The organism is Rodentibacter mrazii, from assembly GCF_001998825.1.
GTDB lineage: Bacteria > Pseudomonadota > Gammaproteobacteria > Enterobacterales > Pasteurellaceae > Rodentibacter > Rodentibacter mrazii.
Map to the genome: position 1 here is coordinate 1 of NZ_MLHG01000013.1, position 57,671 is coordinate 57,671.

The window sequence follows — 57,671 nt, forward strand, 5'->3', positions numbered from 1 at the left end:
GAGCAAAAAAGAACGACGCACTGCAAATCTAAAAAGTTCACAACAGTGCGTCGTTGTGTGCGGTGCATTATAGGGATTTTTTTACACCACGCAAGTGATTTTTATAAAAAATTTAAAAAAATGATCTTTTGATTAAATCTCGTCCGAATCGGATAAATTTCACGCTGATCTTTTAATGATTTTCTAAGATAGAAACAGTAAAATTCAATCAATTTTGTTACAAAAGGAGAACTCAATGAACAACGCTTTTATCGGATTAGGCGTAGCAGGCAATTTTGCAGGGCATTTGGAGCAAGCGGGTGAGGCGGTGGATTTTTTACAGGTAAAAACAGTAGAGGCGGTGCAACCGAAAGCGATTTTCCCCTTTTATGTGCCAAGTGAGAAGTTGGGGGAATATCAATTTCTGTCCACTTATCCCCTTTCCCATTCTGAGATTCGCTTCCCAAATGATGCGGATAATTTACAAATTGAACCTGAAATTGCCTTAATCTGTGAGATTCAATATTCTCACGGAAAAGTGACCGCACTTTTGCCGACCCATTTCGCTGCCTATAACGACTGTTCCATCCGCCGCCCAAACGCTCGTAAAATTTGTGAGAAAAAGAATTGGGGGGAAAAATCTAAAGGCATTTCGGAAAATTGGTTACCATTAGATCACTTCAACAGCGGCGGTGTATTGGACGATTTCCACATTGCCTGTTTCCACAAACGCAATGGCGTGATGAATGAGTACGGTATTGATAGCCCTGCAGTGGGGTATAGTTATTTTCATCAAAAATTATTGGATTGGATTATCGATCGGATGAATAATCAGCCTGATGAAGGTCCGATGAATGATATTGCCGCCTTACTTGAGGCTGCGAATTATCCGAAACAAGCGATCATCAGCATTGGTGCAACACGTTACACTAATTTTGGCGAGCATCATTTTCTACAAATTGGTGATACCAGTATTGTCGCGGTATATAACGCCAAGCGTTACACCCACAGTCAAATCGCTGAAATGGCAGAAAAAGAGCAGTTCAAGCATGATATTTCTGCATTGGTGCAAAAAGTGATCTAGCATTAAGTGCGGTTAAAAACAGCGAAAATTTTGACCGCACTTATTTTCGACGAAGGGAAACTTCCCCTCCATTGAAGGTACGCAGTTTATTTCCACATTGCACTTGCAAATACCCTCTCTCATCAATGCCCTTCTCAATACCGGGGACGATACCCTGCTCAGTGATCACATTCACCGCTTGGTGTGAAAATGCATTGTGTTTCTGCCACGCCCGTTGAAATTCCTCATCAATCCCTTCTTTTTCAAAGCGTGTTAAGCGTATATAAAGATGTTGGATTAATTTAGGGAATAACGTCTGACGATCCACATTTGGATCGATTTCACACAATTGCGCGTAGGGTTGGTTAATGGCTGTTTTTTCCGGTAAGGACACATTAATTCCTACACCAATCACCAGGTTTAACCCTCCGTTTTTTACATTCGCAATCTCAATTAAAATACCGCCCAGCTTTCGCCCATCAAATAAAATATCATTCGGCCATTTCACTTGCACACCAAAGGTTTCTGCAATCGCCAAACCCACCACTAAACTGAGTCCTTCAATGGATTTTCTCGGATCAAACGTCCAATAAAAGCTAAATATCATTTGACCTGCAAAAGGTGACAGCCACTGACGCCCCCGCCGTCCCCGTCCACCCGTTTGATATTCCGCAAGACAAAGATCGCCTTTTTGAAAATGAGCAATATTCTGCAAAATCCACTCATTTGTAGAAGTGATGACCGGATAATAATGCACGCGATAAGGTGAAAGTGCGGTTGAGATTTGGTGAGAATTTAATAAAGGCAATTGCGGTATGAGTTGATAATATGCTGTATTTTCTTCAATATTTAGCCCCAATGCCCGTAATTGCTGCACATCAAAAGTGATATTTTGTGAAAACTCCGCCAATTCTGACCGCACTTTAGGTGTACAATCAGACAAACAGCTTAACAATGCCAAATTCATACTTTTTCCCATCACGAAAACGTTTGCTGATCATAGCATAAAACCTAAAAATTTCATTTTCAAAATGGTACAAAATCTGTATAATGCCGCCGCAATATTTTTTAACATTCATTTTTAACGACGGAAATATTGCTATGCTTAGAATCAAAAAAGAAGCCCTCACTTTCGATGATGTTCTTCTTGTCCCTGCACATTCTACCGTGCTTCCAAACACCGCTAATCTTTCAACCCAACTCACCAAAACCATTCGTTTGAATATTCCTATGCTCTCTGCGGCAATGGACACTGTAACCGAAACCAAATTGGCAATTTCTCTTGCTCAAGAAGGCGGTATTGGTTTTATTCATAAAAATATGTCCATTGAACGCCAAGCGGATCGTGTACGCAAGGTGAAAAAATTTGAAAGCGGTATCGTTTCCGAACCTGTCACCGTGCCCCCTACCCTTACGCTTGCAGAACTGGCTGAACTCACCAAGAAAAACGGTTTTGCGGGTTATCCGGTGGTCGATGCAGAGAAAAATTTAGTCGGCATCATTACAGGGCGTGATACTCGTTTTATTTCAGATTTAAGCAAAACAGTGGCGGATTTTATGACCCCTAAAGAGCGATTAGTCACCGTCAAAGAAGGGGCAACCCGTGAAGAAATTTTCCGCTTGATGCACGAAAATCGTGTGGAAAAAGTATTAGTGGTCAATAACAATTTTAAATTAAAAGGGATGATTACCCTAAAAGACTATCAAAAAGCCGAAAGTAAACCGAATGCCTGTAAAGATGAATTTGGGCGTTTGCGTGTAGGTGCGGCAGTGGGTGCAGGCCCGGGTAACGAAGAACGTATTGATGCGTTAGTCAAAGCCGGCGTGGATGTGTTGTTAATCGACTCTTCACACGGTCATTCCGAAGGTGTACTACAACGTGTGCGTGAAACCCGTGCCAAATACCCTGATCTTCCTATTATCGCCGGCAATATTGCCACAGCTGAAGGAGCGATCGCTCTGGCTGATGCCGGAGCAAGTGCCGTGAAAGTAGGGATCGGACCTGGCTCAATCTGTACTACTCGTATCGTCACCGGCGTAGGCGTGCCACAAATCACAGCGATTGCTGATGCGGCAGAAGCCTTGAAAGATCGTGGCATTCCGGTTATTGCCGATGGCGGTATCCGCTTCTCAGGCGACATCGCCAAAGCCCTCGCTGCCGGTGCAAGCTGTGTGATGGTGGGGTCAATGTTTGCCGGTACGGAAGAAGCCCCGGGTGAAATTGAGCTTTACCAAGGCCGTGCCTTTAAATCCTATCGTGGAATGGGCTCTTTGGGAGCAATGTCAAAAGGTTCATCGGACCGCTATTTCCAATCGGACAATGCTGCCGACAAACTCGTGCCGGAAGGCATTGAAGGGCGTATTCCATACAAAGGCTACTTAAAAGAAATCATCCATCAGCAAATGGGCGGTTTGCGTTCTTGTATGGGATTAACGGGCTGTGCCACTATTGACGAACTCCGCACCAAAGCGGAATTTGTGAGAATCAGCGGTGCCGGCATTAAAGAAAGCCACGTTCACGATGTGACAATTACTAAAGAAGCCCCGAATTATCGGATGGGGTAATCAGGTAAGGTGGGCTTTTAGCCCACTTTTGTTGTTTAAAGTGCGGTCATTTTTCACAAAGTTTTCAAATTTGAACGTTTATACTGAAAAGGGGAATCCCATGCTCCAAGCAATTATCTTCGATATGGACGGTGTGATTGTCGACACGGAATTTTTAGAATACCACTTGCAGGCGAAATTTATCGAATCTATCAAAGAACATGATCGCACTTTAACGCTCCTTGAGCGTTCAGAAGTCGTAGGAAAGGGACTATCTGAGATTCCTGAAATCGTGAAAAAATTAAGCGGTTCATCCTTACCCCTGGAAGAAGTTAAACAACGCTATGTTGATTTTTTCAACCAACTTTTTTCGACAGTGGATTATCCCTCAATTTTTCGTTCTGATATTCAAAAAATTATTGATTTTGCCAGACAACATCACATCAAATTGGCGGTAGCCTCCTCTTCTCGCCTTGAACATATTCAGAATATTTTGACAAAATGTGATATTATTCAGCACTTTGACTTTATCGTCAGTGGCGAACAATTTGAATACAGCAAGCCTGATCCGACCATTTATCGCTACACGCTTGAAAAATTAGGCACTCAGGCAAAAAATACTGTTGCGATTGAGGATTCCTTTTTCGGTATTCAAGCGGCAAAATCTGCCTGTATTCCTGTGATTGCCTACGAAGAAAAGCGAATGCATATTGACCAATCCCAAGCCGATTATTGCGCTAAGGATATGAACGAAATTTTAACCATTATTCAAAAATTACATCATTCATCTTATTAAGGTAAAAAATGACAAACATTCACCACCATAAAATTCTGATCCTAGACTTTGGTTCACAATACACCCAACTCATTGCTCGCCGTGTGCGTGAAATCGGGGTTTACTGCGAACTTTGGGCATGGGATGTCACGGAAGAACAAATCCGTGAGTTTAATCCAACCGGGATTATTCTTTCCGGCGGACCTGAAAGCACCACGGAAGCAAACAGTCCCCGTGCGCCGGAATATGTTTTTAATGCCGGAGTCCCAGTGTTGGGTATTTGCTATGGTATGCAAACTATGGCAATGCAATTGGGCGGTTTAACGGAAACCTCCGATCACCGTGAGTTTGGTTATGCCTCCGTTTCATTGGAAAATTCGACCGCACTTTTTGCCAATCTCAACGATGGCGATAACAAATTAGATGTTTGGATGAGTCACGGCGATAAAGTGACCCGTTTACCCAATCACTTTTCTGTTACAGGTACAACGCCAACTTGCCCGATTGCGGCCATGTCTGATGAAAATCGTCATTTCTACGGTGTTCAATTCCACCCTGAAGTCACCCACACGAAAAGCGGTTTGGAATTATTGAAGAACTTCGTGGTGAACATCTGTGGCTGCGAAACCAAATGGACGGCAGAAAATATCATCGAAGACGCTGTAGCCCGCATAAAAGCACAAGTGGGCGATGATGAAGTGATTTTAGGCTTATCAGGTGGCGTAGATTCCTCTGTTGTCGCCTTATTATTGCACTGCGCAATCGGCAAAAACTTGCACTGTGTCTTCGTGGATAACGGCTTATTACGCTTAAACGAAGGCGATCAAGTGATGGAAATGTTCGGCAATAAATTCGGTTTAAACATCACCCGTGTGAACGCAGAAGATCGTTTCCTAAGCGAACTCGCCGGCGTGGACGAACCGGAAGCGAAGCGTAAAATCATCGGTAAAGTCTTCGTCGATGTGTTTGATGATGAATCGAAAAAATTGCCAAATGTAAAATGGTTGGCACAAGGTACGATTTATCCTGATGTTATTGAATCTGCCGCCAGCAAAACAGGCAAAGCCCATGTGATCAAATCACACCATAATGTGGGTGGTTTGCCGGATTATATGAAACTTGGCTTGGTCGAACCATTGCGTGAACTATTCAAAGACGAAGTGCGTAAAATCGGCTTAGCGCTCGGTTTACCGGCAGAAATGCTCAATCGCCATCCATTCCCGGGTCCGGGATTAGGGGTGCGTGTGTTAGGTGAGGTGAAAAAAGAATACTGCGATCTCCTCCGCCGTGCCGATGCGATTTTCATTGAAGAATTACACAAAGCAGATTGGTATTGCAAAGTCAGCCAAGCCTTCACCGTGTTCCTTCCGGTGAAATCCGTAGGCGTAATGGGGGACGGTCGTAAATATGACTGGGTTGTTTCTCTCCGAGCCGTTGAAACCATCGACTTTATGACCGCTCATTGGGCACACTTACCATACGAGTTATTAGGCAAAATCTCCAACCGGATTATCAATGAAGTAAATGGTATCTCTCGTGTCGTGTATGACGTAAGCGGAAAACCCCCGGCAACAATTGAGTGGGAATAAAAACCCCACTTTTCATAGTCTTTCAATTCATTTCAAAAATAGCTCAAAGCCCTGTAATACCAGGGCTTTTCTATTTCAAATACTGACCTATGAATGAGATATTGATAAAGCCAAATAAATAAAATAATAAAGGAATAGATAAGAAAATTTGCCTTAAATAATCTCATTTTTGAGTTGTGGTAAAGTGAAAATAAATGAGGTAAAAATTTAATCTTAAAGCAAACTATCGGATATGAGATTTTTAAACAAGAGACGGTCAGATTGGGTTTGATCTTCTATAAATAAAGAAAGCTCAATCTCTTAGATAAAAGATTGAGCTTTATAACATCGGATTCAGCTATGAATACTTAATTACCATTCATAACCAAGACCGACCGCACTTACAACATCACCACGAGTATTGGTACTACCACTTAATTTCAGCAATACTTTTCCGTTATCGCTGGCTTTGGTATAACCTAAGGCCACCGCATTTTCACCACGATAATTACTCGCTGCAACGGCAACCATGGATTTTCCATTTCCTCTAACCTGTGGTAAACCGGCAATCGCAGCTGCCCCTGCAATACCCGCTCTCAGATCTTTATCAACTTTGTTAATCTTGTTATTTAAGCCATTAACATTACTGTTAATATTATTGATATTTCGATTAACTGCGTATAACTGAGAGCCATTTACCGCATCAGTCGAAGTTGCGGAAACCTCACCAGGTGCGACATTGGTAATTTTTTTATTGCCTGCATTAATACCATCAGTCGTCATGCTTGGGCCATTTTTCACAGAAACACCACGATTGTTTACAACGGTATTACCTGCCCTTACAGAACCATCATGACCAAGGTCAACATCTTTTGCAAGCTGAACTTCTAAAGTGCCTTTACCGTCGGCCTTAACATTAATGTTACCTTTTGCGGATTTGAAGTTTTCAGATTGTGATTTAGAAACTCCTTCACCTTTCACTGTAACTTTACTGTTAAGTTTGTTGTTGTTCACTATTCCATTATTACCTGTGAACTTCAAGCCGTCATCAGTAGTGGCGATTTCGTGAGTTTTATTTGGATTGTCTTTTTCCACATAAACCAAACGAGTTTCACCATCTTTCCCATCAACGCCAACTTTACCATCTTGACCTTTGATAGAAATGCCATTTTTGCCATCTTTACCATTTAAGCCAATTGAGCCGTCTTTTCCGTTGATAACTACTGCTGAACCATCTTTACCGTTCACACCGATAGAGCCATCAGCACCGTCTTTACCATTGGTACCTTTTTCACCCACAGTGACTTTATTTGCCGTTAGGTCTTTCGCTAAAGCGACAACAACTTTGCCGTTTTCTTCATAAGTTTTGATGTTTGTCGCATCATATTCGGTATCAGCTTTCTCGCCTTTACCAACTATTTCAAGTGTTTCACCAAGATTTTTATGAATACTCTGTCCACTTTGACCTTTGAAGTTCAAACCTTCTCTAGCCAGTTCTTGCTTAACGTTGTGTAATTGCGAACCGTTTACAACATCCTTAGATGTTGAACTAATTTCACCATCAGCAACATTTACAACTTTATTACCACCGTTATCTAACCCTTTATTGGTTAACGTCACATTGGTTTTACCATTGTCAGATGCTCTGATTGTGATACCACTATCATTCATCGTTGTGTTGCCAGTGGTTACAGAAGCGAAATCAACATTATCTTTGGTTTTCACAGTATATGTCGTGCTACCATCAGAATTTTTTGTTGGTATCACTTCAATATTTTTACCTGCATCAACCTTTGTCGTTGCTTGAGCAATACCATCTTTTAACTGTTTCACATTAACTGCATCAGTATCGTCTTCACCTGCTTTCACGTTAGTGATCTTGTTACCATCAACACTTAAATATCCCCCATAGATCGTTGTTCCACCTGCTTTAAACTCAATTTTTTGACCATCTTTACTTGAGATAGAATCAACATTTTTCAAGTCTTTAGCTAATTGAACTTCTAAAGTACCTTTGCCATCAGCTTTAACATTAATGTTGCCTGTTGCCGATTCAAAGTTATTAGATGCATTTTTATCAACACCTTCACCTTTAATGGTCACAACAGAATTTAATTTATGGTTATTAACCACTTCATTGTTACCGGTAAATCTCAAACCATCGTTAAGTGTTGCCACTTCTTCGGTTTCACCGTTTGATTTTTCATAAATGATACGGGTTTTAGTTTTGCCATCTTTACCGTCGTTACTATCAAGACCAGCTTGACCTTGCACAACGGTAATTGCGCCACTCGAACCATCTTTACCGTTAATACCAATAGTTCCTTCTTTCCCATTCAAGGATATACCTTCTTTACCATCAGCCCCTTTCAAGCCAATAGAACCATCTTTACCATTGATAGAAACTCCATCCTGACCATTTTCACCTTTAACAGTGATAACACCTGATTCTTGATTATTACCAATAGTGACATTTTTATTTAAGCCAACTTGTAACTTAGCTTTGCCATCTTCATTAACGACTTTAGTGATTACACTTCCATCACCTTTTACGGTGACTGTTTCACCAAGTTTTGCTTTAACGTCATTACCATTTTCATCCGTTAAACCAAATCCACCGCCTTTTGATGGGTCAGTAATGTTACTAATGGATTCTTTTAAGTCACCAACATTAACAGCATTGTTTAATGTATTACCTTCAGCATCTGTTAAAGATACTTTATTACCATTAGCGTCTTTCAAACCACTATCAACATTAACAATCTGGTTTCCGCCATTGTTCAGCCCCTTTTCTGTCACGCTAACAGTTTTATTTGCAGGAGCATCTTTTGGTGTAATGGTTAAACCACTGCCATTGATAACAGATTTATTACCAGTCATTTCATCAATGAAGTGTGCACTTGTTAAATCTTGTAGCTCTTTAGCCATTTTAAGAATTAACTTACCACCTTCATTATCAACACGTAAGTTTTTATCTGTAACATTAGCATTCGCATTTAATTTCCCTAAGATTTCTAGCTCTTCATTGAGTTTTTTAGCAATAGAGTCACCTTTGTCACCTTTAAATTTTAAACCATCGTTAAGTGTTGCCACTTCTTCGGTAATGGTTTTATTCGGATCTTGAGGATCTTTGGTTTCATAAACAATACGTGTTTTGCTTTCACCATCTTTTCCGTCAACACCCGCTTTTCCATCCGCACTTTTAATGGTTAGACCATTTGCTCCATCTTTACCATTTAAGCCGATTGAGCCATCTTTACCATTGATAACCACAGATGAACCATCTTTGCCATTCACCCCAATTTGACCATCAACCCCGTCTTTACCGTTTTCACCTTTTTGACCGACTGTCACCTTATCTGCAGTTAGATCTTTAGCCAAACCAATAACGAGTTTGCCATCTTTAGTCATGGTTTTGATATTTGTTGCATCATATTGATCATCAGCTTGTGTGCCTTTACCTACAATCTCAAGTTTTTCACCTAGATTTTTGTGAATATCATCACCGGACTGTGCTCCAAAGTCTAAGCCTTTAGCAGTAAGATCTTTCTGAACGTTATATAACTGAGAACCATTTACTGCATCAGTAGATGTTTCAGTTACATCACCAGCTTTAACATTAGTAATCTTATTGCCATCGACGCTTACATCACCACCAGAGATGGTTGTACCCCCATTTTTGTTTAGCACAACACTTGATTGACCATTTGTAATAGTCTCAATATCGTTAAGGTCTTTTGATAATTGAACACTTAACTTACCATCTTTACTATTCACTCCGATGTTGTCTTTTGTTAGCTTAGCTTTATCCGCTCCACCAACGATTTCTAATTGTTCATTTAGCTTTTTAGCTATAACTGTAGTGTCATCACCTTTGAATTTTAAGCCATCGTTAAGCGTTGCCACTTCTTCGGTAATAGTTTTACTCGGGTCTTTAGGATCTTTGGTTTCATAAATAATACGTGTTTTACTTTCACCATCTTTTCCATCAACACCCGCTTTTCCATCGGTACCTTTAATGGTTAAACCATTTGCCCCATCTTTACCATTTAAACCGATTGAGCCGTCTTTACCATTGATAACTACTGATGAACCATCTTTGCCATTCACGCCGATAGAACCGTCAATACCATCTTTCCCGTTAGCGCCTTTCTCGCCAACAGTGACTTTATTTGCTGTTAAATCTTTCGCTAAAGCGACAACAACTTTACCATTTTCAGTGATGGTTTTAATGTTAGTTGCATCATACTCAGTATCTGATTTCTCTCCTTTACCCACAATCTCAAGTTTTTCACCTAAGTTTTTATGAATAACTGAATCATTACCCGTTGATTGAGTACCAAAATCTAAACCTTTCGTGTTGATTGCATTGGTTGCATTATAAAGTTGTGAACCATTTACAGCATCTTTAGATGTTGCATTTACATCACCATCTTTAAGGTTCGTAATTCTATTACCATCAACACTGACATCTCCGCCCTTAATGGTTACAGCCGGTTTGCTTGGATCATTATTATCTTTACCGGTAAAGACAATTGATGAGTTATTGCCACCAATCGAATTAATACCGTTAAGATTTTTAGCTAAACGAACGGTTAAATTATTAGAACCATCAGAAATAACACCGATGTTATTCTCTTCCGAAAGCTCGTTTCTATCTGTAATACCACCTATAACATTTACTTGTTCATTTAAGTGTTTTTTGATGACATTTGTATTTGCAATTGCATCACCATAGTATTTCATACCATCATCATGCGTTGCCACTTCATGTTCTTTGCCATCTTTATCTTTGTAAACAATACGGGTAATTCCATCTTTACCATCTTCACCGTCAACGCCAGCTTTGCCTTCTTTTACAGAAATATCAGCCGATACACCATCACTACCATCAGCGCCTTTAGGACCGGTTAAGCCAATGTGACCAACTCCATCTTTACCGGAGATAGAAATTGCATCTTTGCCATCTTTACCGCTGATTCCGACTTTGCCATCTTCACCATTTTGTCCATTAGGACCAGTGATTGTCACACCATCTTTACCATCAGCACCATTTTTGCCGTTTACAACAATCTTATCTAAATTAGTTAGGTCTTTATTCAGCGCAAAGCTATAGGTTTGATTTTCATCAGTACCACTTTGAGTGACAGTTAAATTTTTACCCGCATCCAGATTAACTACTGCGCCAGGTTTTACAGTTTTCGCCACGGAAACACCATTTACATTACCGGTTGCATTTGCATTCCATCCGCTATTGTTTACGATATCAACCACTTGATGAACTGTTGCTATACCATTTGCACCATCTTTACCATTCTTACCATCTATTGGGGTAGTTGGAGTTGCACCTAACTTAACATCATATTTAACAATACCATCGCTATCTACTGATGCCGTTGTATAGTTACCATCTGTGAAGTTTAATCCTTTTGATAAAGTAACAGTTTGATTATTTTTACCGTTTGCTTTATAGGTTAATGGAGCATCACCAAGGTTTTGTTCTGCAACAGAAACTGTATAAGTTTTCTGACCTGTTGTTTGGTCTTCACTTGGTGTTACCGTGACATTCTTGCTACCGGATTGAACAATCGAACCTAAACCGGTAATCACTTTCTTACCGTCATTAGTAATATTTTCTAAATCTGATTTGGCAATATTTGTGATTTTGGCTTCACCTGTAACATCCTTGCCATCACCATCAACATAAGTCATAGTTACTGTGCCGCTATCATCCACTTGGTATTCACCCGGTTTGATATGACGTTCTGCCGCTTTCACCGAATCCAACTGGCTAAAGTTAACTGCATCTGTAGGATTTGTACCATTGGCTACATTTTTAATTTGGTTTCCGCCATTATTCAAACCTGAGTCTGTTAAAGATACCGTTTTAGTTGTATCAGCCGGGTTAGTAATAGTAATACCGCTATTATTTACAGTAGTATTGCCTACTTTTACAGAACCTCTATCAGTTAAGTTAATATCTTTGTTAAGTTTAACTTCTAACTTATTGCTACCATCTGCGACAACATTAATATTGCCCGCCGCAGATTCAAAGGTGTTAGCTGTAGCTTCATTAACTCCTTCACCTTGTACTTTTACTAAAGTATTCAGTTTATGTTTATTTTCAACAGACTCATTATTACCAGTGAATCTTAGTCCATCTTCTAATGTTGCAACGGTGTGATTCGTACCTTTATCATCTTTATAAATAATACGGGTCATACCATCTTTACCGTTAGCCCCATCCGTTCCATCAACACCAACTGAACCTTTATCTCCTTTGATCGTTAAGCCATTACTACCGTTTGTGCCATTTAAGCCAATAGATCCGTCTTTACCATTAATAACTACAGCCGAACCGTCTTTACCATTGATACCAATCTTACCATCAATTCCGTCTTTACCTGGTGTGCCCGGTTCACCTTTTTCACCAATCGTAATATCATTTGCTAAAGAATAAGTATAAGTTTGGTTATTAGGATCCGTCACATCTTGTTTAACTGTTAAGTTTTTGCCGGCATCGAAATTCACGACCGTACTTGGCGCTACTTTAGTTGCTACTGATGCTCCATCTAGATCACCTGTTGATTTTGTTGCATTAGCTAACCAACCACTGTTATTAATTGCCTCAACTACAGTTTTCACTGTTGCAATAGTATTACCATTTGCGCCATCAATACCTGCTTTACCATCAGCACCGGTTGTAATATTACCTACGTTTACACCGTATTGAACTTTACCATTCGCACCTACTGTTGCGGTTGTGTAGTTACCATTTGTGAAATCTAAGCCTTGTGATACTTTAACTTTTTGTGGATTCTCACCATTAGCTTTGTATGATAGTTCTGCGTCACCTAAGTTTTGAGCTATTGCGCTAACTGTATAAGTTTTTTGGCCTGTTGTAGCATCAGTTGTGTTGGTTACGACTACGTTATTGCCGGCTTCAACAACTGTACCTAATCCAGTAATGACTTTCTTACCTTCATTAGTAATATTGGTTAGGTTTTTACCCGCTGCATTATCAATTCTGTCTTTTGTATCTTGCGTTAAATCAACAGTAACATCCGTACCTGCTGCGGTTGTTGATACATACTTACCATTATCACCGCTTACAACGTTAAATTGTAAACCGCCATTTTTACTGAAAGCTTGAGCATCAGTCGTAGTTGATTTATCACCACCTAATTTAATCGTATTATTAAATTTATTATTAACAAGACTTAACTGTTCTTCGGTTGCAGCTCGACCTTTAGTACCAAAATCCGAACCATCTATCGTTTTATTTGTTAAACCGGTTATGTCGCCAGTATTGCCGTTAAAATTGATCGCAGTATTACCGCTACCCACAGTTACTACACCGTTCGGGTTGAAATTTATTTTACCTGTACCGGTATCACCTGTAATAGAAGTAATATTGGTTAATTCACCCTCTACATTAACAGCATAAGTATCTACATCACCATCAACACCTTTAGTCACAGTCGTATTTTTGCCATTAATAACTTTAACTGCTTTTTTCGCCTCGTTACGAATTACAGTTTTACCACCATCAGTAATATTAGTTAAATTAACATTGGCTGCATTGTCGATTTTGTCTTTTGTCTCTTTCGTTAAATCAACAGTAACATCCGTACCTGCTGCGGTTGTTGATACATATTTACCATTATCACCACCTACAACATTAAATTGCAAACCGCCCGATTTGGATAGTTTTTGTTCACTAGTTGTACCTGAATTACCGCCTAATTTTATACTGTTATCACCAATTTTAGTGTTTACTACATTAGATACCGTTTTTAATTGATCTTCTGTAGCTGCACGACCGGATACCGGAGTTGGGTTGGTTACATTCCAATCAGTATTGGTTAAGCCTGTAATGTGACCATCCTTACCATTTAGGTTGATTGAATTATTACCGCTGACATTCACAACACCATCTGGTCTGAACTCAACTTTACCTGAGCCATTACCGTTAGTAATTGAAGTAATATTCGCTAAAGCACCCTCGACATCTACCTTAAATGTTTTAACATCATTCACATCACGGTACGATACTTTAGTATTTTTACCATCTTCCATATTAATTGTAGCTTTCGCTAAGTTTTTAATCTTAGTTTCACCTTCATTATTAATATTGGAAAGATCTTGTTTGGCAATTCCTGTGATTTTTGCTGTTTCATTTGCGACTAATTTTCCATTACCATCGGTATAAGTCATTGTTACAGAACCATCATTCTGAACAGAGTATTCACCTTTTGTAATATGTTTTTCATCACCTAAATTAGCAATACTTTGGTCACCATATTTAATACGATCGCCCTCGTACTTAATAGTCGTATTATTCGTTTGATCACCAAGTTTAATCTCTTTAGTATTAACGCTATTTAAACCTTTAAGATCTTTTGCTAATTTAATTGCTAAACCGCCTTGTGCCGAACTGGAGCCTTCAGTTCCAACAACACCAATATTATTGTCTGATAAATTATTTTCCGCGGCACCACCTGTTACATTTAACGTCTCTCCTAGTTTACGATTTACAGTTACACCTGTATTATCGCCTTGGAAATTTAAACCTTTAGCAATTTCACTTGTATTTTTAGAAATATTCTGAGTGTTATTAGCAATATTATTGGCATTATTTGTAACATTTTGGTTTGTAGCAAAAAGTTGAGAACCATTTACTGCATCCTTACTATTTGCATTAATCGTGCCATTTGAAACATTGGTAATTTTTTTATTACCAGCATCAATACCATCTTTAATGATTTTTGGCCCATCTTTAATTGTCAAACCTTTATCATCTAAAGTTGTATTACCTGTTGTCACTTTCGTGAAAGAAACGTTTTCTTTAGTCGTAATTGTTAAATTAGCATTATTTTGCGTAATATTAATATTATTGCCTGCGATGATTTTCACCGTATCACCCATTGCAATTTTTTGCTCTTTATTGCCGCTTACTTCACCTGAACCAATCTTATCTGTTGTGATTTTCCAACCTTGTTCAATTCGTGATGCAACAGCATATAATTGAGAACCATTAATTGCGTCAGTTGAATTAGCTTCAACATGCCCCGCCGCTACATTTTTAATTTGGCGTTCTTTACCTTTTTCACCAACACTTACAAAGCGGCCTGAATCCTGAACAGAGCCACTGAAATTGTAAGTATGTCCACCAATCGTTTTATTTGCGACCGTCTCAGTTGCATGTGATCCTATGGTTGTAGAATTATCACCAAGAATGACCGAACCGGTTGTACCCGCATTAATATTTGCACCAATAGCAATAGTATTAGCCCCGGTTACATTCGTATTATGTCCGATTGCAATTGACTCTTTTGCATTTGTTCCTGTACCGGTCATTTCACCCAATGCAATAGATCCCGTACCTTTAGCACCTAAATTATCATAATTACTATTAGTTTCTTTTTGTTTAGATTTATCAGCATTAACACTTACATAGTTGGTTTGAGCGAGTTCTACCGCTTTTTTTACATTACTCAGTTTCTGATTTTTAATATCAAACTCAGGTGCTTTATAAGTGTAACGACCAGTAGTGCTATCAATGTTGTAACCAGTATAACCATCTCCGGCAATAGATTTTGCTAAATTATCATTAACCTCAGACAACTGTTTAACATTTACTGCATCAGTGTCTTCACGACCTGCCGCTAAATTAACTAAACGGCGCTCTGCACCTTTATTTGCGATCGCAACAACACCACGCTCAACATCAAAACCATCATTTGTATATTTTGCGTTTTTATTTTTAATATCTTCTTGATTAACAATAGTGCCGTTACCCAAAGCCAATGAGTTATTAGCATTAGATATTGCCCCCTCACCAATACTCATCGCACCTTTTTTAGTTGCTTTTGAGTTTTTACCGATAGTTATCACATTTTCATGTAACGCTTGGGCATTACTACCAAAAGCAATCGAGTTGGCCTCAGTTGCATTAGCATTACTACCAAATGCAACAGCATCATTCTTATGCGCTTTAGCTTCTACACCGAATGCAATAGAATTGGTTTTAGCACCTAATGAATTGTAACCAAAAGCAATAGATGCATTCCCTATCGCTCTTGAACTTGTACCAAATGCAATCGCTTTTTCTGCAGTGGAGGAACTAGGTTTAGTTACGTTTTCACCTAAGTAATTATCACGTACAGAAGAAAATTCCCCTGTGCTGGCTAATGAACCAAATGCAAAGGAATCATTACCATTTGTTTTCGCTCCCGAACCAATTGCAACGGAACGATCACCATTTGATTGGGTATTACTTAAACCGTCATACTTGGTTCTTTTCGCCTCCCCAGCTCCAGGTAAACCATCAAGAGTTTTAGGCGCGGCATTACCAATCGCAATAGATTGATTACCATTTGATGTCGCGGACGCCCCAAATGCAAAACTTGCATTCCCTTTTGCATAGGCGACAGAACCGATTGCTGCAGAATAGTCACCAATCGCAGCGGATTGACGCATCATTGCAAGAGAGTTAAATCCTTTGGCTCGAGCAGAAGTACCAATTGCAGTTGAGCCTATATCTTCCGCATTTGAAAATGCACCGATAGCAGTAGATAGTCCACCAATAGCTTGAGAATAATCACCGATTGCAATACCATTTGAAGATCCCTCTTTGTTAAGAGCATTACTCTTATTACCAATTGCGATACCAAACGCATATTCTCCGTTATTTGAATAACCATCGGCTAAGTTACCTTGCCTATCGGCATCACGGTAAGATTTATTACCAGGATTTTTATAATCATATGCCCAAGTAATAGTAGCTCTAGCATCAGGTTTAGCACTCGCACTAGGGTTGGGTTGTGCAGTGTGCGGAGTGCCTGCAATTTCAACATAAGCATTAGCCACAAGAGGTGTGGTCGCAAGTGGCAATGTAATTGCAATTGCTTTAATTAAATTGGCACTCAATGAGTCAGGCTTATTTGAAGTAGTAGAAGAAGAAATTGCCTTGACTTTAGAAAGCTCTGATACAGCAGTCCATGTTTGAGTTGCATGATTCCAAATGACTTTAAAAATCTTATTCATATATTTACTTATCCTTTTAATTCAGGGTTATTTTCAAGAATAAACACCCACCACATTTCAGTGTAAAATTTCCTGATATAACCTATGAATAATAGCTATTTATCTTGGTATATATGCTACCAACGGAATAGTAGAGCCAGTCATTTAGACTAAAATATAAACCTCTAAAGCTATTATTCATCACCAGTAGAAAATTTACCTGCTATGATGGTTTCATTGTGCAGTTTGTTGGTCTATAGTCATCAGTTAAACGCTCAACACGAGCAAATTTGCAACCACCGTCATTACGGCGTGCAAGCCGAGTAAAAAATAGCTTTACCTTTGTTAAAAAATCAGGCAACAATGCCGCGCCGAATATCCTCTTTGATATTAACGGCGCAGCATACTCATATCCAAAATAATGAAGTTATGTGTGTTTATCTACTTCTAGAGCGACTTTGTCGATATTTTTAGCTTGACGTTTAGCCAACAAAGTTCAGTAATCTTTTCCCCAAAACACTTCCTATGGAGCCTCCTAAAAACATAGCTATTGTTTTAGCAATATCCGACGGACTTGGCTTAAAGATTACTACTTGTGATTAATACAATTCCCAATGCTAGAGCAACAGCTATCCTTCCATTAAATCTCCAAAAACAAGATTATGGATTAACGAAAAAATCATTGGTTGAGTTAAATTATAATATTACAACCTCAAGACAATCAACTATTTTTAATAAATAAGAAAAAATATCATTCATTGAGTAACTTGAAATCATATTGTCACAAACAATGGAAATAATACTGATTTCACACAATGAGAGATAACATGGCAAGATTTACCGCAGCAGAAACTGATATTGCTATCGGCAAGCGAATTCAACTCCGCCGTAAAGAATTGGGTATCAGTGCCGAAGTGTTAGCTGAAAAAATCGGGGTATCACAACAACAATTTTCTCGTTATGAACGGGGAGCAACCAAAATGAATGTGAATCATCTGGTGGATATAGCTATTATTTTAGATACACCTATTGATTGGTTTTTCAGTGATAGTAAAGCACTTAACTTAGAAGATACTCTTTATGTTCCCATACATAATGATGCTTTACGTTTTCGCCTTGATTATCATTGGCAACAAATGAACAATGAACAAAAACGAACTTTGATCAACTGGCTTGATGCTATTTCCGGAGGTCAATAAAACAAACGTCAAGAGTGCTCAGTACGACTATTTTCTACTCACTGAATTTCGAAAGGATAGCAAAATGAATATTAATAAAGAGCATATGGCGAAGAAAATAGGAATCATAAAAAACAAAGTGCGGTTAACAAACCGCACTTTTTCTTAAAAAACATTACAATGACTCTATCAATCAATTTCATCTAAATTTCACACAACCCGACTACGAATACTTCCATCAGCAAATTTTGTCGTGATCTCATCCCCTTGTTTAACGTCATTCATACTTGTGATAGCTTTTCCTTGTTCCGTTGTTGCAATGGAATAACCACGAGCCAACACTTTCAAGGGACTTAATCCATCTAATTTTCCACATAATATCGCCAGCCTATTTTGATGTTCCGTCAAGTGGCGGCTTGCACTGAAATGTAATCGCCCTTGTAATTGCACTAATTGTTGTTGATAGCGTTGAATACGATAAGGTAAGGGATTTTGCGCTAAACGAAGAGAAAGTGCGGTCAATTTTTGCTGCGTTTTTTCAAATTGACGTTGCATCGCAAAATGTAAGCACTGTGCAAGTTGTGCATTCTTTGCTTGCTGAATACGTAATTGATTCTGTGGATGCTGATTTTGCAAGCGCAATATAAGCTGTTTTAATCGTTGGCCTTTTTCGGTAAATAAGCGGTCAAATGCCATACCTAAGCGCTGTTGCTGATGGCAGAGTTGTTGTAGCTCCTCTTGATTTCGGCTGACTAATTCTGCCGCGGCAGAAGGCGTTGGCGCACGGAGATCTGCAACAAAATCCGCAATGGTCACATCGGTTTCGTGTCCAACTGCACTAATGATTGGCAAAGTCGAGCGAAAAATAGCACGAGCAACAGATTCTTCATTAAAACACCACAGATCCTCTAAGGAACCGCCCCCTCGCCCGACAATCAACACATCTACTTCTTGCCGTGCATTAGCCAGTTCGATCATCTGCACAATCTCAGCTGCAGCTTCTTTCCCCTGCACAGCGGTGGGGTAAATCACCACTTTCAAACTCGGATCACGGCGAGCCAAAATGTGCAAAATATCTTGCAATGCCGCCCCGGTAGATGAGGTGATCACCCCGACGGCTCGACTAAAGTGCGGTAAATTTTTCTTAAGATTTTGGGCAAAAAGTCCTTCTGCCGCCAGTTTCATTTTCAGAGCTTCAAATCGCTGTTGCAACAAGCCTTCACCTGCTGGGTGCATAGATTCAATGATGAGTTGATAATCACCACGTGGCTCGTACAAACTCACATTGGCTCGCACCAAAACCTGCATACCATTTTGCGGACGAAATGCGACACGCAAATTTTTCATCCGAAACATGGCACAACGTACCTGGGCATTTTCATCTTTTAACGTGAGATACCAATGCCCCGACACCGGTTGGGTAAAATTAGAAATTTCCCCCGTCAGCCAAATCTGGGAAAAATGGTTTTCCAACATTTGGCGTGCCACATTGTTAAGTTGGGATACGGAATAAATATTCTCAGACATATTCATCTAATAGCACCCAGCCATCGTCCAGCCAGTTACAAACTGAATCTAACAATAATTCCATCGCGGTTGCCGGCTCTTCCGTTTCGTTCGTTAAATCCGTTAAAAATTCCCAATCTAAGGATTCACCGTCTGCTAAGCGTTTCAACACTTCCGTTTCAATCAAATTTAATTCATCCAACCATTCACCGTTAGCATAAATGCGAAGGGGATTTTCCGTATAAAGCAACTTGCAATTATTATCCTGACAAAGTAATGCTCCGTCTTCCAGATCAGCACGCACATCTTCAGGATCAGTCATTTCTTCAGACACCAAGAGTTCATAACGGCGTGAACTCACCGCTGTTGCCACCGCTTGTTTGAATAATTGATCAAAGGCTTCAGAATGGGAAAGTTTATCCAACAGTTGTTGTTTCATCATCTGAATGTTTTCATCGGCAAGTTTTCCGCTACGCTGCGCTGATTGCGTTAAGCGAAGCGGCAAATCAAATTCGCTTAAATTCAAATCTGGATCTTGATGACAAAAACCTTTACTGATGCCATCAATGAGATGAGTCAAATTCGGATAACGCAAACCAAAGGAAAAAGTTAAGCAATCCTCCTCCGCCACACCATAATGCGCCATACGGGCAGGAATGTAGAGAATATCGCCCGGATTCATCACTTCATCAATCACTAAATCGCCCATATCATCAAAGATACGAATAGGCTGATTCGGTTTAAATTCCGTGCTGGAATCACACCATTTTCCCAGCTGCCAACGGCGGCAACCATAGCCTTGCACTAAAAACACATCATATTCGTCATAATGTTTGCCCACCGAACCACCTTTGGGCGCATAAGACACCATAATGTCATCCCGTTGCCATTGGGGAATAAAACCAAATTTGTTCCAAAGCTGTCCCAGTTCCGGTGACCATTGTTCCAGATTTTGTACAAGCACCGACCACTTCTGCGGTAAATGTTTAAAATCCTGTTCTGTTAGAGGACTGAAAAATACTTTCCAATCATCATCGGCAAAGGTTTTCACCAAGCGTGCAGTGGCGTCTTCATTTTGCGCCAATTCAATAATATCTTGCGGTTCAAACTGCCCAATGATTTCAGGCAAGCCATTGCGAATAATGAGGGGCTTTTTCTGCCAATAATCCCGCAAGAAAATTTCAGGGGTAATATTCTCGGGTAAGCAAAAATCGGCTTGGGAAAGTGCGGTCATTTTTGGACTCCTTTTTCTTTATTGGCTTGAGCGGCTTGTTCTACGGCACGTTTACGACGGATTTCTTTCGGATCGGCTAATAACGGACGATAAATTTCAATGCGATCGCCTTCTTTCAATATATCGGTTAATTTTGCCGGACGACTAAAAATCCCGACTTTATTTTCACGCAAGTCAATGTCGGTAAATTGTTGCAAAATACCGGATTGCAAAATGGCGCTTTGCACCATCGTGCCTTCTTCTACCTGAAAATCTTTTAAATAATAGCGCTCCGGCAAGGCATAGGCGATTTCAATATTAATCTGGCTCATCATAGGTTTCTTCATCTTAAAATTTTGGGCTATTATAGCGGAAAAGATCGGTCACAAAAAACAACGTTTTTTGAGCGTTGTCTTTGTCAATGATCCCAATAGAGACTAACAAACAAGTAATCGAGTTTGTGAATAATTTTAACGATAAATAAGGAAACAAAATGAACTGGGTAGTTTTTGCCGTTGGCTCGGCATTTTTTGCAGGGCTCACGGCGATTTTAGGCAAACTGGGCGTGGAAGGCATAAACAGCAATCTTGCCACGTTTATACGCACCATTGTAGTATTGCTCGTCACCGCCGGTATTATTTCCGCCCGTAATGAATGGCAATTACCACAACAAATCGCTACAAAACCCTTCACATTCTTAATATTATCCGGTATTGCAACAGGATTATCTTGGTTATGCTATTACCGAGCCTTGCAACTCGCCCCCGCCTCTTGGGTCGCACCTATCGATAAACTGAGTGTCGTCATCGCCATTATTTTGGGCGTTGTCATTTTAGGTGAACCCCTAAGTTTGAAACTCATCATAGGAGGACTCTTGATTTTAGCGGGAGTGCTTGTTCTTGCGTTATAGATTGAGAATTTACCTGCATTTAGCTACAATACGCCACTATTTTTTAATCATTACGCAATATGTCTGAAATTAAACTCATCGTCGGACTTGGCAATCCCGGGGATAAATATGCCGAAACACGCCATAATGCCGGTGAATGGTTGGTAGAACGTTTAGCCCATCGTTTCAATACCACGCTTAATCCTGAAAACAAATTCTTCGGTAAAACCGCCCGCACTTTGGTGAACGGAAAAGAAGTCCGTTTGCTTGTGCCAACCACCTTTATGAATTTAAGCGGTAAAGCGGTGGCTGCCTTGAGCGGATTTTATCGTATTCAACCGGAAGAAATCCTGGTGATTCACGATGAACTGGATTTACCGCCGGGTAGCGCAAAACTCAAACTGGGTGGCGGACACGGTGGACATAACGGCTTGAAAGACATTGTGGCGAAATTGGGAAATAACAACAATTTTCATCGTTTACGTTTAGGCATCGGGCACCCGGGACATCGTGATTTGGTTGCCAGTTATGTGCTTAACAAGCACTCTCCGACCGATCGTCAAGCCCTTGAAAAAGCCCTTGATGAAGCCACAGATTGCGTGGAAATGATTTTTAAAGACGGCATGGTGAAAGCCACCAACCGTTTAAATAGTTTTAAAATTTAAAAGTACGGTCATTTTCGCAACTTTTTTGATTCAATATAAGGAAAAAATATGGGATTTAAATGTGGTATCGTGGGCTTACCAAACGTAGGGAAATCCACCCTTTTTAATGCGCTCACTAAAGCAGGTATTGAAGCGGCAAATTATCCGTTCTGTACGATTGAACCAAACACAGGCGTTGTCCCAATGCCGGATCCCCGCCTTGATGCCCTTGCGGAAATCGTTAAACCGGAGCGTGTACTTCCAACCACGATGGAGTTTGTAGATATTGCAGGATTAGTGGCGGGTGCAAGTAAAGGCGAAGGCTTGGGTAATAAATTCTTAGCAAACATTCGTGAAACCGATGCGATTGGGCATGTTGTTCGCTGTTTTGAAAATGACGATATTGTACACGTTGCCGGAAAAATTGATCCGCTAAACGATATTGAAACCATCAATACCGAACTTGCGCTTGCCGATTTAGATAGTTGCGAACGCGCTATTCAGCGTTTACAAAAATGTGCGAAAGGCGGCGACAAAGAAGCGAAATTTGAACTTTCAGTGATGGAAAAAATTCTCCCGGTGCTTTCCGAGGCTGGAATGATTCGCTCTGTTCCCCTTGATAAAGAAGAACTTCATGCGATTAAAAGCTATAACTTCCTAACCCTAAAACCGACCATGTATATCGCCAATGTTAATGAAGACGGTTTTGAAAACAACCCGTATCTTGACAAAGTTCGTGAGTTTGCTGAAAAAGAAGGCTCGGTGGTTGTGCCGGTTTGTGCCGCCATTGAAGCGGAAATTGCGGAATTGGAAGATGAAGAAAAAACAGAATTTTTACAAGATTTAGGCATTGAAGAACCTGGCTTGAACCGTGTGATTCGTGCCGGATACGCCTTATTAAATCTTCAAACCTATTTCACCGCCGGTGTAAAAGAAGTGCGAGCTTGGACCGTTTCCGTAGGCGCGACCGCACCAAAAGCCGCTGCCGTTATTCACACGGATTTCGAGAAAGGCTTTATTCGTGCCGAAGTTATCGCCTATGAAGATTTTATCCAATTCAAAGGTGAAAATGGTGCAAAAGAAGCAGGCAAATGGCGTTTAGAAGGGAAAGATTACATTGTGCAAGACGGCGATGTGATGCATTTCCGTTTCAATGTATAAACTTCATCAAATACGACCGCACCTTAAAGTGCGGTCTTTTTTTAGCAAATTTAAGGAAAGCAAAATGTCAGCCATCATCATTTTATGACGGCAGTATGGGGCATAAGTTGGGGCGACCATTATTGGCGATTGTTGCAGGATCGGCACAGGGCATATTAAGGCGTCAGTGGAAAAATCGGGTTAAGCTCCCTATCTATCAATGAACAAAAATCATAAAACAAGATAAACCGGATAAATTATGCAAACAATCAATCAAATTAAAGCGGCAATTATTGCCGATCCTCAAAATCAATCTTTCACCGAACGTCATATCGAACCGCTTTTTGCCGCCCCCACTACTGCCCGAATTAATATTGTCGGTCAAGCACCCGGTATAAAAGCGGAGCAAACACGCCTTTATTGGAACGATAAAAGTGGTGATCGCTTGCGTGAATGGCTGGGCGTTGATCGTGATACGTTCTATAATTCGGGACTGTTTGCCGTTATTCCGATGGATTTTTATTATCCGGGTAAAGGCAAATCCGGCGATTTGCCGCCACGCAAAGGCTTTGCGGAAAAATGGCATCCTCAAATTTTAGCCACCTTGCCAAATATCAAACTGACGATGTTGATCGGGCAATATGCACAAAAATATTATTTACCGCAAAATATGTTAAATGTGACGGAAACAGTGAAAAACTACCGTGAATTTCTACCGCACTTTTTTCCGTTAGTTCACCCTTCACCACGCAATCAACTTTGGCTACAAAAAAATCCATGGTTTGAACAAGAAGTTATCCCCACTTTGCAACAATATGTGAAAACGATTCTATCTATTTAATTTTTATCATTTTTTAGGAAAGCATTATGTCAAACAAAAATTGGCTTACTGTCTATGACGGCATTAGTATTAATCTCAATGATTGGCTCAGGTATTTTCAGCCTGCCACAAAATATGGCAGAAGTAGTGGGGCGGAAGCACTCATTATTGGCTGGACGATTACCGGTATCGGGATTATAGTTCACAGTGCAGCCTCCCCCTTTCTCGCTCTTGATTAGGATTAGGTAATTCATCAAGTGCGGTTAAAAATCAGCATAATTTTCAGTATTATGTAGCAAATGCACAAAAGTAGAAATTTAAACGACATGTAGGGACACACTGCGTGTATCCGTTATAAAGCCCAATCATTTCAATAGGTTAAAATTCGGACACACGCAGTGTGTCCCTCCCCCAAAACAGATTTGTGCAACTGCTACATAATACCGATAATCTCAACCTCACTTTTACTCTACAAAAGCAAACGTTTTCCTTATATAGCACTTTAACGTATAATTCGCGCTTTCTTTTACATAAGGACCCAAAATATGAACAACCAACTCCTCTACTCCGTTGAAGATAAACCGCCTTTTGGATTGAGTTTATTGCTTGCCGTACAACATTTATTAGCCGCACTGGGGGGAATTATCGCCGTGCCATTGGTGATCGGGAATGTTTTAAAACTCCCCACAGAAGATACGATCACATTAGTGAACGCTGCATTATTAATTTCCGGCGTGGTCACAGTGATTCAATGTCGTGGTCTAGGTCCAATTGGTATTCGCTTACCCAGTGTGATGGGAACCAGTTTTACCTTTGTCGCCGCCGCCCTCGCTATTGGTTTCAGCGATTATGGTGTCGCAGGGATTTTAGGGGCTTCCTTGGTCGGCTCTTTAGTGATGATTATCGGTAGCTTTTTTATGCCTTATATTCGTAAACTTTTCCCACCGGTTGTCACCGGCACAGTGGTGATGATGATTGGCTTGAGCTTAATTCCTGTTGCGGTGGATTGGTTTGCCGGCGGTCAGCGTGGTGATGCCAATTATGCCACGCCGGAAAATTTGATGATGGCAAGTTTTGTCTTGGTTATCGTTGTTGCGTTGGTTCAATGGGGGAAAGGTATTTTCTCCGCTGCCGCTATTGTAATTGGAATGATGACAGGCTATGTTCTCTGCCTTATTTTAGGTTGGGTGAATTTTGACGGTGTGGAAAACGCCCAAACCTTTGCTGTCCCCCAACCGCTTCACTTTGGGCTTGCCTTCCCTATTTCAGGTATTATCGGAATGTCCATTGCTTATTTGGTCACAATCGTTGAATCTAGCGGCAATTTCCTTGCATTGGGAAATGCCACTAATACTGAAATTACCGGTAAACATTTACGTGGCGGTGTATTGGCAGATGGTTTAGGCTCGGCTTTAGCGGCGATTATGTCCACCACACCGTTTTCTTCATTCTCTCAAAATATCGGGGTTATTTCTCTAACCGGCGTGGCAAGTCGCCATGTGGTCGCATTAACCGGTGTGTTATTGGCATTAGCAGGATTATTCCCCGTATTTGGTGCATTAATCGTCTCTATCCCTCTACCGGTACTCGGCGGTGCAGGCTTAATGATGTTCGCCATGATTATTGCCGCGGGAATTCAAATGTTGGATAAAGTGGAACGTAGCAAACGCAATGGCTTAATTATTGCTATTTCAATCGGTTGCGGTTTAGCGGTCACCACCCGTCCGGAACTGCTTGATAAATTACCGCACTTTTTCAAAGAGGTATTGGGATCAGGCATTACGGTTGGCTCACTATTGGCATTGATATTGAATTTAATTTTGCCGGAAGATAAACAAATCACAAAAGAATAATGAGAAAAAACACGCAATGATGCTATGCAAAAATGCGTGTTTTTTTAATCTGTGAGGATTTATACCACAGGTTTTTGGCGATAAAAAATCAATCCGGGCAACGCAAGCCCAAAAACCAACGCCCCTAAAATAAAGGCGGTGTTAATAAATGAGCTGATCATTTGCTCCAAAAGTTCATGAGAATAACCATAGTGATGAATTTGTACTATCGAAATCATCGCTTTATAAGCATGCACGCCCGGAATCATGGGAATGATCGCCGCCACCGTAAATGCCTTTGGATGTGCCAAATAACGGTGTGATAAATGCACGCCAATAAAGCCGATAACACAAGTGGCAAAAAAGGTTGCAAAAACAATAGGCACATTAATGTGTAAAAGTAATGTGCGTGTTACATGCCCTAATGCCCCTAAAGTCGCACAATATTTTAACGCCTTAAGCGGCACATTAAATGCTAAGGCAAACCCCACCGCCGGAATGGCGGCAAAAACCATATCATCAAACAAACTCAATAGAAACATCATCATTAATGCCCCCATGTCGTGATATGTAACACACTTAATGCCAACACAATACCAAGGCAAGCCCCAAAGGTCAGAACGGTGGCAACTGTCCAACGCCCTAACCCCATATTGACATAGCCTTTTAAAATATCTGCCAACGAATTAATTAATGGGAATCCCGGTACAAGCAACAACACGCTGGAAGCTAAAGCAATTTGCGGATCATTTCCCCATTGATATTTCAAACTAACACCGGAAATGAGGGAAGCCACAAACGCCGTAATCGCAAAAACAATAATCGGATTATAATGATGTTTTGATAATTCTTGCCGGACAAACATCGCCACGAAGGAAGCAAAAAAAGTAATGAGGCAAATCAGCCAATCGCCTCCCGACAGATGTGCAAAAGAGGCGCAAGATAAACCAATCATCGGCACCACCAAAGCACGGTGATACTTCAAAGGATTTAAATTATCTAGTTTCTTCTGTGCCAGATCCAAATTGTATAATTTATGCTCTACCGCAATCACAATACGCTGTACTTCAGTCACCATTTGCATATTGATGCCTTTATCAGTATTTTTTCGTACTGTGGTAATGCAATGGTGGTTTGAAAGGGTTGTAATCACCACCGCATTTGCCGTAAGGGCACATTCTACACTTTCCACCCCAAGAGCGATTCCTAAACGTTGTGCCATTTGCACCACCACCGTGCTTTCCGCCCCATGTTGTAACAACAATAATGCTGTTTGTACACAAGCACGTGTCACGCCCCGTTGATACACTTGTTCCATATCATCCTTATACCTAGAATTAATTAGATGAATTATAGACAGCTTGATAAAAAACGGTGTAAAAACAAACCGCACTTATGATCCAAATCAAAAGTGCGGTCAGTTTTTTGTTAGTCTTAAAGTTTAACGACTTTAGCCTGTTTAATCATATTATCTGCCACTTCAAGAATAGTGATTTGCAAACCTTCGATTTCACAAACTGTGCCTTCATCAGGAATTTCCTCTAAGTGTTCAAGAATTAAACCATTGAAGGTGCGGGCATCTTCGGTATCTAATTCCCACCCAAACATTTTATTCAAATCACGCAGATTCGCCGAGCCGTCAATAAGCATTGAGCCGTCTGATTGTTGTACCACTTCCTCGTCAATAGTCGGCGCAGTAGAAGTGGTAAAATCACCGACAATTTCTTCTAGAATATCCTCTAAGGTCACTAAGCCTTTAATATCACCATATTCATCTACAACTAAGCCTATACGCTCTTTATTTGCACGGAAGTTCATTAACTGCGTTTTCAATGGCGTGCCTTCCGGAATAAAATACACTTCGTCCGTAGCTCGAATTAAGGTTTCTTTAGTAAATTCATTTTTCTCAAGTAATAAACGGAAAGCTTCACGTACACGTAAAATACCCAATACATTCTCGTCTAAACTTCCTTTGTACAGCACCACACGATTATGCGCCGCATGATTCAGCTGACGCATTATTGCTTTCCATTCATCATCAATATCAATACCGCCAATTTCATTGCGAGGCACCATAATGTCATCTACGGTGACAGTGCCCATGTCAAGAATGGAAAGTAACATTTGAGGATGTTGCTCATCAGGCGTAGCTTCTCCAGCTTCAGTCACAATACTTCTTAATTCTTCATGGCTAATCACCTGTTTTTGCATATCCGGTTTTAGCCCTATTAATCTCATTAAGGATTTCGTAAAAATATTCATTAACCAAACGAGTGGATAAAAGACTTTTAGCAGAAAAGATAAAATATGGCTTGAAAATAACCCGACTTTCTCAGGGTACATTGCCGCAACGGTTTTCGGGAAAATTTCAGAGAAAACCAGCATAACAAAGGTTAATAACCCTGTTGCTATCGCCACACCGGCATCGCCATATAAACGCATCCCAATCATTGTCGCAATAGCTGAGGCACTAATATTGACAAGATTATTGAAAATAAGAATGAAACTTAACAAGGTATCGGGCTTCTTAAGCAATTTTTCAGCTTTTTTCGCCCCTTTATTATTTTGTTCGGCAAGAAAACGTAAGCGATATTTGTTCAGCGAAAGCAAGCCGGTTTCCGAGCCGGAAAAATACGCCGATAAAACTAAACAGATAATGAGAGTGATAAATAAAGTACTAAGGGGAATACTGTCCAAGGGTTGATCCTTTTTATTCGTTAATCATCATCCGTAAGTTGTATAAATCTGCAAGATCTGTGGAGTTGCAAATATTTTTGTGCGTAAAATTTTACTCACACTTCATTTCACAAACCTACGGCTCAATAATAAAGGCGAATCCCTGTTCGCCCTATTTTTAAATTAACCGACTACCAAAATAAGCAATCGTGAGAAAAATAATACCTGAAATAGCGTAAATAATCATCCTTTTTCCACGCCATCCTAATCGCCAATGACCAAAAAGTGCTACGCCAAATATCAACCAAGCCAAAAATGAAAATCCGGCTTTATGAATATTTTCTGCCGTAAGTACATTGATAGAATGATAAACACCGGAAATTAAGGTCAATGTGAGAAGCAATTCCCCGATGGCAAATAACTTGAAGAAATGGCGTTCAACCGTGATGAGCGAAGGAATAACCGGTGGAAACAGCGTTTTTTTGGCTTTTAAATGGTGATCAATCCAACCAATTTGAATAGCATAGAGCGTCGCAATAAAACATACCGCATAGGTGAAAATGGATAAGCCGATATGAAATAACATAGCAGAATCCTGATTTAATAACTGAATCATATGACTTGGCATAAATGTCTCTAAAACCACATTAAAAATAGAGAAGGAAAACACAATCGGCAATAAAAACCACATAGAATTTACCACCAACATAGCCAATATTGCCAAAATCGCAATATTTACACTCATTAATGAACTGATTTCAACTAAGCTAAACTTACGTTCTAAGGCTAATTCCTGTAATGCAGGATAAAGGCTTATCAGATGGAATACGACGGCTAAAAGTGCGGTCAAAAAGAATAATGTTTTTTTCGGACGGCGTTTTTCGTTATCCGAAGAGTTAAGCAATGGCGCAATCATTAATGCGCTAATTAAATAAAACAAAATCGAAAAAACGGCAAACCACATAATCGTTGTCTCTTGTTAGGAATTGTTATTATTTTAACGTTCTGATTCCGAATTCGCTATAAATTTATTTGAAATGATGAAAAACGCCTAGATTTCGGTATAATCACGACAATTTTTGATGAAAAAACAGGATTAAGAATGTTTGAGAATTTATCTGATCGCCTTTCGAAAACCTTACGCAATATCACGGGGAAAGGTCGTTTAACGGAAGATAATATTAAAGAAACCCTACGTGAAGTGCGTATGGCATTGTTGGAAGCCGATGTAGCATTACCGGTGGTGCGTGAATTTATCGCAAAAGTAAAGGAAAGCGCATTAGGCGAAGAAGTCAATAAAAGTTTAACCCCGGGGCAAGAATTCTTAAAAATCGTACAACGTGAGCTTGAAAAAGCCATGGGTGAAGCAAATGAAAGCTTAAATCTTGCTACCCAGCCCCCGGCAGCCATTTTAATGGCAGGTTTACAAGGTGCAGGGAAAACCACCAGCGTGGGAAAATTGGCAAAATTCTTGCGTGAACGCCATAAAAAGAAAGTATTGGTCGTCTCTGCCGATGTGTACCGCCCTGCGGCAATCAAACAATTGGAAACTTTGGCACAATCCGTAGGCGTGGATTTCTTCCCATCAGATGTCAAACAAAATCCGGTAGAGATTGCCAAAGCCGCCCTTTCAGAAGCCAAACTCAAGTTCTATGATGTTCTCATCGTGGATACTGCCGGTCGCCTACACGTAGATGGCGAAATGATGGATGAAATCAAACAAATCCACAGTGCATTAAATCCAATCGAAACCCTCTTTACCGTTGATGCGATGACGGGGCAAGATGCGGCAAACACCGCCAAAGCGTTTAATGAAGCATTACCGCTCACCGGCGTAATCCTCACCAAAGTAGATGGCGATGCCCGTGGCGGGGCGGCATTGTCAATCCATCAAATTACAGGTAAACCGATTAAATTCCTTGGTGTGGGGGAAAAAACCGATGCTCTTGAGCCATTCCACCCGGATCGTGTCGCCTCTCGTATTTTAGGCATGGGGGATGTGCTTTCCCTTATCGAAGATCTTGAACGTTCGGTAGATCGCGAAAAAGCGGAAAAAATGGCGCAGAAATTCAAGAAAGGTGATGCCTTTACCCTTGATGATTTCCGTGAACAATTGATCGAAATGAAAAAAATGGGCGGAATGATGTCCATGTTGGAAAAGCTCCCCGGTGCGAAGAATTTACCAGATCACGTTAAAAACCAAGTGGACGATAAAATGTTCATCAAAATGGAAGCGATCATTAACTCTATGACTTTAAAAGAGCGTGCCAATCCCGACATTATCAAAGGTTCCCGACGTCGCCGCATTGCATTAGGTTCCGGCACACAAGTGCAAGATGTGAACAAATTACTCAAACAATTTGATGAAATGCAACGTATGATGAAAAAAATGCGTAAAGGCGGAATGTCGAAAATGATGCGGGGTATGCAAGGTTTAATGGGCGGAGGCTTGGGCGGTCTTGGTGGTTTAGGGGGAATGTTTAAACGTTAGGATAAAATTAAAAGTGCGGTGAAAAATAACGGTATTTCTTCGGTATTATGTAGCAATGCACAAACATAGAAATTTCAACAACATGTAGGGACACACCGCGTGTGTCCGCTATAAAATCAAATCATTTCAATATGTTAAAATCCGGACACACGCAGTGTGTCCCTACAAGAGAACAAAAAAACAACTTTATGTAACTGCTACATAATATTGTATTTCTTAATCGCACTTTTTCATCCACTCTTGATCTCGATCAAGCCAATACCCGCTTTTTAGTATGGGTTTTATGCCTCTTCAACTTTATACTACACTCACATTCAACTTTTCTTATAAAATTTCAACATGAGTGATAATCCATTTAAAGCCCGTTGGTCTATGCAAGGCAATACCCTCTGTTTAGGACATTGGGACATTTCTTATCTTGATCTACCCATTACTTTACCTCGCGAACGCCGTGATCAAGATATGGGTACAGAAAATATTTATAATTTTATGGACCCTGAAGATGAACTTTATCGAGAAGGATTAGGGAAAGATGAATGGATTGTCGAAAATATTGAATGGCTTTCCGATGTGTTTATTGAACACAACATTCCATTGGAAGAAAATACAATACGGGCTTTTTATCAAGCTGTAAATAAAGAAGATTGGCGTTGTGGCAGTTGCGGTGGTTGTATTTAGAACAAATTATTTTGCCCTTTCTCATCATCTATAGTTTAATAAATTAATATTTTTCTTTGCGTTAAAAAATCTATGGATATTGCATTTTTACTCGGCAGCAAAATTATTGAACTCACCCTTATTGTACTAATGGGATATGGGCTGGTAAAAACCAAACTTTTAAAATCAGAAGACAGCAAAGCTCTCTCCATTATCGGGCTTTACATTATTAGCCCGGCAGTGATGATCGAAGCCTTCCAAATAGACTATACCCCTAAAATTCTCCAAGGATTAATGCTTTCTCTTGGTATGGCGGTATTTTTACACATTATTCTCATTGCTACAGGAAGCGGGCTAAAACGCCTGCTAAAGCTCGATCCCATTGAACACGCCACCGCTATTTATTCAAATTCAGGCAACTTGATCATTCCTATTGTAATGTCGCTTTTTGGGAAAGAATGGGTTATTTATGCCAGCTGTTTTATTGTGGTACAAACTTTTTTGTTTTGGACACATTGCCGCCTGATTATTGTTGGGAAAGGCAATTTAAGCCTGAAAGTGATGGTGAAAAATATCAATATGTGGTCAATTTTTATTGGTGTTGTGCTATTCGTCTTTCAAATAAAATTACCGGCTTTTATTAACGGTACACTTTCTTCCATTGGCGTTTTCATCGGTCCAAATGCGATGTTAATTGCCGGAATGTTGATCGCTTCGATCCCACTGCGAACAATTTTTTCATCAAAACGCATTTATTTGGTCACCGCACTTCGCTTAGTATTGATCCCTATTTTTCTCCTGGTGATTATCAAACTTTGTGGCTTTGCCGGTTGGGTAGAAAATGGCGAAACTATTGCGATGATCAGCTTTCTAGCCACCACTAGTCCTTCTGCCGCCACTGTTACGCAAATGGCCTTGATTTTCGGCAATAATGCTCAAAAAGCCAGTGCAATCTATGGTGTCACGACTTTCCTTTGCGTATTCACTATGCCATTTGTTATCGCACTTTATCAAATGTGGTGAGATAAACGAAAAGCAAGGACACACGCCGTTTCCCTGCCAATAAAGCCAAAAATCAGCTTTGTTCAACAGCGCTATCATACTGAAAATGATGGAAAGTGCGGTCACAAAATCCGAAGGATTTTGAATATTGGCTTTGTCAACGGCTCCGAAGGAGCGAATAAATCACCTCAGTGATTTATGAGTAATTATTTCAACGTTTTTGAAAGAGGTTGTTCTTTCTTCAAACGGTAAAGTTGATAGAGGTTTACGAAAACAAGAAAAGCGTTCAGTACCGCAACAGGATAGGCACCAATAATCATACCGTAAATCACGAACAAAACAGCGCCAATACTATTTACAATTCGCAAGTAAACAATTGATTTAAACAAAAATGAAGCCGCTACAAAAAACGTTGCTATGTAGCCTAACGATTCTATTAAGTTTAATTCCATTATATCTCTCCGTTCTTCGTCAAAATAAATGTGGGCAGCATAATAAAAGATTTAGGGAAAGAGGAAAAGAGACGAAATAAAGGCAACCGATTGCACAATAAAGAATTTTTATTTTACGCCCTCAAAAGATTAAACAAAGACAGTTTGAACTAAAATCATATAAAAAATCGTGCCTACGGCAATGGACAGAAACATATTCTTTTTCCAAAAATGTAGCGCCAAAACCAATGCTCCGGCAAGAAAATCGGGGATACCGTGATAGCCGCTCAATATATCAATATTTTTATAACAATATATGACAAGCATTCCGAACATCGCAGCAGGTAACACTTTTCCCAAATAGCGGATATATTCAGGGACTAGACGGTTTGCCGGAAAAATCCAGAAAGGCAAAAGACGGGTAAATTGCACGGCAAGCACACAAACACCTATCGTTATAATCTGTTCCGTTAAAGTCATTTTAACGCCTCCAATTTACTTTCTATTTTAGGACGGCGTAGTGTTAGGATTACCCATATGCCGATTAAGGTTGGGATTAAAAAATGCTGTTTTCCTACGATGAGCAAAGAAACCAAAGCAATCCCTAAACCAAACAAAGAACTTTCATGAGATTTTTCTTTCATCCAATTCTCAGCAAAAATCACCAAGAAAAGTGCGGTCATAGCAAACTCAACGCCCTTTAAATCAACGGGTAACACCTCTCCAAATAAATTTCCCATCGCTGCGCCCAACACCCAATAAATATGTAGATATAGACTCACAAAAAACATATACCAGCCTTTATCTAAGTGCGGTGGGGTTTTTGACATATAATTCAATGAGAAAGATTCGTCCACCAAGGAACTAATTAAATACCAACGTTTTTTGCCGAGATGAACGCCGTATTTTTCTAACATAGAAATGCCATAGAAAATTTGTCTGCCGCTTACCATTAGCGTCACTAACAATACACTTATCGGAGAAAAAGGCAGCACTAACGCACTGGCAGCGATAAATTCAACCGATCCGGCATAAATTAATAACGCCATCAATGTAGGGTACCAAACACCAAAACCCAGTGCTTTCATATAAATGCCATAGGCTACGCCAAGAAATAAAAATCCGGCAATCATCGGTGCACTATAAGGTAATGCTGCTTTCGCTGCGGCACGGATAGGATGTGCTTTAGAAAAATCCATTTACTCCCTCGCTAATTCTAAAACGGACAATCCCGGTAAAGTGGAAAAACTTTGAGATTTAACGGTTTGATAAAAATCTTCCATATAAGCAAGACTTTCATCTTCTTTTCGAATGGCTGCATATAAATTGCTATACAAACCTTCTTGCGTAACTTTTCGTGCGACTACATAACCTTTTTCAAGGTATGGCAATGCCGCCCAATAAGGAACAGTGGCAATACCACGGCGACTTGCGACTAGTTGAATCATTGCGATCGTCAGTTCTGTGGTACGACGTATCGGATTAATTCCTTTCGGTTTTAACACTTTACGCAATAGATCTAACATATCATCCGGTACGGGATAAGTTACCCATGTTTCATCGGCAAAATCCTCCGCCTCCCAAACCGCTTTTTCTGCCAAAACATGATCTTTCGAACAAATCCCCATCATTTCATAAGAAAAGAGCGGTTTAAAAATCACCTCATCATTGTCTTCGATTTCCGAAACAATGACACAATCTGCTCGATGAGAAAGCAATAATCCTATCGGATCCGTATGAAAACCGGACACAATATCCAGTTCCACCAAGCCCCAATTCTGGCGAAACGCATCCATTGCAGGCATTAACCAATCGAAGCAAGTATGACATTCCACCGCAATTCGCAGCTGCCCTGCCTCACCATGTTTAACACGAATTAAATCACGCTCCGCATCAATCACTTTTGGCATTACTTCATTGGCAAGACGAATCAAACGCTCCCCAGCTGCGGTAAAACGCAACGGATGACTCTTGCGTTCAAACAAGGGCAAACCAAATTGATCTTCAATGAGTTTTATTTGATGGGAAAGAGCGGATTGAGTGAGATAAACCCGTTTCGCCGCTAACGAAACACTGCCCGTTTCTTTTAAGGCGAGCAGCGTTTTAAGATGTCGAAATTCAAGAAATGTGGGCTTCATGAGTACCATTCATAAAATAATCAAAATGAATGAGCAATATGATACCGTAAAACAGGGAAAATTAAAGCTTAAGGAATAAGAACCTTTTTTCTTAGTGATATTTTCATTACTTATTATATTAAATACAATTACTCTGAGCATATATACAAAAATAGAGGCATCAGTTGTTGCCTCTATTTTCTATGAGATTTCTTGCGTTGAAATTCAAGCCGGATGAGACATCAATGCATTAATCACGCCGACGACAAGATTACATTTAGGAATAACTGAATTTATCTCCAAATATTCCGTTTTCGCATGCATATTACCACCGGTTGGTCCCAAACCATCAATCGTCGGACACCCAGCCGAAGCCGCAATATTGCCATCACTTAATCCGCCTGCATCAACCCATTTTATAGGTATAGCCAATTTTTCTCCCACTTCATCAAATACTTTTTTAATTAAAGGAAGATATTTTTCATCAATCATTGGAGATTCTTTATTAATTAACGTTTTTGTTGAAGTAATCCCTTCCACTAGTGGATTTTCAAGCACCCGTTGCAAATGCTGTTCAAAAAATTCGATAGACGAAGATTTTTTATAACGCATTTCGATCATTAACGCCGCATAATCCGCAATTACATTGTGTCCGCTTCCTCCATGAGTCATTACGCAATTAAACGTATGTCCGACATCAAAATCATTCAATTTATAAAATTCAGTAATGAAATGTGCCGCTTCAACCAATGCGGAACGCCCCCGCTCAGGGCAATTTCCAGCATGAGCCGCCACACCGTGAAATTCAATTTGGTAAGTGACCATTCCTTTTCGGGTAGAGACCATTGAACCGTCTTCACGTGCGGGTTCCATGACAAAACAATAACGTGCTTTGCGCGCATATTCACGAATACTTTCTTTTGCATAAAGTGAACCGTTTTCTTCGTGAGAATTTAAGTAGATCCCGATTGTGTATTTCGATAAATCCAATTCCTGAGCGATATAGAAAGACAATAATGCACCGGATTTATCATCAATCACGCCTAATGCGTTAATGCGTTCTTCTTTCCTTGTAAAAGGCACATTTTTTCCGGTTCCTAACGGAAATACCGTATCCATATGTGCAACAAAGAGAATATCGAATTTCTCCGCGTCCAAATGATTACTGATAAATAAGCCTGGCGCAACTTTATCGGAAGTCATAGAAATTCGTTTATGTTGTAATCCCAGTGTTTCTGCTTTTTTGATGAACCATTCCGCTACCTGATTAATGCCATCGATAGCGGTCGTTGGACTTTCAATATCGGTGAGTTCTTTAAGTTCATCTAAAAATATCTCTAGTTGTTCATTATTCATCATGTATTCCTCCATTGCTAAATTAATACCCGCATTAATAACATCGCTAAATAAGCGTTAATAATGCAAATGCCAAAAAGCACCAAATAATGCTTTCCGGGTACACCCAATACCCCTAAAACACGTCCCATATATTGAACCGTAGAACCGACTAACGCCATTCCCGGAATAAGAATCGCAATATGTTGTGCGTTCAACGTACCTTCCTGAACTAAAGCTACCAAGACACCTGCGGCACCACCCCAACTTAGAAATGCGGCAAGGAAAACCGCAATGGATTCCCCCGGTAAACCCAATGGAGTCATCACAAATCCGACATATTCCCCTAATAATTTCAACAAACCGGAGGCATTTAAGATATAAATAATCACAAAAGCCATTAATACGTTAGGAATCGTACTATGTATCGCGATATTCCAGCCTTTTCTTGCCCCTTCAACAAAAATATCGGTAATTAACTTTGATTCTGTATTCGTTTGTTTACTCATACCGCCACCTCATTTTCTTTCACAAACTTTTTCACATAAAGACGCATTAAATTCGCCCCAAAAACTTTAAATAAGAAAATCACACCTAATGCCATCGCAATAGATACAGGTGCAACCGCACCGGCTTTATCGGTGATTAATAGAAGAGGTGCAAAGGAAGCGAGAAAGTTTGTCAGAAATGCGCCGGCACTAAATTGAAAGGCAGAGAAAATTAACAATTCATGATGGGTGATTTGACCTTCGTCATATAAGAACTTAGCGGTAGAACTTCCGGCATCTGTACTTTGTGTACTGGCAATAAGCGAAATAGAGCAATTCCCCGGAATTCCCATTAACGGCTTAAGCACGGGACTTAGCCATTTAGAAGCGGCGAGTAATGCACCATAATGTTCAAAAATCGCCACAAATCCCAACGCCAACATCACACTAGGAACCAATGTCAAAGCAAATAAGAAACCGCCTTTTGCGCTGGTACCGCCTGATGTTTTAAGCCATTCAGGAAATTGACCGGTTAATTTACTAAAATCAAAAATACCGCCCCACAAATCTTTGGCAAATCCGCCAAAAAAGATAATGGCAAACACTAATGAAAGTGTACCAATAATAAGGGTTTTCGTATCAATTTCTTTTTTCATACACGCTCCTTTCTTATCACAAGAAATAAATACTGATGAGAGTGTACAATAAAAGAAACAGCTGAAATGTGATAAATATCACAAGAACAAAAGTGCGGTTAAAATTTCTTTCGTTTTTAACCGCACTTTTTTTATTTTTCCAGTTGAACAGGTAAAAATAAACTCAACGGGCGTTGTTTGATAATTTCTAAAACTTCACGCCAAATCGCCCACCAACTGGTTACTTCTGCATTTAAAGAACGTAGTGCAATCCAAAGGGTTAAAGAAAAACTCACGACCAAGTTCACTAAACCAATTAGCAAGACAAAAAGGATACATTGTAATAAGAGTGCAAAATCGAAATACCCGCTCACCGCAATATAGCCCACATTAGCGGAAGAAAATGCCACATGGCGAATGTCTAACAGTAAACCGGTTAAATACCCCACCACACCAGTTAAACCGAGCAATAGACCAAAGCAAAGATTTCCGACAATAGAACCATAATTTTCATGCATATAATTCGCTAGTTTCTCTCGCTGTTTTAAAGGCATTAATTTCTTTAATAATGGCTGCTGGCGTAAACGCATTCGTATATTCAAATAATTGCTACGATTATCAAAATATCCCGAGATAATACCTGAACAAAATAACCATACCCCAGCGATTGCGGCAAACCATAATGTACCGGCAAAAGGATCAATACTATGTAGGTGATATTCAATCTGTTCCTGATTCATCAGTGCTTCTCCCGTTTGATAGTGGTAACCAAAAGCAATGATCATCGCCAAACTCATCGCAACGATCACATTACCAAATACGGCAATACTTTGGGAACGAAACACATCTACCAATAACTGTGCTAATTTTACGTTTAAACTTTTACCTTGCGGATTCTTCCCAACAGCTTCAGCAAAACGGGCAGCTGTCATCGCCGGCTGTTTCGTTGCAACGGTGAAATGCAACATAAAAATCAAAGTAAACCCTAAACCATAATTAAGCCCTTCTGCAATGCCTTTCCAGACTTTATCATCAATAATACTGCCCAAATAGGTTTTAAATAACGCCATCAATGCGATCAATATTCCACCACCGGCCGCAGAATAAAACATAGCAAAATATTCTTTTTTATCCCGTGTAATATAGTGTTCGCCATGATCACCGGCATTTTGAGTAATACTCCGAGCAATCAGCTTTGAACTTTGTTTCCATAAACGGGAAATACTATGCTGTTCTGCCGCGGCACGGGCAAAACAAGCCGTTAACAATAAAATGCGACGTGGTAAATAACGATTTGATACAAAAATGGCCATCAATTTTTCTAAACGTTCAAGCGTTTGTGAAAGCCGTTCCAACAAATAAGCAACATGAAGAGATGAACCAACTACAGCGCCTCGTTTTTGCAAACGTTCAATTAATTGCTGACATTGTTCAAACATCACTTGTAAATGGCTATCATCAAAAGTTTCATTTCGACGACGAGCCAACAACCAATCAACCACTTCTCGATGCAATGCCACAAAAGGTGAATCGGCATTTAATAGTGACGGTTCCATACGCATTAATTCCGGTTCCATATCTTCGGCCGCGATCCAAATAGAGAGCATCTCAATAGCAAATAGCCCTTCATTTTGAAAATGCACACGTAATCGCTCACGATCTTTTTCCGTCGTTTTACGTGTCAATATACCAAATAACGCCCGCCATTCTCTCAACGGAACAGCATCAATCCAACGTGCATCATCTTTATCATTAAATAGCAAATAGAAAACATCACGTAAATCATTCACATCTTTAAAAGAAGGGCTAAAACGTTCATAAAGGCGATTTTTCATCTCACGCCCAAACCCTTCACGCGGTAAAATTCCGTTGCTAATAAAAATCGGATATAAACGTAAACTACATAACCAACTACACAACAGTTCCGCCACGGAACAAGCAAGCTCATGATCCTGCTTTAAAATACGTTTAATCAAACGTAAATGAGGAACAATCTGTGCCTCAGGGCTTTCACGCAAAAGCCGACAAAATCCTTCCATCAATCCAAAAGCATCACTATCGGCAATTTGTTTGCGAATGAACTGTGGCAATGTATCGGGCTTTACTATCATTGATTTCAAATTATCTCCTCTCTAATTAGAAAAGCACACTATTATACAGATTGAAAAGAAAATTGAAAAAGTGCGGTTGGTTTTGGAGATAAATATATGGATTTCTGAGACATTCATTAAAATAGCATTATCCCCTTTTCACACTTCCATTCGCGCTTTTTTGGCATTCCAAAAAATCTTCGTTAAAATAACCGCACTTTTATTCAATGAGGAAGGCAAAATGTCAGAAGCGCTTAATCATCTAATTCATCTGCTTAAACTTGAACAAATTGACGATTTAATTTTTCGTGGGGAAAGCCAAGATTTAGGGCTTCGCCAAGTATTTGGCGGGCAAGTGGTGGCGCAGGCATTGTCTGCTGCGATGCAAGTTGCACCGAAAGATCGGCTTTTACATTCATGCCATGCTTATTTTCTTGCACCGGGAGAGAGCCAATATCCGATCATTTATGATGTAGAAACCTTGCGTGAAGGACGAAATTTTTCTGCCCTGCGGGTGAAAGCCATTCAACATAATGAACCGATTTGTCATATCACTACCTCCTTTCAAGTATGTGAAGACGGGTTTGAGCATCAAAGTGTAATGCCTGATGTGGAACAACCTGAAAAGTTCATTGACGAAAACGCAATGATACAAAAAATGGCATCAGCCCTGCCTGAATCATTAAAAGAGAAATTTATGGCTGAACGTCCTTTTGAGATACGGACAAAATACCTCAATAATCCGTTCAATGGAGTGAAATTACCGGCGGAACAATATTCATGGTTTAGAACACAGGGTAAGGCACCGCTTGATCTTGCCATACAGCAATGTTTACTTGCCTATTTTTCCGATTTTCACTGTCTTTTGACCGCACTTCATCCTCATGAAAAAGGTTTTTTACAACAAGGAATGAAAGTAGCGACAATTGATCATAGTATTTGGTTTCATCGCCCATTTGACTTGAATAATTGGCATCTCCATGCAATCGAAAGTAATAACGCTTTTGCTGGACGTGGACTCTCACGAGGGCAAATTTTTTCACAAGAGGGAAAATTAATTGCAACTACACAACAAGAAGGCTTAATCCGTTATCAAAAATAACCGAATTTGAGGCAGTAATGAAAAGAGAATTTTGGCATAAGGTCACTGAAGCCTTGCAAGAAACCAATCCCGGCATTAAATGTACACTTGTTAATCAACTCTATGATGAGATTTTACCGATGATCTCACTCACGGAAATCGATGATTTTCCACAAATCAGCGTTAAACAAAATATTGCTGGATTCCCGGCAAAACCTATTTTAGTCGCACCCAAAGATGTTCCCAAACGTTCTTTTGCCACAAAAGAAGGCTATGCTGCCACCTTGCACGCCATTGCACATATTGAATTTAATGCGATTAATTTGGGCTTAGATGCCGCATGGCGATTCGGGCGAAATGCCCAAGAAGAATTGGATGAAGGACTGGCTTTTGTGAAAGATTGGTTGCGCGTCGCACGTGAAGAAAGCACGCATTTTAGTTTGATCAATGAACATTTGAAAACATTGGGTTATCAATACGGAGACTTTGAAGCCCATGCCGGTTTATGGGAAATGGCACAAGCCACCGCTCACGATATTTGGGAGAGAATGGCGCTCGTTCCAAGAGTATTAGAAGCCCGTGGATTAGATGCAACCCCTGTATTACAAGAAAAAATAGCCCAGCGCAAAGATTTCGCCGCCGTTGATATTTTAGATATTATTTTGCGGGATGAAATCGGTCATGTTTATATCGGTAATCATTGGTATCACGCGCTTTCTGCGAAACGTGGATTAGATGCGATGAAATGTTTCACTGAATTATTACATAAATATCGTATTGTGATTTTTAAAGGTGCAATTAATACCGATGCCCGTATTCAAGCTGGTTTCACTCAATATGAATTAGATTGGATTTATGAGGTGGAACAAACATTGAAATCTTATATTCAGAAGTAAAAAGAGCGGTCAAATTGACCGCTCTTTTCCTGCTACTTGCCAGGAAAAATCATTACAGCTCTTCGCTTTGTTCTGAAAAACGTTCAATTCGAGCCCCTAAACAACGAAGTTTTTCTTCAATATGTTCATAGCCACGATCAATATGGTAAATACGATCAACGATAGTTTCACCTGTTGCAATACAGCCTGCTAAAACCAAACTAATTGACGCACGTAAATCCGTCGCCATCACTTCGGCTCCAGAAAGTTGAGCAACACCCTGACATACCGCCGTATTACCTTCAATTTCAGCCTTACCCCCCATACGAACCAATTCCGGGATATGCATAAAACGATTTTCAAAAATCGTCTCAGTGATAATACTCGTACCCTGTGCCACCATATTTAATAGGGTGAACTGCGCTTGCATATCCGTTGGAAAACCTGGGTGAGGAGCCGTACGAATATTCACCGCTTTTGGGCGGTTACCGAACATATCTAATGTAATTCTATCTTCCGTGACATCAACTTGAGCGCCAGCCTCACGTAATTTATCAATCACTGCATCTAAGGTATCTGCTTTTGTATTTTTACAAACGACACGTCCGCCTGAAATTACCCCCGCCACTAAGAATGTCCCGGTTTCAATACGATCCGGTACGATACTATGTTCACAACCGGTTAAGCGATCCACACCTTCAATCGTAATATGATCCGAACCTGCACCACTAATTTTTGCCCCCATTTTATTGAGGAAATCGGCGGTATCGACAATTTCCGGTTCACGAGCAGCATTTTCAATTACCGTTTTACCTTTTGCAAGTGTCGCTGCCATCATGATAGATAAAGTCGCACCCACGCTGACTTTTTCCATAACAATACGCGTACCGATTAAACGATCCATCACCTGTGCTTTTACATAACCTTCTTCAAGCACAATATCCGCACCCATTTTTTCAAGACCGCCAATATGTAAATCAACAGGACGTGCACCAATCGAACAACCTCCCGGTAGGGAAACCTGACCTTGCTGGAAACGTGCAACCAACGGCGCTAATGCCCAAATCGAAGCCCGCATCGTTTTCACTAAATCATAAGGTGCAATAAAATGATCAATTTTTGATGCGTCAAGTAATACGCCCCCACTTTCATTACGTTCTGCCTTTACTCCAAGTTTACGTAAAATTTTAAGCGTGGTTTCAATATCTTTGAGCTCAGGTACATTCGTTAATTTTACCGGTTCTGTTGCTAAAATTGAGGCAAAAAGAATCGGAAGTGCCGCATTTTTAGCACCGGAAATAGTGACGGTACCACTTAAACGGGATTGTCCGCCATAAACACGAAATTTTTCCATAATAGAAATCCTAATTTAACTGGATTGATGTAAAAGACGATCCATTTTCCACTTTTCAGTAGTGTAGGTCTTGATGGTTAAAGCATGAATTTCACCTGTTGTGAAATAACTCATTAATGGTGCATAAATAGTTTGTTGTTGTTTGACCTTTGACAAGGCTGCAATTTCATCACTCACGACAATCACACCAAAATGGGCATTTTCACCCTGAGCATATACTTCATCAACATTTAAAGATTCTTTTAAAATTCGTTCAATTTCTTGCAGTTCCATTCGGATTCCCATTTTAATGATGGTCAATAAAAGCTGCGATCCAATCAGATAGATTGACTAAATCCGCAAGCGTTAATAATTGTTGAGGAGGATTAACTAAACGCACCGTTTTGTTAGGCAATTGTTTGCTGTCATACAGAAAATCGCAAAGTAGTGCAAAACCTGCGGAATCAATTTTTGTGATCTCCGTTAAATCCCATTCAATGATTGATTGATTTAATTTAGCCTCAGACAAAAAAGAAGCACGTTGTTGCCATAAGGCTAACAACGTGTTACGAGATAGCTCCCCAGAAAATCGGAGCGCTATCTTATCATTATTTCGAATCAAATCCCAATTTAATCTTGTCATAAGATTATTTGCTTAATGTTACAGGTTGAGCGGCCGATTTTTGAATTTGAGCCGTTAATGCTTCAATACCTTGCTGACGTAAGATACCGCTCCATTCGTCTTGTTTGGTCACCACCATACTCACGCCTTCAGCGACCATATCATAGGCTTGCCATTCACCAGTCTTACTGTTTTTACGCCATTTAAAATCCAGTTTAATCGGCGCAGCACCACCATTTTGAATAATATTAACGCGAATACTCACTAAATTTTTACCTGCAATATCTTTAGCCGGTTCAATTTGAATATTTTGGTTGCTATATGCCGTTAAAACCTGCGCATAGGCTTGCTCAATAAAATCGCTAAATGCTTTGAAGAATTTCTCACGTTGTTCCGGTGTAGTGGATTTAAAATACGATCCCAACACTAAAGAACCGGCATAATTCACTTGCACATAAGGTAATAAATCGTTACGTACAATAGTACGCAAATAATTTGGGTTTTGTTTAATTTTGGCTTGGCTGTTTTTAATGTCTGAAAATAATTTATCAGAGGCTTGTTGCATTAAAACATAAGGGCTGGTTTCCGCCATTGCCGTGCGAGCCATAAAAAGTGCGGTCATTGCAAAAGCTAAAACTGCAAACCATTTCTTCAACTGAATGATTTTCATCATAAATCTCCTAACTAAATATTGTTATTATTTTACTGTCGGTTCCGCGTTTTCCGCATTTCCGTCAGATTTTTTATCGCCATAGAGGAATTGACCAATGAGATCTTCCAATACCATAGCTGATTTTGTATCTTGAATTTGGCTACCGTTTTTTAACATTGCGGTTTCGCCGTCATCAAACCCCATTGTTAATGCGATATATTGCTCTCCCAATAATCCCGATGTTTTGATCGATAACGAACTATTTTCCGGAATTTCATTATATTCTTCGTTAATCGCGATATTTACTTTTGGTAAATAAGTTTTCTCATCCAAGCCAATACTGCTGACCCGTCCTATTACCACACCGCCAACTTTTAACGGCGCACGGACTTTTAGTCCGCCAATATTATCAAAAGTTGCAGTAACGGTATAAGATTTATTCTCACCGAAACCCTGCACATTTGCTACACGTAAACCTAAGAACACCAAGGCCCCAATACCGAGTAATAAAAATAATCCTACCCAAAATTCATATTTAATTGTTTGTCGCATAAAACACCCTTTTAGCCTGCCCCAAACATGATGGCAGTTAAGATAAAATCTAACCCAAGAACCACTAATGACGCAAGAACTACGGTTCGAGTCGTGGCTTGACTGATGCCTTCTGAAGTTGGTATGCAATCATAACCATTAAATAATGCAATCCACACCACCGCAATAGCGAAGAATACGCTCTTAATGAATCCATTGAGAATATCATAGCTCCAACTGACTGAAGTTTGCATGACTGACCAAAAACTACCGGAATCAACGCCTTTCCAATCCACACCAACCAGTGAGCCGCCCCATATTCCTATTGCAATAAAAATAATGGAAAGAATCGGCATCGTCATGACTCCCGCCCAAAAACGTGGTGCAATCACACGGCGAAGTGGATCAACCGCCATCATTTCAAGGCTAGAAAGCTGCTCGGTTGCTTTCATTAAGCCAATTTCTGCGGTTAATGCCGAGCCAGCCCGTCCGGCAAATAAAAGTGCGGTCACTACCGGCCCCAATTCTCGCAAAAGCGATAATGCCACAAGCTGACCAAGACTGGTTTCAGCAGAAAAATCCACTAATACCACATAGCCCTGTAACCCCAGGACCATACCGATAAATAAGCCGGATAGCATCACGATTAACAACGATTGCACACCTAAAACGTGTAGTTGTTTAATCAATAACGGAAAATGTTGGCGAATTTGTGGTTTCCCCACCAATGCGCCAAACAACATGAAACCGGCACGCCCTAATGCACGGAAAAAATGAATGACGCGTCGTCCAAGGGAAGAAATCATCGTAATCATTGAAATAACTCCCCAATATAACTTTCCGCCGGATAATGGAATTTCACCGGTCCATCCGCTTCGCCTTTTAAAAATTGCAACACTTGTGGATCTTGGCTTGCCAGCAATTGTTCTGCCGTCCCTTCTGCAATCACCCTTTTCTCGGCAATAATATAAGCATAATCAGCGATACTTAATACTTCTTGCACATCATGTGAAACCACAATTGAAGTTAAACTCAAGGCTTCATTTAAACGTTTAATTAAACTCACAATCACGCCCATACTGATGGGATCTTGTCCTGTGAAAGGCTCATCAAACATAATTAAATCGGGATCTAACGCAATGGCTCTTGCAAGCGCAGCCCGGCGTGCCATACCGCCGGAAAGCTCGGAGGGCATTAATTGTGCTGCACCGCGTAAACCGACTGCTTCCAATTTCATTAATACAATTTGGCGAATTAAACTTTCCGGTAAACGGGTATGCTCACGGATCGGGAACGCCACATTATCGAAAGTAGAAATATCGGTAAAAAGCGCACCGGATTGAAATAACATTCCCATACGTTTGCGTACTTCATAAAGCTCACGATTCGAAAGACGACAAATATCTTTATCATCAAACCAAATTTCCCCCCGTTCCGGATGCAACTGTCCGCCAATTAATTTTAGCAGCGTCGTTTTTCCGATACCGGATGGTCCCATAATTGCCGTAATTTTTCCCTTTCGGACCTTTAAATTTAAGTTATCGTAAATCACACGTTCACCCCGTTTAAAGGTGAGGTTTTTGACTTCGATTAGATTTTGCTCCATTCAAATCTCATTTTAGTGAGGCGATTTTTCAAACCACCAATAATTTAATCTCGTGATGAATTAACTTCATCAATAAAGTGCGGTCGCTTTGACTATCGTTTTTGTGAAAGGTTCATACGGCGACGAACATACGCCATTGCCCCATGTAATAATAAAAACAAGAGTGATAGTCCATAAAGCGGCAAATTACCCAATACAGAATAAGGTGTTTTGCCTTCAGTCGGTGCAATGTTATAGGTCAACGTTGTTTCAACAAACTGAGGTGCTTGCGCCAAAATTTTACCCGTTGCACTAATAAATACCGAAATCCCGGTATTAGTCGCACGAATTAAAGGCTTACCTAATTCCAATGCCCGCATTCTCGCCATCTGTAAATGCTGCCAAGGCCCGATGGAATCGCCAAACCAAGCGTCATTGGAAATGGTCAGCAAATAATCGGTATCCTTTTTCAAGTTTTCTCGTACTTGTTCGCCAAAGATAATTTCATAACAAATTGCAGGTGAAAAAGCACGTTTTTTTGCCATAAAAGAAGGCTGCACTGCCTCCCCGTTTTGGAAAGCCGACATCGGCAAATTAAACACGGAGTTTAACGGGCGTAATATATTTTCCAACGGGACATATTCGCCAAATGGGACAAGGTGATGTTTATTGTAACGATTTGAAGTATCCAATTTATAAGGAAAATCAGGATTACCTGCGGTCACAATAGAATTCAGCAATTTGCCCGATTGTTCGTCCTGATACACTGTCCCGATTATGATTTCCATATTCTTTTCCTGTGCGACACGATCAAGGGTTTCAAAAAAAGGAACGATCGAATTTTCTAAAGTAGGCAACGCCGATTCAGGCAAAATGATCAAATCGCTTTTCCCTAAATTTTCTGCGATTAATTTTTGGTAAATTTCTAACGTTGAATAGAGATAAGCAGGATCCCATTTTAGATTTTGCTCAATATTACCTTGTAGAAGCGTAACCGTCAGGGTTTTATCTTCCGCAGATTTCACAAAAATGATTTTTTGTGCATAACTCGCTAAGCCACTGACAATGGTAAAAAGTAGAACATTCGCCAGTAATAATTTGATATTTTTTTCTTTAAATAAAGCAAAAATACTATTAAAAATGACCGCACTTGCCCATAGGGTGAAGAAGGTTAATCCGCTCACCCCAAAGATCGGGGCTATTCCGGAGAATGGACTGTCAATTTGTGTATAGCCGAATTGTAACCAAGGGAAACCGGTAAATACCCAACCACGGAGAAATTCCGTAAATGTCCAAATTACTGCAAAAATAACCGCGCTTTTTACCTGAAAACGATGGACGAGATAGGCAAATAACATAGGATAAAGGGCAAGATAAGCAGAAAGTAAACCGACAAGTAAATAGCTTACGCCAAGAGAAGCGCCGCCGAATTGATGAATGCTGACATTCAACCAACTGACACCAAAACAGAAAAATCCCATTGACCATAAAAACGTGCCCAAAAGTGCGGTAGATTTTTTCTGAGTTTTAGCAACATAAATTAAGCCTAGCAATGAAACATAGGCCAAGCCCCAGTAGTCGAAAGGAGAAAAAGCAAAAACACCGAGTAAACCGGAAAAAAAAGCAATAAAATAAATAAATAAATTTTTCATCTCATTTTCAATATGACAAAAAGATTTCCCTCAAGAAAAATGAGGGAAAAGTTTAATTGGAAAAGACTATTCGTTTTCTATATTTTTCACTTCCGGCAAACGTTCGTCCGGCACGGTAACACGTAACTGAATCAGACGGCGGCTATCGGCAGAGGTGACTTTAAATTGCAGGTTTTCTAAGGTAATTTCCTCACCGCGTTTCGGCAAATAACCGAAAGCCTGCATGACTAAACCGCCAATGGTATCCACTTCTTCATCATCAAAATTCGTATTGAACTGTTCATTGAAATCATCAATGTCCGTCAGCGCACGTACTGCATAAGTATGACGGGAAAGTTGGCGAATATCTGCAATTTCTTCTTCATCAAATTCATCTTCAATATCGCCCACAATTTGTTCTAGAATATCTTCAATTGTTACTAAACCGGACACAGCACCAAATTCATCCACCACAATTGCCATATGGAAACGTTCCGAACGGAAATCTTTTAACATTCTATCCACACGTTTACTTTCCGGTACAATCACTGCCGGACGTAAAAGTTTTGGCATATCAAATTCTTCTGCATCTTCACGCAAGAATTTCAGTAAATCTTTTGCATGTAGGATCCCTGCGATATTATCCCGATCATCCGAATCGGCAATGACAGGAAAGCGTGAGTGGGCTGATTCAATAATAATATTTAAGCAAGAATTTAAATCCTGCTCACTTTCTATAAAAGTAATTTGTGAGCGCGGAATCATAATATCACGCACCCGAAGCTCGGCGATCTCCATTACCCCCTCGATCATTTCTCGGGTGTTTTGATCAATTAAATCGTTTTGCTCGGAATCACGGATCACTTCCACTAATTCTTCACGATTTTTCAATTCTCCCTGAAAAAAACGACCGAATAAAGATTGTAAAAAAGATTTTTTAGTGTTTTCAGATTGAATTAAATTTTGCTGTTCGTCACTCATATTATTCTGTTTAGACTAGACTAAATTCACTTCAGAAAAGTATCATATTTTGACTGAGTTCGCAAAGTGAAAGCGTAGAAAAGCAAAGTGCGGTAAAAAATATACTTATTTTTTACCGCACTTAATCTATAAAAACTTAAACTCCGTCCACTGATAATAGCGCTCATTGGCTTTTTGGAGACCGCCGTAATTTTGCCACTCCGGATGATTCGGCGTATCCGGTAAACATTGTGTTTCCAATGCAATTCCGGAAAAATCGGCATATTCTCCCCCCTCTCGGGTTGGTGTGCCGGCAAGATAATTGCCGGTATAAACTTGTAATGCGGCTTGAGATGTTCGCACTTCAAGGCTTAGATCCTCATTCGGAGAAACCAGCAAGACACAAGGTTTTTGCCATGCCTTATTGACGATGAAAGAATGATCGTAACCTTTAGTCAAACGCTGATCGCCCAGCAAGAAATCTTGTTTAATCTGTTTCATCAGTCGAAAATCAAAACTTGTCCCTACCACATGTTTAAGCGGAGAATTTGGAATGCCTTCATTATTTACCGGCAAATAAAAATCTGCGTTCAATCGCAAACTATGTTCTCGTATATCTGAACCTTGTTCGGCATTTTCTAAATTAAAATAAGCGTGATTGGTGAGATTCAATGCAGTATCTTTATCACTCAGTCCTTCATATTCAATTTTGACAGCATTGTCTTCTGTCAGTGTGTAAGTCACGGTGATGTTTACATTTCCGGGAAAACCCTGCTCTCCGTCAGCAGAGTTCAATGAAAAGCAGACGAAATTTTCACCGCACTTTTCAATCATCCAACGGCGTTGATCAAAACCTTCCCCCCCATGAAGCTGATGCTGACCTTGATTGGCCTCCAATTGAATTATTTCTCCGTTTAGTTCGAATTGTGCGTTTGCAATGCGGTTGGCATAACGCCCTACACTCGCCCCTAAATAAGCAGTCTGACTCGGATAATCTTCTACTTTGCAGCCTAATAATACTTCTCTCAATCTGCCATTTACCGGCACTTGACAAGATAACCACGTTGCTCCCCAATCCATCAACTTGATGAGCATTCCTTTTTCATTTTGCAAAAAGACAATTTGATAAGGTTTGCCATCAGGGGCATTGAATGCTGTTTTTTCTAACATGATTTTCCCTTAAATAACACGCGCACCTTGCGATGCTGTGCAAACATAAAATGTTTCTTTTAATCCGGTAGTTTTTTCATAATTTTCGGCAATAATTTTGCGTACAGCCTCGACTTTATCTTGTGGTGCAAGGGCAACGATACAACCACCAAAACCGCCTCCCGTCATTCTTGCACCGCCCTGTTTGCCGATAACCAATTGTGCTAATTCTACCAAATAATCAATTTGTGGCACGGTAATTTCAAAATCGCCACGCATTGAATCGTGGGATTGCCCCATTAGCTCACCTAATCGAGTTAAATCGTTGTGGGTTAACGCCTCCACGGCATCTAATACCCGCTGATTTTCTGTCACAACATGACGGGCACGTTTTGCCACGATCGGATCAAGTGCGGTCAATTCCGCTTCTTTTTCTTTAAATTGAGATACGGATACATCACGCAACGCTTTCACACCAAAAAATGCCGCTGCTTTTTCACATTGCTGACGGCGGATATTGTATTCGCCCGTGACTAAATCATGCGGTACATTCGAATTCACGATAATCACCGCTACATCATTCGGTACAGCGGTCGGTATTGTTTCAAGGCTTCGGCAGTCAATCATCAAAAGGTGATCTTTTTGTCCAAGTGCAGAAATAAGCTGATCCATATTGCCACAATTAGCGCCTACAAATTGATTTTCGGCTTTTTGACCATTAAGCGCAATATCAACATGAGAGATAGTTAAATCACCCAATTGTTGGCAAAATTTTCCTACCGCGACTTCCAGCGATGCTGATGAACTTAAACCAGACGAAAGCGGTACGTTACCCGAAATGACAAGATACGCTCCCTGCTTAAAATGCGGATAACGTTCTTGAATAAATTTCACCACGCCACGCACATAATTTGCCCATTTATTCGGGCTTTTTTCAATTGTCTCAGAAAGGGAAAATTTATCGGTTTCATCCAAATCAGCCGCATAAACATACCAAATATGATCATCACGTTTTTTACCGCTCACTGCCGTACCAAAGTTAATCGCACAAGGCATGACAAAGCCTTCATTATAATCCGTATGTTCCCCTATAATATTTACACGACCGGGTGCATAAACTGTGAGTGTAGGTTCTGTATTGAATTTTTGAGTGAATATGTGTTGGGATTTTTCAATTGGTGTCATATTTCTATCCTTAATATTTGAATTTATACCCAGCATTAACTCCCCTCTTTCGCAAAGAGAGGCTGGGGGAGGAATCACGCATAGAAAGAGAGGAACGTTATCCTCTCTCCTTGTAGTGGATTTCGCTTAACGCTCTCAATCTTTCCGCTGCCTGCTCAGCCGTTAAATCCCGCTGACTTTCAGCCAGCATTTCATACCCCACCATAAATTTCCGCACCGTGGCAGATCGTAAAAGCGGCGGATAAAAATGCGCATGGAGCTGCCAGTGTTCGTTTTCTTCATCGTTAAAAGGTGCGGCATGGAATCCCATTGAATAGGGGAAAGAGGTTCCAAATAAATTATCGTATTTTGTGGTCAATTTTTTCAATATGATTGCTAAATCTTTCGACTGAGCATCAGTTAATTCTGTTAAGCGCTTCACGTGGTTTTTAGGAAGTAACAAAGTTTCAAAAGGCCACACAGCCCAGTAAGGAACAACCGCTACCCAATGCTCGGTTTCAACAACAATCCGTTCTTTTAATTCAAGTTCACGCTTTGCATAATCCAGCAACATCACAGAACCGTATTTTTGCCGGTAATTACGTTGGCTTTGATCTTCGCTAGCTACTTCATTCGGTAAGAAACTGTTTGCCCAGATTTGACCGTGGGGGTGAGGGTTAGAACAGCCCATTGCCGCCCCTTTATTCTCAAAAATCTGCACCCATTGATACTTTTTCCCGAGTTCTCTAAGCTGCATTTGCCAAACTTTGATCACTTCTTCAATTTCAAGTGCGGTCAATAATGGTAAAGTTTTACTGTGATCCGGAGAAAAGCAAATTACTCTACTCTCTCCGCAAGCTTGAGAGCTTTGAAAAAGCGGATCATTTGATTTTTCCGGTGCCGGAGTGTCTTCCAGAAGTGCCGAAAAATCATTTTTGAACACATAAGGTTTATTATAATTAGGGTTTAGCTCGCCCGTAATACGTTTATTCCGAGGGCAAAGATAGCAACTCGGATCATGGCTTGGTTTCTGCTCTTCTACGATTTTTTCTTGCTGCCCCTGCCATGGGCGTTTGGCTCGATGTGGTGAAACCAAGACCCATTGATCAATTAACGGATTATAACGACGGTGAGGATGCTCCGTTGGTTCAAATAATCTATCACTCATATATAACTCCTTTTTTACCTATCAATTTGTAATCGCTTACATTTCCTTATTAAATAAGATACCTAACTTCTGAATAATAAACCGTGATCCACATCACAAAATTAGAATTTTAAGGGTGCTTTTTGTGATCTATATTACAAAATTGAAAAGTAAACGTTTTCAATTTTATACTAAACCAGTATGATAAATAACTATAAGTTAGATGAAAGAGGGCGTATTATGAGTACAATTCATGATGTTGCAAAGCTCGCTAAAGTTTCCGTTGCAACAGTATCTCGCGTGTTAAACAATCATCCGTCAGTCAGTAAAAAGACCCGTCTTTCCGTACAAAATGCGATCTCTCAGCTAAGTTATCAGCCTAATGCTAATGCACAGGCACTTGCCGTACAAAATACCGATACGATCGGTGTAGTAGTAACAGATGTAACAGATTCTTTTTTTGCTATTTTAGTGAAAGCGGTAGATAAAGTAGCTGAATCCCATAATAAAACGATTTTAATCGGTATTGGTTATCATCATGCCGAAAAAGAACGTGAGGCAATCAATACGTTATTACGGAAACGTTGTACCTGTTTGGTTGTCCATTCTAAAGCGCTTTCAGATGAAGAACTTAAAGATTATCTTAATAAAGTGAAAGGAATGGTGGTGATTAATCGTGTTATTAAAGGTTATGAAAATCGTTGTGTAAGTTTGGATAATCAAAAAGGTACCTATATTGCGACAGAAATGCTCATTCAATGCGGACATAAAAATATTGCTTATATCGGTTCCAATCATGCTATTTTTGATGAAGTGGAGCGCCAAACCGGCTATCTGGAAGCCCTAAAAACGCACAATTATCCCATCGTCAAACATGCGATCGTACACAATTCCCCTGATTTTGAAGGGGGAGAACAGGCAATGATTGATTTACTCAGTTACAATAAAGATTTAACCGCAGTTGTTGCCTACAATGATTCTATGGCTGCTGGGGCAATTTCGGTACTAAATGAAAATAATATCAATGTGCCGAGCCAATTTTCTATTATCGGTTTTGATGATATGCCGATTGCACGTTATTTAATCCCTAAACTCACGACAATTCGTTATCCCATTGATTTAATGGCAACTTATGCAGCCAACTTAGCATTAAGTTTAGTTGATGAAAGTATTGCAACTCCCTCAGCTATTCAATTTAACCCGACACTGGTTCGCCGTTTTTCTGTAGAGGCAGCAAATTGAAATGTGATCAAGGTCACAAATTTCAACATTGTTTTGTAATCGTTTTCATTTATGTGAGTTTGATCACAGACTTACAGGGATTTGATAAGTATCATTCCAGGAGAGTTATGACAATTGTAACAATAACGTACAGTGTCTTCTTTGTTCACATCAACCTTCCAATTAGGAGTGTTTTATGAAAAAAACAGTATTAAGTGCAATCGCTTTAGCAGTAGGTTTAGGCTCGGTTACAGCAAGTTATGCTGCTGACAACCGTATTGGGGTCACCATTTATAAATATGATGACAACTTTATGTCATTAATGCGTAAAGAAATTGATAAAGAAGCGAAAACATTACAAGGCATTGAGCTATTAATGAATGACTCTCAAAATGCTCAATCGATTCAAAACGACCAAGTTGATGTATTACTTTCTAAAGGTGTGAAAGCGCTTGCAATCAACTTAGTGGACCCAGCTGCTGCACCAACTATTATCGGTAAAGCAAAACCGGATAATATCCCAGTAGTATTCTTCAATAAAGATCCCGGCGCAAAAGCACTCGGTAGCTATGGACAGGCTTATTATGTCGGTACAGATCCAAAAGAATCAGGGATTATCCAAGGTAACTTAATTGCAAAACAATGGAAAGCAACTCCTGAATTTGATTTAAACAAAGACGGTAAAATCCAATTTGTATTACTCAAAGGTGAGCCGGGTCATCCTGATGCTGAAGCCCGTACTAAATATGTTATCGAGGAATTAAATAAACAGGGTATTCAAACCGAACAGTTATTCATTGATACGGGTATGTGGGATGCAGCAATGGCAAAAGACAAAGTGGATGCTTGGTTATCCAGCTCTAAAGCCAATAATATTGAAGTGATTATTTCAAACAACGACGGCATGGCATTAGGTGCGTTGGAAGCAGTTAAAGCTCATGGTAAAAAATTACCGATTTTCGGTGTGGATGCATTACCTGAAGCATTACAACTTATTAAGAAAGGAGAACTCGCCGGTACAGTATTAAATGATGGCGTAAATCAAGGTAAAGCAGTTGTTCAATTAGCTAATAACCTTGCTCAAGGTAAAACCGCTAATGAAGGCACCAAATGGGAATTAAAAGACCGCGTTGTTCGTATCCCCTATGTCGGTATAGATAAAGATAATTTAGGTGAATTCTTAAAATAACACTAATATCAATGATGTAACCTTTAGGGGGAGTAATGCTACTTCCCCTATTCCAAATGAGGTTGGATATGACAATTCAAGATTTAAGTCAAAGTGGCGAAGTGCTGCTTACGATGACCAATGTCAGTAAATCCTTTCCGGGTGTAAAAGCCTTAGATAACGCAAACTTAACTGTCCGCTCCCATTCTGTTCATGCCTTAATGGGAGAAAATGGAGCGGGGAAATCCACATTATTAAAATGTTTGTTCGGCATTTACGCTAAAGATGAAGGTGAGATTCTTTTCTTAGGTAAACCCGTCAATTTTAAAACATCAAAAGAAGCCCTAGAAAATGGTATTTCTATGGTGCACCAAGAACTCAATTTGGTACGCCAGACCAGTGTTATGGATAACCTTTGGCTTGGGCGTTATCCGCTAAAAGGCCCATTTGTCGATCACGCAAAAATGTATCGTGATACTAAAGCGATTTTTGATGAATTGGATATTAATATCAATCCAAAAGAAAAGGTCGCAAAACTTTCCGTTTCTCAAATGCAGATGATCGAAATTGCGAAAGCCTTCTCTTATGATGCTAAAATCGTCATTATGGATGAACCCACCTCCTCACTCTCTGAAAAAGAAGTAGAGCATCTGTTTAAAATTATTCAAAAACTAAAAGATCGAGGATGTGGCATTATTTATATTTCTCACAAAATGGATGAAATTTTCAAAATTTGTGATGAAATTACTATTTTACGTGATGGAAAGTGGATCAATACCGTACCGGTCAAAACCTCTAGTATGGAACAAATTGTTTCAATGATGGTAGGACGAGAACTGACCCAACGTTTCCCTGAAAAGACGAACGTTCCAAAAGAAGTTGTACTTAAAGTCGAACATTTAACTGCCTTGAACCAACCTTCTATTCAAGATGTTTCCTTTGAATTGCGTAAAGGGGAAATTTTAGGTATTGCAGGTTTGGTCGGTGCAAAACGTACCGATATTGTCGAAGCCATTTTCGGGGTACGTGAACTCAAAAGCGGCACAATCAAGCTACACGATAAAACCGTCAAAAATCGAACCGCACTTGAAGCGATTAATAACGGTTTTGCCCTCGTCACCGAAGAACGCCGCACCACCGGGATTTATTCCAATCTAAGTATTGAATTCAATTCTTTGATTTCAAATATGAAATCTTACCTTACGCCTTGGAAATTGCTTAGCAATAAAAAAATGCGTAGCGATACCCAATGGGTCATTGATTCTATGAATGTGAAAACCCCTTCACATAAAACCACAATTGGATCTCTTTCCGGCGGTAATCAACAAAAAGTTATCATTGGTCGCTGGTTGCTTACCCAACCGGAGATTTTGATGCTTGATGAGCCGACCCGTGGTATTGATATTGGTGCTAAATTTGAAATTTACCAGCTCATTCAAGAGCTTGCCAAAAAAGACAAAGGTATCATTATGATTTCCTCTGAGATGCCTGAGTTATTAGGGACAACTGACCGAATTCTCGTGATGAGTAACGGTCGGGTTGCTGGCATTGTGGAGACGGCAAAAACTTCCCAAGAAGAAATTTTGCAGTTGGCAGCGAAATATTTATAACAACAAAAGGAACGAATTATGAGTGCCTTAGAAAAAAATAAATCCTTTGATCTTTTAAAACAAAATGCGATCTATTTTGTGCTACTAATTTTACTCGGTATTATCATTGCACAAGATCCAACTTTCTTAAACCTTATCAATTTTAGTAATATCCTCACCCAATCCTCCGTGCGTTTGATTATCGCCTTAGGTGTGGCAGGGTTATTGGTAACACAAGGTACAGACCTCTCTGCCGGTCGTCAGGTTGGTTTGGCCGCTGTAATTTCTGCAACTATGTTGCAGTCTATGGAAAATATGAACCGTGTTTTCCCTGATTTAGGTGAAATCCCAATTCCTGTTGTAATCCTAGCCGTTTGTGCCGTAGGCGCTGTTATCGGCTTAGTTAATGGCTTAGTCATTGCCTATCTAAATGTCACGCCGTTTATTGCCACTATGGGAACAATGATCATCGTTTATGGTTTCAACTCCCTTTATTATGATGCAGTAGGTGGCTCACCTATCGCTGGTTTTAATGAAAACTTTTCTACATTCGCACAAGGATTCTTCCGAATCGGAACCTTTAAACTTTCATATATTACGATTTACGCAGCTATTGCATCATTTTTAGTGTGGATAATGTGGAATAAAACCCGTTTTGGTAAAAACATCTTTGCTATTGGTGGAAATCCGGAAGCTGCAAGAGTATCCGGTGTAAACGTTGCTCGTAATCTTGTTATGATTTATATCATTGCGGGAATGTTCTATGCTTTCGGTGGTATGTTAGAAGCCGGTCGAATCGGTTCTGCAACTAACAATCTAGGGTTTATGTATGAATTGGATGCTATTGCAGCCTGCGTAGTTG

At 40.0% G+C, this 57,671-nt stretch carries 49 protein-coding genes (1 of these 49 running past the window's edge); 20 read left to right on the forward strand and 29 right to left on the reverse strand.

Annotated features, from left to right (window positions below):
* Window positions 1-235 precede the first annotated feature (235 nt).
* The gene (locus BKK47_RS01855) at window positions 236-1,063 is read left to right on the forward strand and encodes a DUF5718 family protein (protein WP_077493230.1); all 828 of its coding nucleotides are present in this window, start codon (window positions 236-238) and stop codon (window positions 1,061-1,063) included.
* Between the two features lie 40 nt (window positions 1,064-1,103).
* On the opposite strand, the gene birA is transcribed toward BKK47_RS01855, so the two are convergent.
* The gene (gene birA, locus BKK47_RS01860) at window positions 1,104-2,009 is read right to left on the reverse strand and encodes a bifunctional biotin--[acetyl-CoA-carboxylase] ligase/biotin operon repressor BirA (RefSeq protein WP_077493231.1); all 906 of its coding nucleotides are present in this window, start codon (window positions 2,007-2,009) and stop codon (window positions 1,104-1,106) included.
* A gap of 134 nt (window positions 2,010-2,143) precedes the next feature.
* Between birA and guaB the strand changes: the two genes are divergently transcribed.
* The 3 genes from guaB (at window position 2,144) to guaA (ending at window position 5,950) form a co-directional block, all read left to right on the forward strand.
* On the forward strand, window positions 2,144-3,607 hold the full coding sequence (gene guaB / locus BKK47_RS01865; RefSeq protein WP_077493326.1) for an IMP dehydrogenase: 1,464 nt from the start codon (window positions 2,144-2,146) through the stop codon (window positions 3,605-3,607).
* A gap of 100 nt (window positions 3,608-3,707) precedes the next feature.
* Complete coding sequence (locus BKK47_RS01870; protein WP_077493232.1) at window positions 3,708-4,382, forward strand: HAD family hydrolase; 675 nt, start codon at window positions 3,708-3,710, stop codon at window positions 4,380-4,382.
* Between the two features lie 8 nt (window positions 4,383-4,390).
* Entirely contained in the window at window positions 4,391-5,950 is a 1,560-nt protein-coding gene (guaA, locus tag BKK47_RS01875) for a glutamine-hydrolyzing GMP synthase (protein ID WP_077493233.1), read from the forward strand.
* A 351-nt stretch (window positions 5,951-6,301) separates the two neighbouring features.
* On the opposite strand, the gene BKK47_RS01895 is transcribed toward guaA, so the two are convergent.
* A complete protein-coding gene (locus tag BKK47_RS01895) occupies window positions 6,302-16,978 on the reverse strand; it encodes a YadA-like family protein (RefSeq protein WP_143529565.1) in 10,677 nt (3,558 codons plus the stop codon).
* 806 nt (window positions 16,979-17,784) lie between these two features.
* Between BKK47_RS01895 and BKK47_RS01900 the strand changes: the two genes are divergently transcribed.
* Complete coding sequence (locus BKK47_RS01900) at window positions 17,785-18,156, forward strand: helix-turn-helix domain-containing protein (protein ID WP_077493234.1); 372 nt, start codon at window positions 17,785-17,787, stop codon at window positions 18,154-18,156.
* Window positions 18,157-18,345: 189 nt separating this feature from the next.
* Here the strand turns inward: BKK47_RS01900 and xseA are convergent, their stop codons facing one another.
* The 3 genes from xseA to BKK47_RS01915 are packed head-to-tail and all read right to left on the reverse strand — an operon-like array spanning window position 18,346 to window position 21,186.
* Window positions 18,346-19,662, reverse strand: a complete 1,317-nt coding sequence (xseA, locus tag BKK47_RS01905) for an exodeoxyribonuclease VII large subunit (RefSeq protein ID WP_077493328.1) — start codon at window positions 19,660-19,662, stop codon at window positions 18,346-18,348.
* Window positions 19,655-20,875, reverse strand: a complete 1,221-nt coding sequence (locus tag BKK47_RS01910; protein WP_077493235.1) for a ribosomal protein uL16 3-hydroxylase — start codon at window positions 20,873-20,875, stop codon at window positions 19,655-19,657. Before BKK47_RS01910 ends, xseA begins: the two co-directional genes overlap by 8 nt.
* Window positions 20,872-21,186, reverse strand: a complete 315-nt coding sequence (locus tag BKK47_RS01915) for an RnfH family protein (protein WP_077493236.1) — start codon at window positions 21,184-21,186, stop codon at window positions 20,872-20,874. The genes BKK47_RS01910 and BKK47_RS01915 overlap by 4 nt, the downstream gene beginning before the upstream one ends.
* A 161-nt stretch (window positions 21,187-21,347) precedes the next feature.
* Between BKK47_RS01915 and BKK47_RS01920 the strand changes: the two genes are divergently transcribed.
* The 6 genes from BKK47_RS01920 to BKK47_RS01940 all read left to right on the forward strand — a co-directional run bounded on the left by BKK47_RS01920 (window position 21,348) and on the right by BKK47_RS01940 (window position 26,200).
* Entirely contained in the window at window positions 21,348-21,764 is a 417-nt protein-coding gene (locus BKK47_RS01920; protein ID WP_077493237.1) for an EamA family transporter, read from the forward strand.
* 59 nt (window positions 21,765-21,823) lie between these two features.
* Entirely contained in the window at window positions 21,824-22,408 is a 585-nt protein-coding gene (gene pth, locus BKK47_RS01925; protein ID WP_077493238.1) for an aminoacyl-tRNA hydrolase, read from the forward strand.
* A 48-nt stretch (window positions 22,409-22,456) separates the two neighbouring features.
* Complete coding sequence (ychF, locus tag BKK47_RS01930; RefSeq protein ID WP_077493239.1) at window positions 22,457-23,548, forward strand: redox-regulated ATPase YchF; 1,092 nt, start codon at window positions 22,457-22,459, stop codon at window positions 23,546-23,548.
* Window positions 23,549-23,786: 238 nt separating this feature from the next.
* Complete coding sequence (locus BKK47_RS01935) at window positions 23,787-24,368, forward strand: uracil-DNA glycosylase family protein (RefSeq protein ID WP_077493240.1); 582 nt, start codon at window positions 23,787-23,789, stop codon at window positions 24,366-24,368.
* A gap of 26 nt (window positions 24,369-24,394) precedes the next feature.
* Window positions 24,395-24,586, forward strand: a complete 192-nt coding sequence (locus BKK47_RS12560; RefSeq protein WP_162273575.1) for a hypothetical protein — start codon at window positions 24,395-24,397, stop codon at window positions 24,584-24,586.
* Between the two features lie 306 nt (window positions 24,587-24,892).
* Window positions 24,893-26,200 (forward strand): nucleobase:cation symporter-2 family protein, encoded by a 1,308-nt coding sequence (locus BKK47_RS01940; protein WP_077493241.1) that lies wholly within the window; start codon window positions 24,893-24,895, stop codon window positions 26,198-26,200.
* 59 nt (window positions 26,201-26,259) lie between these two features.
* Here the strand turns inward: BKK47_RS01940 and BKK47_RS01945 are convergent, their stop codons facing one another.
* The 4 genes from BKK47_RS01945 to BKK47_RS01960 all read right to left on the reverse strand — a co-directional run bounded on the left by BKK47_RS01945 (window position 26,260) and on the right by BKK47_RS01960 (window position 29,819).
* Window positions 26,260-26,721 (reverse strand): threonine/serine exporter family protein, encoded by a 462-nt coding sequence (locus tag BKK47_RS01945; protein ID WP_143529570.1) that lies wholly within the window; start codon window positions 26,719-26,721, stop codon window positions 26,260-26,262.
* Window positions 26,722-26,726: 5 nt separating this feature from the next.
* A complete protein-coding gene (locus BKK47_RS01950) occupies window positions 26,727-27,497 on the reverse strand; it encodes a threonine/serine exporter family protein (RefSeq protein ID WP_077493242.1) in 771 nt (256 codons plus the stop codon).
* A 116-nt stretch (window positions 27,498-27,613) separates the two neighbouring features.
* Complete coding sequence (locus BKK47_RS01955) at window positions 27,614-28,876, reverse strand: HlyC/CorC family transporter (protein ID WP_077493243.1); 1,263 nt, start codon at window positions 28,874-28,876, stop codon at window positions 27,614-27,616.
* A 157-nt stretch (window positions 28,877-29,033) separates the two neighbouring features.
* Complete coding sequence (locus BKK47_RS01960; protein WP_077493244.1) at window positions 29,034-29,819, reverse strand: cytochrome C assembly family protein; 786 nt, start codon at window positions 29,817-29,819, stop codon at window positions 29,034-29,036.
* A gap of 138 nt (window positions 29,820-29,957) precedes the next feature.
* Between BKK47_RS01960 and ffh the strand changes: the two genes are divergently transcribed.
* The 3 genes from ffh (at window position 29,958) to BKK47_RS01975 (ending at window position 33,026) form a co-directional block, all read left to right on the forward strand.
* A complete protein-coding gene (gene ffh / locus BKK47_RS01965) occupies window positions 29,958-31,346 on the forward strand; it encodes a signal recognition particle protein (protein ID WP_077493245.1) in 1,389 nt (462 codons plus the stop codon).
* Between the two features lie 339 nt (window positions 31,347-31,685).
* Window positions 31,686-32,024, forward strand: coding sequence for a hypothetical protein (locus tag BKK47_RS01970; protein ID WP_077493246.1), 339 nt, complete (start codon window positions 31,686-31,688; stop codon window positions 32,022-32,024).
* Between the two features lie 72 nt (window positions 32,025-32,096).
* Window positions 32,097-33,026 carry an AEC family transporter gene (locus tag BKK47_RS01975; RefSeq protein WP_077493247.1) on the forward strand — a complete coding sequence of 310 codons (930 nt, stop codon included), beginning with the start codon at window positions 32,097-32,099 and terminating at the stop codon, window positions 33,024-33,026.
* Window positions 33,027-33,211: 185 nt separating this feature from the next.
* On the opposite strand, the gene BKK47_RS01980 is transcribed toward BKK47_RS01975, so the two are convergent.
* The 8 genes from BKK47_RS01980 to BKK47_RS02015 all read right to left on the reverse strand — a co-directional run bounded on the left by BKK47_RS01980 (window position 33,212) and on the right by BKK47_RS02015 (window position 40,122).
* Window positions 33,212-33,457, reverse strand: a complete 246-nt coding sequence (locus BKK47_RS01980; protein ID WP_077493248.1) for a YgjV family protein — start codon at window positions 33,455-33,457, stop codon at window positions 33,212-33,214.
* 129 nt (window positions 33,458-33,586) lie between these two features.
* Window positions 33,587-33,916: a branched-chain amino acid transporter permease gene (locus tag BKK47_RS01985; protein ID WP_077493249.1), complete on the reverse strand. Its 330-nt coding sequence runs from the start codon at window positions 33,914-33,916 to the stop codon at window positions 33,587-33,589.
* Window positions 33,913-34,635 carry an azaleucine resistance protein AzlC gene (gene azlC / locus BKK47_RS01990; RefSeq protein ID WP_077493250.1) on the reverse strand — a complete coding sequence of 241 codons (723 nt, stop codon included), beginning with the start codon at window positions 34,633-34,635 and terminating at the stop codon, window positions 33,913-33,915. Before azlC ends, BKK47_RS01985 begins: the two co-directional genes overlap by 4 nt.
* Entirely contained in the window at window positions 34,636-35,574 is a 939-nt protein-coding gene (locus BKK47_RS01995; RefSeq protein ID WP_077493251.1) for a LysR family transcriptional regulator, read from the reverse strand.
* Between the two features lie 204 nt (window positions 35,575-35,778).
* Window positions 35,779-36,909, reverse strand: a complete 1,131-nt coding sequence (locus BKK47_RS02000; RefSeq protein ID WP_077493252.1) for a M20/M25/M40 family metallo-hydrolase — start codon at window positions 36,907-36,909, stop codon at window positions 35,779-35,781.
* A 17-nt stretch (window positions 36,910-36,926) separates the two neighbouring features.
* The gene (locus BKK47_RS02005; RefSeq protein ID WP_077493253.1) at window positions 36,927-37,397 is read right to left on the reverse strand and encodes a YjiG family protein; all 471 of its coding nucleotides are present in this window, start codon (window positions 37,395-37,397) and stop codon (window positions 36,927-36,929) included.
* Window positions 37,394-38,032: a nucleoside recognition domain-containing protein gene (locus BKK47_RS02010; RefSeq protein WP_077493254.1), complete on the reverse strand. Its 639-nt coding sequence runs from the start codon at window positions 38,030-38,032 to the stop codon at window positions 37,394-37,396. Before BKK47_RS02010 ends, BKK47_RS02005 begins: the two co-directional genes overlap by 4 nt.
* Window positions 38,033-38,163: 131 nt before the next feature.
* Complete coding sequence (locus BKK47_RS02015) at window positions 38,164-40,122, reverse strand: site-specific recombinase (RefSeq protein ID WP_167366165.1); 1,959 nt, start codon at window positions 40,120-40,122, stop codon at window positions 38,164-38,166.
* A 220-nt stretch (window positions 40,123-40,342) separates the two neighbouring features.
* Between BKK47_RS02015 and tesB the strand changes: the two genes are divergently transcribed.
* Together tesB and BKK47_RS02025 are read left to right on the forward strand one after the other, a co-directional pair.
* Window positions 40,343-41,203, forward strand: coding sequence for an acyl-CoA thioesterase II (tesB, locus tag BKK47_RS02020; protein WP_077493255.1), 861 nt, complete (start codon window positions 40,343-40,345; stop codon window positions 41,201-41,203).
* A 17-nt stretch (window positions 41,204-41,220) separates the two neighbouring features.
* A complete protein-coding gene (locus tag BKK47_RS02025) occupies window positions 41,221-42,078 on the forward strand; it encodes a ferritin-like domain-containing protein (protein WP_077493256.1) in 858 nt (285 codons plus the stop codon).
* A gap of 52 nt (window positions 42,079-42,130) precedes the next feature.
* On the opposite strand, the gene murA is transcribed toward BKK47_RS02025, so the two are convergent.
* The 12 genes from murA to galT all read right to left on the reverse strand — a co-directional run bounded on the left by murA (window position 42,131) and on the right by galT (window position 52,852).
* Window positions 42,131-43,411 carry a UDP-N-acetylglucosamine 1-carboxyvinyltransferase gene (gene murA, locus BKK47_RS02030; protein ID WP_077493257.1) on the reverse strand — a complete coding sequence of 427 codons (1,281 nt, stop codon included), beginning with the start codon at window positions 43,409-43,411 and terminating at the stop codon, window positions 42,131-42,133.
* 15 nt (window positions 43,412-43,426) lie between these two features.
* Window positions 43,427-43,684 (reverse strand): BolA family protein, encoded by a 258-nt coding sequence (locus BKK47_RS02035; RefSeq protein ID WP_077493258.1) that lies wholly within the window; start codon window positions 43,682-43,684, stop codon window positions 43,427-43,429.
* 13 nt (window positions 43,685-43,697) lie between these two features.
* On the reverse strand, window positions 43,698-44,033 hold the full coding sequence (locus BKK47_RS02040; protein WP_077493259.1) for an STAS domain-containing protein: 336 nt from the start codon (window positions 44,031-44,033) through the stop codon (window positions 43,698-43,700).
* A 4-nt stretch (window positions 44,034-44,037) separates the two neighbouring features.
* Window positions 44,038-44,685 (reverse strand): phospholipid-binding protein MlaC, encoded by a 648-nt coding sequence (gene mlaC / locus BKK47_RS02045; RefSeq protein WP_077493260.1) that lies wholly within the window; start codon window positions 44,683-44,685, stop codon window positions 44,038-44,040.
* Window positions 44,686-44,709: 24 nt separating this feature from the next.
* On the reverse strand, window positions 44,710-45,216 hold the full coding sequence (gene mlaD / locus BKK47_RS02050; protein WP_077493261.1) for an outer membrane lipid asymmetry maintenance protein MlaD: 507 nt from the start codon (window positions 45,214-45,216) through the stop codon (window positions 44,710-44,712).
* Between the two features lie 11 nt (window positions 45,217-45,227).
* Window positions 45,228-46,010, reverse strand: a complete 783-nt coding sequence (gene mlaE, locus BKK47_RS02055; protein ID WP_077493262.1) for a lipid asymmetry maintenance ABC transporter permease subunit MlaE — start codon at window positions 46,008-46,010, stop codon at window positions 45,228-45,230.
* On the reverse strand, window positions 46,007-46,801 hold the full coding sequence (mlaF, locus tag BKK47_RS02060; protein ID WP_077493263.1) for a phospholipid ABC transporter ATP-binding protein MlaF: 795 nt from the start codon (window positions 46,799-46,801) through the stop codon (window positions 46,007-46,009). The genes mlaE and mlaF overlap by 4 nt, the downstream gene beginning before the upstream one ends.
* A 92-nt stretch (window positions 46,802-46,893) precedes the next feature.
* The gene (gene lnt, locus BKK47_RS02065; protein WP_077493264.1) at window positions 46,894-48,432 is read right to left on the reverse strand and encodes an apolipoprotein N-acyltransferase; all 1,539 of its coding nucleotides are present in this window, start codon (window positions 48,430-48,432) and stop codon (window positions 46,894-46,896) included.
* A gap of 66 nt (window positions 48,433-48,498) precedes the next feature.
* Window positions 48,499-49,392, reverse strand: coding sequence for a CNNM family magnesium/cobalt transport protein CorC (gene corC, locus BKK47_RS02070; RefSeq protein ID WP_077493265.1), 894 nt, complete (start codon window positions 49,390-49,392; stop codon window positions 48,499-48,501).
* A 126-nt stretch (window positions 49,393-49,518) separates the two neighbouring features.
* The gene (galM, locus tag BKK47_RS02075) at window positions 49,519-50,541 is read right to left on the reverse strand and encodes a galactose-1-epimerase (RefSeq protein WP_077493266.1); all 1,023 of its coding nucleotides are present in this window, start codon (window positions 50,539-50,541) and stop codon (window positions 49,519-49,521) included.
* A 9-nt stretch (window positions 50,542-50,550) separates the two neighbouring features.
* A complete protein-coding gene (gene galK, locus BKK47_RS02080; protein ID WP_077493267.1) occupies window positions 50,551-51,705 on the reverse strand; it encodes a galactokinase in 1,155 nt (384 codons plus the stop codon).
* Window positions 51,706-51,802: 97 nt separating this feature from the next.
* Window positions 51,803-52,852, reverse strand: coding sequence for a galactose-1-phosphate uridylyltransferase (gene galT / locus BKK47_RS02085; RefSeq protein ID WP_077493268.1), 1,050 nt, complete (start codon window positions 52,850-52,852; stop codon window positions 51,803-51,805).
* 219 nt (window positions 52,853-53,071) lie between these two features.
* On the opposite strand from galT, the gene BKK47_RS02090 reads away from it, so the two are divergent.
* The 4 genes from BKK47_RS02090 to mglC all read left to right on the forward strand — a co-directional run.
* Window positions 53,072-54,073, forward strand: coding sequence for a substrate-binding domain-containing protein (locus tag BKK47_RS02090; RefSeq protein WP_077493269.1), 1,002 nt, complete (start codon window positions 53,072-53,074; stop codon window positions 54,071-54,073).
* A 175-nt stretch (window positions 54,074-54,248) separates the two neighbouring features.
* Entirely contained in the window at window positions 54,249-55,241 is a 993-nt protein-coding gene (gene mglB / locus BKK47_RS02095; protein WP_077493270.1) for a galactose/glucose ABC transporter substrate-binding protein MglB, read from the forward strand.
* Window positions 55,242-55,309: 68 nt separating this feature from the next.
* Window positions 55,310-56,830: a galactose/methyl galactoside ABC transporter ATP-binding protein MglA gene (mglA, locus tag BKK47_RS02100; RefSeq protein ID WP_077493271.1), complete on the forward strand. Its 1,521-nt coding sequence runs from the start codon at window positions 55,310-55,312 to the stop codon at window positions 56,828-56,830.
* Between the two features lie 18 nt (window positions 56,831-56,848).
* On the forward strand, window positions 56,849-57,671 hold the 5' portion of the coding sequence (mglC, locus tag BKK47_RS02105) for a galactose/methyl galactoside ABC transporter permease MglC (RefSeq protein ID WP_077493272.1). 188 nt of this gene lie beyond the right edge of the window; the window shows 823 of its 1,011 coding nt (coding positions 1-823); its start codon is at window positions 56,849-56,851; its stop codon lies off the right edge, out of view.

Coding starts and splice junctions, on each gene's coding strand:
- BKK47_RS01855 (WP_077493230.1), top strand. CDS start 236: ATGAACAACGCTTTTATCGGATTAGGCGTAGCAGGCAATTTTGCAGGG.
- birA (WP_077493231.1), bottom strand. CDS start 2,009: ATGAATTTGGCATTGTTAAGCTGTTTGTCTGATTGTACACCTAAAGTG.
- guaB (WP_077493326.1), top strand. CDS start 2,144: ATGCTTAGAATCAAAAAAGAAGCCCTCACTTTCGATGATGTTCTTCTT.
- BKK47_RS01870 (WP_077493232.1), top strand. CDS start 3,708: ATGCTCCAAGCAATTATCTTCGATATGGACGGTGTGATTGTCGACACG.
- guaA (WP_077493233.1), top strand. CDS start 4,391: ATGACAAACATTCACCACCATAAAATTCTGATCCTAGACTTTGGTTCA.
- BKK47_RS01895 (WP_143529565.1), bottom strand. CDS start 16,978: ATGAATAAGATTTTTAAAGTCATTTGGAATCATGCAACTCAAACATGG.
- BKK47_RS01900 (WP_077493234.1), top strand. CDS start 17,785: ATGGCAAGATTTACCGCAGCAGAAACTGATATTGCTATCGGCAAGCGA.
- xseA (WP_077493328.1), bottom strand. CDS start 19,662: ATGTCTGAGAATATTTATTCCGTATCCCAACTTAACAATGTGGCACGC.
- BKK47_RS01910 (WP_077493235.1), bottom strand. CDS start 20,875: ATGACCGCACTTTCCCAAGCCGATTTTTGCTTACCCGAGAATATTACC.
- BKK47_RS01915 (WP_077493236.1), bottom strand. CDS start 21,186: ATGAGCCAGATTAATATTGAAATCGCCTATGCCTTGCCGGAGCGCTAT.
- BKK47_RS01920 (WP_077493237.1), top strand. CDS start 21,348: ATGAACTGGGTAGTTTTTGCCGTTGGCTCGGCATTTTTTGCAGGGCTC.
- pth (WP_077493238.1), top strand. CDS start 21,824: ATGTCTGAAATTAAACTCATCGTCGGACTTGGCAATCCCGGGGATAAA.
- ychF (WP_077493239.1), top strand. CDS start 22,457: ATGGGATTTAAATGTGGTATCGTGGGCTTACCAAACGTAGGGAAATCC.
- BKK47_RS01935 (WP_077493240.1), top strand. CDS start 23,787: ATGCAAACAATCAATCAAATTAAAGCGGCAATTATTGCCGATCCTCAA.
- BKK47_RS12560 (WP_162273575.1), top strand. CDS start 24,395: ATGTCAAACAAAAATTGGCTTACTGTCTATGACGGCATTAGTATTAAT.
- BKK47_RS01940 (WP_077493241.1), top strand. CDS start 24,893: ATGAACAACCAACTCCTCTACTCCGTTGAAGATAAACCGCCTTTTGGA.
- BKK47_RS01945 (WP_143529570.1), bottom strand. CDS start 26,721: ATGTTTCTATTGAGTTTGTTTGATGATATGGTTTTTGCCGCCATTCCG.
- BKK47_RS01950 (WP_077493242.1), bottom strand. CDS start 27,497: ATGGAACAAGTGTATCAACGGGGCGTGACACGTGCTTGTGTACAAACA.
- BKK47_RS01960 (WP_077493244.1), bottom strand. CDS start 29,819: ATGTGGTTTGCCGTTTTTTCGATTTTGTTTTATTTAATTAGCGCATTA.
- ffh (WP_077493245.1), top strand. CDS start 29,958: ATGTTTGAGAATTTATCTGATCGCCTTTCGAAAACCTTACGCAATATC.
- BKK47_RS01970 (WP_077493246.1), top strand. CDS start 31,686: ATGAGTGATAATCCATTTAAAGCCCGTTGGTCTATGCAAGGCAATACC.
- BKK47_RS01975 (WP_077493247.1), top strand. CDS start 32,097: ATGGATATTGCATTTTTACTCGGCAGCAAAATTATTGAACTCACCCTT.
- BKK47_RS01980 (WP_077493248.1), bottom strand. CDS start 33,457: ATGGAATTAAACTTAATAGAATCGTTAGGCTACATAGCAACGTTTTTT.
- BKK47_RS01985 (WP_077493249.1), bottom strand. CDS start 33,916: ATGACTTTAACGGAACAGATTATAACGATAGGTGTTTGTGTGCTTGCC.
- azlC (WP_077493250.1), bottom strand. CDS start 34,635: ATGGATTTTTCTAAAGCACATCCTATCCGTGCCGCAGCGAAAGCAGCA.
- BKK47_RS01995 (WP_077493251.1), bottom strand. CDS start 35,574: ATGAAGCCCACATTTCTTGAATTTCGACATCTTAAAACGCTGCTCGCC.
- BKK47_RS02000 (WP_077493252.1), bottom strand. CDS start 36,909: ATGAATAATGAACAACTAGAGATATTTTTAGATGAACTTAAAGAACTC.
- BKK47_RS02005 (WP_077493253.1), bottom strand. CDS start 37,397: ATGAGTAAACAAACGAATACAGAATCAAAGTTAATTACCGATATTTTT.
- BKK47_RS02010 (WP_077493254.1), bottom strand. CDS start 38,032: ATGAAAAAAGAAATTGATACGAAAACCCTTATTATTGGTACACTTTCA.
- BKK47_RS02015 (WP_167366165.1), bottom strand. CDS start 40,122: ATGATAGTAAAGCCCGATACATTGCCACAGTTCATTCGCAAACAAATT.
- tesB (WP_077493255.1), top strand. CDS start 40,343: ATGTCAGAAGCGCTTAATCATCTAATTCATCTGCTTAAACTTGAACAA.
- BKK47_RS02025 (WP_077493256.1), top strand. CDS start 41,221: ATGAAAAGAGAATTTTGGCATAAGGTCACTGAAGCCTTGCAAGAAACC.
- murA (WP_077493257.1), bottom strand. CDS start 43,411: ATGGAAAAATTTCGTGTTTATGGCGGACAATCCCGTTTAAGTGGTACC.
- BKK47_RS02035 (WP_077493258.1), bottom strand. CDS start 43,684: ATGGAACTGCAAGAAATTGAACGAATTTTAAAAGAATCTTTAAATGTT.
- BKK47_RS02040 (WP_077493259.1), bottom strand. CDS start 44,033: ATGACAAGATTAAATTGGGATTTGATTCGAAATAATGATAAGATAGCG.
- mlaC (WP_077493260.1), bottom strand. CDS start 44,685: ATGATGAAAATCATTCAGTTGAAGAAATGGTTTGCAGTTTTAGCTTTT.
- mlaD (WP_077493261.1), bottom strand. CDS start 45,216: ATGCGACAAACAATTAAATATGAATTTTGGGTAGGATTATTTTTATTA.
- mlaE (WP_077493262.1), bottom strand. CDS start 46,010: ATGATTACGATGATTTCTTCCCTTGGACGACGCGTCATTCATTTTTTC.
- mlaF (WP_077493263.1), bottom strand. CDS start 46,801: ATGGAGCAAAATCTAATCGAAGTCAAAAACCTCACCTTTAAACGGGGT.
- lnt (WP_077493264.1), bottom strand. CDS start 48,432: ATGAAAAATTTATTTATTTATTTTATTGCTTTTTTTTCCGGTTTACTC.
- corC (WP_077493265.1), bottom strand. CDS start 49,392: ATGAGTGACGAACAGCAAAATTTAATTCAATCTGAAAACACTAAAAAA.
- galM (WP_077493266.1), bottom strand. CDS start 50,541: ATGTTAGAAAAAACAGCATTCAATGCCCCTGATGGCAAACCTTATCAA.
- galK (WP_077493267.1), bottom strand. CDS start 51,705: ATGACACCAATTGAAAAATCCCAACACATATTCACTCAAAAATTCAAT.
- galT (WP_077493268.1), bottom strand. CDS start 52,852: ATGAGTGATAGATTATTTGAACCAACGGAGCATCCTCACCGTCGTTAT.
- BKK47_RS02090 (WP_077493269.1), top strand. CDS start 53,072: ATGAGTACAATTCATGATGTTGCAAAGCTCGCTAAAGTTTCCGTTGCA.
- mglB (WP_077493270.1), top strand. CDS start 54,249: ATGAAAAAAACAGTATTAAGTGCAATCGCTTTAGCAGTAGGTTTAGGC.
- mglA (WP_077493271.1), top strand. CDS start 55,310: ATGACAATTCAAGATTTAAGTCAAAGTGGCGAAGTGCTGCTTACGATG.